Origin of the sequence: Methylobacterium frigidaeris (assembly GCF_022179185.1) — a bacterium.
GTDB lineage: Bacteria > Pseudomonadota > Alphaproteobacteria > Rhizobiales > Beijerinckiaceae > Methylobacterium > Methylobacterium frigidaeris.
Genome location: NZ_BPQJ01000005.1, coordinates 221,533 through 277,301 on the forward strand (window position 1 = coordinate 221,533; position 55,769 = coordinate 277,301).

Sequence of the window (55,769 nt, forward strand, 5' to 3'; positions counted from 1 at the left end):
AACAGCACCGCCGTGCCGTGGTCGTTGACCGCGACGTAGCGGTCGACGTCGTACATGCTCTGGCCGACCCCGACCTCGGCGGCGAGGTGGATCACCGCATCGACGCCGGCGACAGCCTCGGCCACCGCGCGCCCGTCGCGGATGTCGCCGCGCCGCAGCTCGACCGCGTCCGGCAGCCCCTCGGGCCGCGCCCGGCTCCCATGGACCTGCTCGATCAGGCTGTCGAGCACGCGCACCCGGTCGCCCCGGGCGACGAGGGCCCGCGCCACGGCCCGGCCGATGAAGCCGGCCCCGCCGGTGATCAGGATGGTCTGCGGCACCCGTCGCGCTCCTCCGCTTCCGGCCGTCGCCGGCCGATACATCCTGGCTGTATCTATGGGAGCGCGACGCCGCGAACAGGTGTCATCGTTCTGGCGTCATTCAGCCCGATTGCTTCAAGAGATGTCAGCGGGATAGCGCAGCCACGGCGCCCTGCGCCGGCGTCCCGCTCCGGCCCCATCCACCGAGTTCACGCGACCCCTCATGTCCCTCGTTCCCTCGTCGCACGATGCGGTGCCGGCTGCGCCCGGCGCGGACCTCACCTCGCGGCAAGACGCCCAGGAAGAGACCGCGTCCCTGCGCCGTCGCCGCCTGGCCCTCTTCCTGCCGACCGTGGCGACGGCCCTCGCCCTCGCGGCGGCGGCGACCGCCAGCACCGGAGTGCCGGACGGGCCGCTCGAGGCGGCTGTGTTGATCCTGTTCTGCCTGGCGATGGCCTGGCAGGCCTACATCGCCTGGACCTACCTCTACGGCGCGGTCGCTGCCGGCCTTGGGTTCCGGGTGATGTCGGCGGTGGAGCGGCAGGCCGCCGCGACGCCGCCGCAAGCCAGCGGCCGCAGCCGCACCGCCGCCGTGGTGGCGATCCACGCCGAGGACGCGGCGGCGGTCTTCGCGGCGATCCGGGTGATGGCGCGATCCCTCGCCCGCACCGGCGGCGACGGGCGCGACCTCGACATCTTCGTCCTCAGCGACACCCGCGACACGGAGATCGCGGCTGCCGAGGAGCGCGAACTCGCCCGTATCCAGGCGTGGCGCGAGACCGCCGGACCCGGCCTGCCGGCGATCCGCTACCGCCGCCGGCGGGAGAATGCCGGGCGCAAGGCCGGCAATATCGGCGAGTTCTGTGCGACTTACGGTCACGAGTACGACTTCATGATCGTGCTCGACGCCGACAGCCTGATGACCGGCGCGGCCATGCGGCGCCTGGTCCGGCTGATGGAGGAGAACCCCCGCGTCGGCCTGATCCAGACCGTCAGCTACGCCGCCGGGCGCGACACGCTGTTCGCCCGCATCCAGCAATTCGCCGTGCGGCTCTACGCCCCGCTGTCGATCCGGGCGCTGGAGACCTGGCAGGGGCCGGATGGGGGCTACTGGGGCCACAACGCCATCCTGCGGATCGCGGCCTTCGCGGCCAATGCCGAGCTGCCGGTGCTGCCCGGCCGCGCGCCGCTCGGTGGCGAGATCCTGTGCCACGACACGGTCGAGGGGGCGTTCCTGCGCCGGGCCGGCTGGGAGCTGCGCCTGCTGCCGGAGGAGCCCGGCACCTGGGAGGAGATGCCCACCAACCTCACCGACCTGCTCGGCCGCGAGCGGCGCTGGTGCCAGGGCAACCTGCAGCATCTCGGGATCATCGGCTTGGCCGGTCTCACTGCCGGCAGCCGCTGGCACCTCGGCGCCGGCATCCTATCCTACCTCGCCTCGCCGGTCTGGGTCGCGTTCCTGGGCCTTGGCACCTGGCAGGCGATCCGCGACGGCGATCTCGGGCTCATTGCCTACGGCCTCACCGGCGAGGGACCGGCAGCAGGGATCCTGGCCGCCTTGAGCCTCGCCGTGCTGGCGCTGCCGAAGCTCCTCAGCCTCGGCCACGTCCTGCTCTCGCCCGAGCGCCGCGCCGCCTTCGGGGGCACGCGGAGCCTGCTGGCGAGCGCCGCCCTCGAACAGGCCCTGTGGGTGCTGCTCTGGCCGGTCATGACCCTGTTCAATGCCGGCGCCGTGGTCACGACCTTCGCCGGCCGGGTGGTCCGTTGGGATACCCAGGTCCGCGACGACCGCCGGGTGCCGTGGTCCGAGGCCTGCCGGCTCCAGGCCGATTCGCTCGTCGCCGGCGTCCTGCTGGCAGCGGCCCTGGCCTACGCGGCCGATCCGCTGCTCGCTCTCTGGATGGCGCCGCTGGTCCTCGCGCTCGTCGTCAGCCCGGCGCTCAGCGTGCTCACCAGCCGCGCCGATCTCGGCCAGGCGGCGCGCCGGCGCGGCCTCTTCCTCACCATCGACGATACCACCCAGGCGCCGGAGCTGCGCGACCTCGCGGCCGCCCGCACCGCTCCGCCGGTGCCCGCGCGTTTGCCGCCGGTGCGCGGCGAGGCTCCGATCTGGCTCGCCACGGCCACGGACGACGCCAAGGCGTTGCCGCCGCGGTAGGCTCTCACTTGGCCGGCTTGCCCAGCACCTTGAGCGGGTCGGTGCGCTGGCTCGCCGAGGGTTCGGCGGTCATGCTGTCGGCGCGCTCCTCCGGGCGGCCGCGGGTGCTGCCCGTGGTGGTGGGGCTGCCCTCGCCGGTGGTGGCGCCGTTGCGCGGGCTCGTCACCGGCACGCTGCCGCTGGCGAGTTCGAGGCAGGTCAGCATCTCGACGTAGCTCGGGAAACCGCCGGCTCGGGATTGCTGCGAGCACTGGGTCTTGGCCGAGCCGGAGAACTGGCCCCAGCGCTTGCGCAGCTCGTCGCCGGCCGAGCGCTCGGAGCGCAGGCAGCCGTCCGAGCCGGCTTCCTGACTGACCGAGGCGCGGCCGGGGGAGTTGCAGGTGCCCTCGATGTCGAGCCGCGGCGGCCCATCCGCCGCGACGAGGACGAGCTGCGCGCCGAGGAGCGCGAGGGGCAGGGCGGCGGGCATGGCGGGTCTCCGGGGTCGGATGGTATTCAGCTTCGCCGATCCAACGCGCGAACAGCCCCGCCGGCTCCCGAACCCGCCGCGCGCCCTCAGAACCTGTAGTTGAGGCCCACCGTCGCGACATGGGCCTGTGTGCGCAGCCGCGCGTCGTAGCCCTCCTGCCGCAGGTAGGTCGCGGTGCCGAGGTCGAGATACTTGTACTCGGCCCGCAGGGAGATCCGCTCGGTCAGCGCGAATTCGACGCCGCCGCCCGCCGTCCAGCCGAACTGGAGCCGGTGCTCGCCGACCGACAGCCCGCCGAGCCCATAGGACAGGCTGACATGGCCGTAGGCGAGGCCGCCGGTGGCGTAGACCAGCACCCGGTCGAAGGCGAGGCCGAGGCGGCCGCGCAATGTGCCGAACCAGTCGAGGGAGGTGCGAGCCGTGAAGGCGCCCGCCGCGAAGCGGCCGGACAGCCCGGTGCCGAGGATGTCGGCCTCGAGGCCGGCGACGACGTTGCCGACGTGCAGGTTGTAGCCGACTTGGCCGCCGCCGACGATGCCGCTGGTGCGCAAGCTCCGGCGCTGCCCGGGGAGAACGGCCAAGGCCGCGAGCGTTGCGGCATCGACCCCCTGCGCGTTGGACAGCGGCCCGACGAGGGCGGTGGCGGTGGTGGTCTCGGTCCGTGTCCCGCCAGCCTGGATCGTGCCGACCGGCGTGTCGTTGGGCGCGCGGTCGTAGACCACGCCCGTCAGGTAGTCGGTGGCGGCCAGGACGGGGCGGCAATTGCCGGCCGTGCCGGCCTCACCGTTGTCCCGGACGGTGCGGCCCACCGCAGAGGGCGTCGCCCCCTGGGCCAGGACGAGGTTCTGCACCGCGATGGTCTGGTTGCTCGTGGTGAGGGTCTGGTCGTTCTGGACTCCGCGGACCTCCGTGGTGCGCGGCCCGGCCGCGACCAGGTTGAACGCCCCGATCGGCGAGAGCCGATAGCCGGCGTTGATGAAGCGGCCCAGCGCGGTGCCGTCCGGCGCGACGACGTTCGGGCCGGTGATGTCGACGCTGCCGTCGCCCTGGAAATTCCCCGCCACCGGGTAAAGGCCGGTGCTGGTCTGGCAGCCGCCCGGGACGGCGAGCACCGTGGCGTCGAGGGCGTCCGCCGCCGCCTGGGCCTCGTCCGCGATGGCGAAGAACCGTCGGCGCAGCTGGACCGCCTGGGCAAGGTGCGGGATCAGGGCCTCGAAGTCGCGGATCTCGTCGTCCCCGAACGGCTCGCGGTCGGATCCGCGATGCACCGACACGATGCCGAGGCGGCCCTCCTCGTTGACCACCGGGCCGCCGAGGGCCTCGCGCAGGCCGAGCGGGTGGTAGAACTCGCGGATGAAGGGCAGCGCCAGGATCTCGTCCGGGCTGAACAGCCGGTCGCTCGCCGCCGCCCGGCCGACGGGCAGCCGCGTCATCAGGCCGGGCAGCGGATCGGGATGGGCGAACCCGTCGCGGTAGCGGCGTTGCGCAGATTCGTCGAACAGACCGTGGCCGCGCACCACGTCGGCGAGCGGCAGCAGGCGGTCAGCGTAGAAGAACGCCGCCGAGCGGCAGCGGAACCGCGCCGCCAGCAGGTCGAGCATGGTCGGCAGCGCGTCGTCGCGGGTGATGCTGCCGTAGAGGGCCGCCAGCAGGAGGTCCGACGACCGCGTCCCGGAATTCAGCGAGGGGTCCAAGAGCCGCTGGTCTCCACGCCAGCGACCTGGCCGGCGACTTGGAAAATCGCCGGGCCGTAAAGTCCAGGCAAGTCGCTGCGACCGATAGACGATGCTTCTCTACAGTATCGCCGTGCCGGCGAACGGTCCGTGCTCTATCGAAGAGCCTGATCCAGGTCGGCGTAGAGGTCGTCCGCGTCCTCGATGCCGACGGAGAGGCGCAGGAGGTCCGGCGGGCAGGGGGTGCTCGGGCCCTCGATCGAGGCGCGGTGCTCGATCAGGCTCTCGACCCCGCCCAGCGAGGTCGCGCGCTTCCACAAGGCCACCCGGGCCGCCGTCTGGATCGCCGCCGCCTCGCCGGCCGCGACCCGGATCGACAGCATGGTGCCGAAGCCGCCCGTCATCTGCCGCGCCGCCACCGCGTGGCCGGGATGCTCGGGAAGGCCTGGGTACAGCACCTGGGCCACCGCCGGATGGGCCGAGAGCCGCCGGGCGAGGTCGGCGGCATTCGCCATCTGGGCACTGATGCGCACGTGCAGCGTGCGCATCCCGCGCATCAGCAGGTAGGCCTCGAACGGCCCCAGGATCGCGCCGTTGCCGGAGCGGATGCGCTGGATCCGGGTCCAGAACTCGTCGGCCCTGGCCCCGGCGAGCGCCCCGGCGATCACGTCGGAATGGCCGTTGAGCACCTTGGTGGCGGCGTGCATCACTACGTCGGCGCCGAGGGACAGGGGCCGGGTGACCACCGGCGAGCTCGCGGTCGAATCGACGGCGAGCCGCGCGCCCGCCGCGTGGGCGATGTCGGCGGCGGCGGCGATGTCGGTGATGGTCCAGAGCGGGTTCGAGGGGGTCTCGAGCCAGACGAGCTTGGTCTCGCCGGGCCGCACCGCGCTCCTCAGCGCCTCGAGATCGTCGGTGGCGACGAAATCGACCCTGAGGCCCCAGCGGGTCGCCTCCTCGGACAGCCAGCGGCGCAGGGCCCAGTACATCACGGTCGGCGCCACGATGTGGTCGCCGGGATCGAGGGCACCGAACACCGCCGTGGCGGCGGCCATGCCGGAGGAGAACAGCAGCGCCCCGGCCTCGGCCTCCTCCAGCATCGCGATCACGCCTTCCGCCTCGCGCACGGTGGCGTTGTCGGGCCGGCCGTAGACGTAGCCGGAGGAGTACTGGTTGTCGGGATCGCGGATATAGGTGGTGGCGACGTGAATCGGTGGCACCACGGCCTTCGTGACCGGATCGACGTGGCCCAGCGCCTGCGCGGCGAGGCTCTTCTTCGACCAGGGGCGCGGGGCGCTGCTCATGCGGGGTCTCCGGGGGATGGCGAGGATGTTTTTGCTCCGCCGCCGGCCTTGCAGAACCGATGCCGGCGCGCAACCTCCATCCCGGTATAGCACCCGAGCCCGAGATGCCGCCGACCGCAACGCTTCCCCGTCCCGCCCGGCCCGTCCTCTCTCCCGTGCCGCGCCTCCTCGCGGCGATCGCGCCCGTCGCCGCAGTCGCGGTTCTGGGCAGCCTGGCGACCACGCCGAACATCCCGACCTGGTATGCGGGCCTGGCGAAGCCCGGCTTCACGCCTCCGAACTGGCTGTTCCCGGTCGCCTGGACGATCCTCTACACGCTCATCGCCTTCGCGGGCTGGCGGGTGCTCGGCACCGCCCCGGCGACGGGCGGCCTGCGGCGGACCCGGACGCTCGCCCTGTGGGCGTTCTTCGTCCAGCTCGCCCTCAACGGCGCCTGGACGCCGGTGTTCTTCGCCCGGCACGACCTGGGCGGCGGCCTCGTCGTGGTGGTCGCCCTGCTGGTGATGATCCTGTGGACGATCCGGCTGTTCCTGCCGCTCGACCGGCTCGCCGCCCTCGTCCTGGTGCCCTACGCCGCGTGGGTGGCGTATGCGACGGCGCTCAATGCGGCGATCTGGTGGATGAATTGACAGAAAGGTCGTCCGGCCGCGTGAGCCGCTCGGACGACGGCAGGCCTGCCATCCTCCGCGTCACCCCGGGGCCGCGCAGCGGAATCCGGGATGACGCCGAGGGTTTCAGGTCTGTCGGAAGATCCGGGCTTGTCCTGTCTCACGGCACCAGCACGATCGCCCCCGTCACCGCCCGCGCCTCCGCGGCCTCGTGCGCCTCCACCACCCGATCGAGGGGGAAGCGCGCCCCGATATCGACCGCGACATGGCCGCGGCCGATCGCGTCGAACAGGTCGGCGGCATTGGCCCGGAAGGTGGCCGGGTCGGCGTTGTGCGGGAAGACCGAGGGGCGGGTGAGGAACAGGCAGCCCTTCTTGTTGAGGAGTTCCGGGTCGATCGCCGGGGACGGGCCCGACGCCGCGCCGTAGGAGACGACGAGCCCGAACGGGGCGGCGCAGTCGAGGGACTTGAGCAGGGTGTCCTTGCCGACCGCGTCGTAGACGACCCGGGCCTTGGCGCCGCCGGTGGCCTCGAGGAAGGCGTTAGGCCAGTCGGGATGGTTGAGGTCGACCACGGCGGCGCAGCCGGCGGTGAGCGCCGCATCGCGCTTCTGCGGCGAGCCGGTGGTGCCGATGACCTTGGCGCCGAGCGCCGTGGCCCACCGGGTCAGGATCTGGCCGACGCCGCCGGCGGCGGAATGGACCAGCAGCAGGTCGCCCGCCTGCACCGCATGGGTCTTGCGCAGGAGGTACTGCGCCGTCATGCCCTTGAACAAGAGGGAGGCGGCGGCCTCGTCGCTGACCTCGTCCGGCAGCCGCACGAGCTTGCCCGCCGGCACGTTGCGCCGGTCGGCATAGGCGCCGACGCCGGCATTCATATACGCGACACGGTCGCCGGGGTTGAAATCCGTGACCTCCGGCCCGACCGCCTCGACCACGCCCGCCGCCTCGAAGCCCAGACCTGTCGGCCGGTCGAGCGGGTAGGCTCCCCGGCGCTGGTAGACGTCGATGAAGTTGAAGCCGATGGCGGTCTGGCGCAAGCACACCTCGCCCGTGCCGGGCGCGGGGAGAGGCTCGCTCTGCAGGGTCATGACCTGCGGCGGGCCGAACTCGGTGATCACCACGCGGCGATGGGTCGACATGACGGGCCTCTCCTCTGGTCTGCCCCGCTCGTGCGACCGGTATGAACCCGCCGGGCCGCGTGATAAATCCGGGCCCGTATTCGAGATTTGAAACGTGCGGTTTGCAATCGATGGACCGTCTGTCGGGCATGGAGGCCTTCGCCCGGGCCGTCGAGACGGGGTCCTTCTCGGCCGCGGGCGAGATGCTCGGGCTCTCCCCGCAGGCGGTCGGCAAGCAGGTGCGCCTGCTCGAGGAGCATCTCGGCGTCCGGCTGATCCACCGGACGACGCGCCGGCAGAGCCTGACCGAGGCCGGGCGCGATCTCTACGAACGGGTGCGCCTCATCCTGGCGGAGGTCGAGGCGGTGGAGGCGGCGGCGGCGCGCAGCCAGACGGTGCCGCGGGGCCAGATCCGCGTGAATGCCCCCGTCACCTTCGGCGCCTACGACCTCGCCCGGGTGCTGCCCGCCTATCTCGCGACCTGCCCGGAGGTCGATGTCGAGCTGACCCTCTCGGACCGGAAGGTCGACCTGATCGAGGAGGGCTACGAGGTGGTCTTCCGCGTCGGCCCGCCGGTCGAGAGCGGCCTGATCGCCCGCCCTTTGCGCCCGATGGACTTCGCCCTCTGCGCCGCGCCCTCCTACCTCGCGGCGAGAGGCGCGCCGCGCCAACCGGCCGACCTCAAGCAGCACGAGTGCCTCGGCTTCGCCTACATGGCGACGGGGGACCAGTGGCGCTTCCTCGGACCGGAGGGACCCGAGGCGGTCGAGGTGTCGTACCGGCTCCTGGTCAATAACGGTCAAGCCCTGCTGACGGCGGCGCTCGCCGGCCTCGGCCTGCTGCTGCAGCCGACAGCCCTGGTGCGGGACGCCGTGGCGGCGGGCCATCTGGTGCCGGTGCTGCCGGCCTACCGGCCGGTCTCGCGCCCGATGCACCTGCTCTACGCGCCCGACCGGCGGATCACCCCGAAGCTGCGCTCCTTCATCGATTTCGCGCTCGCCCATTTCGCCGGCCCGGCGGCCGCGGGCTGACCTGTCAGCGCGCCGCCACCACCCCGGCGCTGCGCAGGGTGCGGGACACCGTGGCGCGCATGTCGGCCAGGGTGAAGGGCTTGGTCAGCACGTCGGCCACGATGGCGTCGAGGCCGCGGGCGCGCTCGCGCTGGTCGGCGAAGCCGGTCATCAGCAGGATCGTCAGGTCGGGATAGTCGCGCTTGGCCGCCAGCGCCAGGGCGATGCCGTCCATCAGCGGCATGCGGATGTCGGTCAGCATCAGGTCGAAGGCGTTCTCGGACAGCCGGTCGAGACCGTCGCTGCCGTCGACCGCCGTCACGACCGTGTGGCCGTCCATCTCCAGCCCGCGCTTCAGGAAGCCGCGGATCGGTTCCTCGTCGTCGACCAGCAGGATGCGCGCCATGTCCTCTCGTCTCTCTGGGCCGAAAAACCGCGCGGACACGGCAAGTGTGGTCGGGGCTGCGGCACCGGGTCAAGCCGCTGCGGCAGCTCAGGTTCCGATTTCGTGCCGCGATCCGGAACGAAACCCAGTCGCGTTGCAATCGCGCACCGCTTCCGACCCGAGGATCCTAGCCCCGAAACCCTAACCCTTGTCGAACAGGTCCGGTCCGCCATCGCCGTAATCGACGAGGCCGACATAGGGCAGTTGCCGGAAGGCGTGGGCGACGTCCATCCCGTAGCCGACCACGAACACGTCCGGGCAGGTGAAGCCGACGTAATCGGCGTCGATCGTCACCGCGCGCTTGCCGGGCTTCTCGAGCAGCACGGTGGTGAGCACCCGCCGCGCCCCGCGGGCCATCAGCAGGTCCTTGGCGTAGACGAGGGTGCGGCCGGATTCGAGGATGTCGTCGATCAGGAGCACGTCGCGGCCGCGCACCTCGCTCTCGACGTCGCGCAGGATCGCGACCTGGCCCGAGGAGACTGTGGCGGCGCGGTAGCTCGACAGGTGGATGAACTCGACCTGCGGCGCCAGGCCGGCCCGGTGCAGGGCCCGGATCAGGTCGGCGGCGAACATGAAGCTGCCCTTGAGCACCGCCACCACCAGGAGGTTCTCCAGGGGCTGGCTCGCAATGGCGCGGGCGATCTCCTCGTTGCGCTGCGCGATGGCGGATTCGTCGAAGAGGACGCGGACGCGGGGCAGGGGCGGGTTCATCGGTCTCTGTCTTCGGGGTTCACTTGGGGTTCATCGGAGCCCTCAGGCTGACGGCAGAATCCCCGCTGTCAACCGTGGCAAAGCGGACCAGCACGGCGCGACCCTTGGTCGGCGCATTGGTGAGCTCGGCCCGGAAGCGGGCGGATTCCTCGGGTTCGAGCCGGTCCCGCGGTGCCTCGGCGGTCCAGCGATAGACGACCTGGCCGTGCTCGTCGCGCAGCTCGAGGCGCAAGCGCGGCACCGGCACCGCCTCCGCCGAGGCGCTCACCACGTCGCCCTCGACCACGAGGCGGCCCGTGCCGGAGACGTCCGGCACCTCGTAGGCGGCGACGTCCCGGAAGGCGAGGCCGCGCAGGTTCACCGGCAGGCCGATGCCCGCGTAGAGCCGGGCGGCCTGGGGCAGGGTGCGCACGATGCCGGCGCGGCCCGCCGGCAGCAGGGCGACCAGGACCGCGCCGAGACCGGCGACCGCGAGCGCCGCCGCGGCGAGGCGCCGGCGCGACGGCGGTCCCGCCGCGCCCGCCTTGGCGGCGCGAGGGCCGGCCCGGCGGGGCGGGGCGGTTCCGGCGGCCGAGAACACCGCCTCGCCGGGGGGCGAGAGCTCGGGCGCCGTTTCCGCGGCGGGGGCGGAGACGAACCAGGGCTCGCGGCAGGCGGCGCAGCGCACGGTGCGCCCTGCAGGGCCGATCTGCTCGGGATCGAGCGTATATTCGCTTGCGCAGGCGGGACAGACGATCAGCATGGCGAATCAGTCGGGCGCGGCACCGGGGCCGGACCACGACTCCTCCCGCCACAGCCTTAATGCGTGGTAAAGCGGCGCGGATCGCCGAGGCGCTCGCGCATGAAATCGAGCCCGCGCCGAGGCACTCGGACCTGGAGACCGGCGCGCATGGAGACCGGATGGACGCGAGAAAGGACCGGGGGACCGGAAGCAGCCTGCTCGGCGGGATGGACGAGCCGGTGGTCCGGTTCGAGAACGTGGGGATGCGCTACGGGGTCGGCCCCGAGGTCCTGAGCGACATCAGCTTCACCATCGCGCCGCACTCGTTCCAGTTCCTCACCGGCCCGTCGGGCGCCGGTAAGACGACGCTTCTGCGCCTGATCCTGCTCTCGGTGCGGCCGAGCCGGGGCCTCGTCTCGGTCTTCGGCGAGGAGGTGAGCGGCATCTCCAGCGACGCGCTGACGTCCTTGCGCCGGCGCATGGGCGTGGTGTTCCAGGATTTCCGCCTGCTCGACCACCTCACGACCTACGAGAACGTCGCCCTGCCGCTGCGCGTCCAGGGCCGGGCCGAGACGAGCTACCGGGCCGAGGTGGTGGAGCTCCTGCGCTGGGTGGGCCTCGGGGAGCGGATGCACGTGCTGCCGCCGCTCCTGTCCGGCGGCGAGAAGCAGCGCGCGGCGATCGCCCGGGCACTGATCGCCCGGCCGGAACTGCTGCTCGCCGACGAGCCGACCGGCAACGTCGATCCCCAGCTCGGCCGGCGCCTGCTGCGCCTGTTCGTCGAGCTCAACCGCCTCGGCACCTCGGTGCTGATCGCCACCCACGATTTCGCCCTAATGGACCTCGTCGACGCGCGCCGGTTCATCCTGGGCAACAACCGCCTGCGGATCGAGGGATGAGCCGCGGGGAGACGCATCATGTCTGACGGAGCCACCCTGGAGCGGGCGACGCGGCGCGAGGCGCCCGGCCCCGATCTGCCGCCCACCTTGCGCCGCAACGCACCACTGGTGCCGACCGACACCAGCGCCGGACGGGCGCTCGCCGCGGTGATCGCGATCCTGACCTTCCTCGCCGCCCTCTGCGCCGGGGGGGCCGAGATCGTCGCCTCGAGCGCGGCGCAGTGGCAGGGCTCGGTCGCGCAGGAGGTGACGATCCAGATCCGCCCGGGACCGGGCCGCGACACCGACGCGGACGTCGCCAAGGCGGCGGCGCTCGCCGCCGCCACCCCCGGCATCGCGACGACGCGGCCCTTCACCAAGGCGGAATCCGAGCGCCTGCTCGAACCCTGGCTCGGCAGCGGCCTCGATCTCGGCGACCTGCCGGTGCCGCGGCTCATCACGGTGCGGCTCGCCGGCACGCCCGACCTCGGCGCCTTGCGCCAGCGCCTCGCCGAGGCCCTGCCGGGCGTCGCGAGCCTCGACGACCACGCGCTGTGGCTCTCGCGCCTCTCGACCATGGCGAACACGGTGGTCGGCGTCGGCGTCGCCGTGGTGGCTCTGGTGCTGCTCGCGACGGGGCTCGCCGTCACTTTCGCGACCCGCGGCGCCATGGCGGGCAACCGCGAGGTGGTCGAGGTGCTGCACTTCGTCGGCGCCGACGCCGATTTCATCGCCCGGGAATTCCAGCGCCGCTTCTTCCGCCTGGGCTTACGCGGCGGGGCGATCGGGGCCGTGGCGGCGCTGGCGGTGATCGGGGCCGGCGGCGCCCTCGCCCGGCTGTGGCGTGCCGGGCCGGCCGGCGACGAGCTCGAGGCTTTGTTCGGCGGCTTCGCGATCGGCTGGCGCGGCTATGCCAGCGTGGTGCTGATCGGGGTGATCGCCTCGATCGTCACCGCGGTGGTCTCGCGCCTCACCGTACGGCGTTTCCTCGATTAGTGCCGCGGCGAAGGCACCTCGCGAGAGCGTCCTCGAACCGGTGGGTGCAACAACCCACCGGGAACCCACCGGGCGTTACGCCGCCCGCCGCATCTCCGACAGGCTCAGCTCCGGCAGGGCCGCGATCGTCGGCCGGGCGAACAGGTAGCCCTGGAACAGGGTGATGCCGGCCTCGCGCAGGGCGGCGAGCTCGTCGGGCGTCTCGACCCCCTCGGCGATCACCGCCACGCCGAGCGCCCGGGCGATGCCGATCACCCCGGAGACGATCGCCCGCCGGGCCGGCGACCCGGCGATGCCGCGAATCAGCTCCATGTCGAGCTTGATGAGGTCGGGCTGGAAGCGTGCCAGCAGCCCCAGGCCCGCATAGCCGGCACCGAAATCGTCGAGGGCGGTGAGAAAGCCGCGCTGGCGGTAATCGGCGACGATGCGCTGGACATGAGCGACGTCGATCATGCGCTCGTTCTCGGTGAACTCGAACATGATCCGCTGGTGCGAAAATCCGATCCGCCGTGCCGCCTCCAGGGTCGCCCGGATGCAGGCCGCCGGCTCGTAGACCGCGTTCGGCAGGATGTTGATCGACAGCCGCACGTCGCCGGCCGGAAACAGCCCGCCAGCGAGCTCGATCGCCTTGGTGCGGCAGGCCTGGTCGAAACGGTAGCGGTTGCTCTCGTCGACCTGGCCGAGGATGGTGCCCGCACCTTGTCCCTCGGTGCCGCGCACCAGAGCCTCGTAGCCCCAGACGTCACCCTTCGCGAGGTCCACGATCGGGTGGAACGCCATCGTGAAGGCGAAGGGCAGCGGCTCGCCGCTCCTGCACTGCTCGCACCCGCTGCGCTTCGTCATGATACCGTTCCAGCTCCGTCGGGGGATACCCTCCCACCCTTATCCTCGTGCACGATGAAACCGGCCTCGCGGATCCGCGATCGCGGTAAAAAATTCCTGTGCCGCTGGGTCCGGGCAATGCCCTCGGGGCCCGCTTCAGGCGCCGGCGAGGGAGGAACTGCGCTCTGCGCACCCGGGCGACGTCGACATTTGCAATGCGCCATCGACCATACGCTTCTTCCCTAAGGTAATCAATCGGAGTTCGCCGCCGGTGCGTCACGTCCGCGGCACGGCGTTGACCCACAGCACCAGGGCGGGTCGGTCGGCGGAGGGGTTGCGGTAGCGGTGCGGGCGCCGGCTGGCGAAGCGGAAGCTGTCGCCGGGCCCGAGTTCCGCCGTCGTGCCCTCCACCGTGAGGACGAGGGCCCCCTCCATCACCAGCCCGGCTTCCTCGCCGTCATGGATCAGGGCCTCGTCGCCGGTGCCGGCCGAAGGTGCGAGCTGCATCAGGAACAGGCTCAAGCTCCCGTCGCCTTGCGTCAGCAGCTGCTTGGTGATGCCGGCGCGCCAGAGCGTGAGCGCCGCCCGCTCGCCAGCCCTCGTGACGATCCCGTCCGCCGGTGCACCGTCGGGCCCGCCGAACAGGGCGCCGAGGCCGATGCCGAGAAGGTCGGCGACGCCGGTCAGCACGCGAAGGGAGGGTGAGGACAGGCCACGCTCGACCTGGCTGAGATAGCCGATCGACAGCCCGGTCGCCGCCGCCACCGCCTTCAACGACAGCCCGCGTGCCTGGCGCAGCGCGCGCAGACGCTGCCCGACCGCAAGGTCGGCGGCGATCGGCCCATCCCCCTGCCCGTTTCGTGGTCGATCTGCCGCCTGTTTCATGATCATGAAATTCAATTGCGTGACGCAGCGAATTATGGCCTGATGTTCATGTCAATGAAATTCAAACGGTGGGACGGGAAGCCGCGCACCGCCGGCAGGGGAGCCAGGACAATGAAGCGTCTGATTCGGGCCGCGGGCGCGGCCCTGGTGCTGCTCGCAGGCTCAGGCTTGGCTCGCCCTGCCCTGGCGCAGGAGACGGTCCGGGTCGGGTCGACGCCGACTGGAATCCCCTTCACCTTCCTCGACACAAAGACCAACACCATCCAGGGCGTGATGGTCGACGTGATCACCGCCATCGGCAAGCAGGCCGGCTTCTCGGTGCAGATCGAGCCGTTCCAGTTCTCGACCCTGATCGCGGCGCTCACCGCCAAGAAGATCGACGTGATCTCGGCCGCGATGTTCATCACGCCGCCGCGCCAGGAGGTGATCGCGTTCTCCGCGCCGGTCTATTCCTACGGCGAGGGGCTGGTGGTGCCGAAGGCCGACACCAAGGCCTACACGGCCTTCGCCGACCTCAAGGGCGAGACGGTGGGCGCCCAGGTCGGCACCGCCTTCGTCGACGCGCTCAAGAAATCGGGCCAGTTCGCGGACGTGAAGGTCTACGACACGTTCCCGGACATGCTGCGCGACGTGAATGCCGGCCGGGTCAAGGCGGTCTTCGCCGACGCGCCGATCATCGCCTACAATCTCAAGAGCGGCAACTTCCCGAACGCCCACCTCGTCGCCTCGTACAAGCCGGTGGTCGTCGGCTCGGTCGGCATCGGCGTGCGCAAGGACGACACCGCCCTGCTGGCGAAGATCAATGCGGGGCTCGCCAAGATCAAGGAGAATGGCGAGCTCGCCAAGATCCTGGAGAAGTGGGGCCTGCAGCCCTCCGTGAACCCGTCCTGATCGGGTTGAAGCCGCCTCATGGACAGTTTCCTCGCTGACGCCCGCGAGTTCGTTCCCATCCTGCTCCAGGGCGTGTGGCTGACGATCCTGATCACGGCGGGCTCGCTCGTGGTCTCGACCGCGCTCGGCCTCGTCTGGGCGATGATGCGGGTCTCGGGCGTGCCCGCCCTCTCGTTCTTCGCCGCGACCTTCATCAACGTGATCCGGGGCATCCCGATCATCGTGCAGCTGTTCTACATCTACTTCGTTCTGCCGGATTTCGGGCTGTCGTTCACGGCGGTGCAGGCGGGCATCATCGGCCTCGGCCTCGCCTACTCGGCCTACCAGGCCGAGAACTTCCGGGCCGCCATCGAGGCCATCGACAAGGGCCAGGTCGAGGCGGCGCAGACCATCGGCATGGGCTGGGGGCTGACCATGCGGCGGGTGCTGCTGCCGCAGGCCTTCCGCGCGGCGCTGCCGCCCTTCGGCAACGTGATGATCATGATGCTGAAGGACTCGTCGCAGGCCTCGACCATCACGGTGGCGGAGCTGGCGCTCCAGGGCAAGCTCATCGCCTCGGCGACCTTCAAGAACACCAGCGTCTTCACCCTGGTGGCGCTGATGTACCTGACCCTGAGCCTGCCCTTGATCCTGATCGTGCGCCACTTCGAGAAGCAGGCCGGCCGGCGATGATCGAGCTCGACGACGTCCGCAAGTCCTACGGGGCGCTGCCGGTCCTGAAGGGCATCACCGCGCAGGTGAGGAAGGGCGAGGTGGTCTGCGTGATCGGGCCGTCGGGCTCGGGCAAGTCGACGGTCCTGCGCTGCATCAACGGCCTCGAATCCTACGACGGCGGCACGATCCGGGTGAACGGCCGCCGGGTCGACCGCGGCGACCGCTCGATCCGCACCGTGCGGGTCCAGGTCTCGATGGTGTTCCAGCGCTTCAACCTGTTTCCCCACCGCACGGCACTCGAGAACGTCATCGAGGGCCCGATCTACGTGAAGGGCGAGGATCGCGGGGAAGCGACCGAGCGCGGCCGGGCGCTGCTCGCCCGTGTCGGCCTCGCCGGCAAAGAGGAGGCCCACCCGCCTCGGCTCTCGGGTGGCCAGCAGCAGCGGGTCGCCATCGCCCGGGCGCTCGCCATGCGGCCCGACGCGATCCTGTTCGACGAGCCGACCTCGGCCCTCGATCCCGAGCTCGTCGGCGAGGTCTTGGGGGTGATGCGCGGGCTCGCCGAGGAGGGGATGACCATGATGGTCGTCACCCACGAGATGAGCTTTGCCCGCGAGGTCGCCGACCGGGTGCTGTTCCTCGACGGCGGCGTGATCGTCGAGGAGGGCCCGGCCCGCGAGGTGCTGGGCCGGCCGCAGCAGCCCCGCACCCAGGATTTCCTGAGACGGGTGCTGAACCCGCTGTGATGCACATTCCTCAAGATTATGCCTCAAGATCATGCCTCAAGATCATGTCCGGAATTTGCATCACGAGCCCGCGCGGCACTTGAGCGAAGCCGATTTCCGCCTCGCGTCAGCGATCAAGCGGACATCGTAAGACGAGTTCCTCGATGACCGAACCCTTCCCCCTCGGACCCGCCCTCTGGGCCACCACCGCCGCGGCCGCGCCCGCCACGCGGCCCCTCGCCGAATCCGGCCGGGCCGACGTGGTGGTGATCGGCGGCGGTTTCTGCGGCCTGTCGACGGCGCTTCACCTCGCAGAGGCCGGTGTGAGGCCCGTGGTGCTCGAGGCCCGTGAGATCGGCTTCGGCGGCTCGGGCCGCAACGGCGGCCAGGTGATCCCAGGCCTCAAGCACGATCCCGACGAACTGGTGGCGATGTTCGGGGCGGAGCGCGGCGAGCGCCTCGCCGCCTTCGGGGCCGGCACCGCCGACGCGGTGTTCGACCTCATCGCCAGGCACCGGATGGACGTGCCCCACACCCGCACCGGCTGGATCCAGGGAGCGCACACCGACGAGGGACTGGCCCAGGCCGAGCGCCGGGCCGAGCAATGGTCCCGCCGCGGCGCCCCGGCCCGCCTCCTCGACAAGGCCGAGACCGACCGGCTGATCGGCTCCGAGCGCTACCGCGGCGGCTGGCTCGACGGTCGCGGCGGCGCGGTGCAGCCGCTCTCCTACGCCCGCGCCCTCGCGAAGGCGGCGCTGACGGCCGGCGCCCGGATCCACACCGACACTCCGGTGACCGGTCTGTCACGGCAGGGCGAGACCTGGACGGTGCGGACCGCGCCCGGCCCAAGCCTGACCACCGAGCGGGTGGTGCTCTGCACCAACGGCTATTCGGGCGACCTGTGGCCGAATCTCCGCCAGACGATCATCGCGGCGAACTCGTTCCAAGTCGCCACGACCCCGCTCTCCGACAACCTGCGCCGCACGGTGCTGCCGGAGGGCCAGGTCTCCTCCGACACCCGCAAGCTCCTGCTCTACTTCCGGCTCGACCATACCGGCCGGCTGCTGCTCGGCGGGCGCGGGCCGTTCCGCGAGCCGAAGGGGCAGGGCGACTGGGCGCATCTCGAGCGGATCGTCCCGAAACTGTTTCCGCAGCTCGCCGGGATCGGCTTCGATCACCGCTGGTGCGGCAGGGTCGCGGTCACCAGGGACTACCTGCCGCACCTGCACGCACCCGAACCCGGCCTCCTCATCGATATCGGCTGCCAGGGCCGCGGCGTCGGCCTCCAGACCCGCATGGGCCAGGCCATCGCCGCCTTCATCGCCTGGGGCGATGCCGACGCGCTGCCGCTCGCCCCCACCCCGATCGCGCCGCTGCCGCTGCACGGGCTGCACCGGCTCTATGCCTCGGCGGTTGTGGCGTGGTACCGGTTGCGCGACGGAGGGTTGTGAAGCCGCCGGCAAGTCGACGGCCATCGCGGCGAAGCCTTGAGTGCTCTCCGGGACCCACCGACACCCCGCGTCGCGCTTCCGGCCCGGCCATGACGCCACGGAATCTGAACTCCGCGCCAGGAATACCCTGCGACATTCGCAGGATATCTGTCCGTCGCCGCCCAATCGGGCGCGAGACCGCGGCGTCGGCGCTGCCGTATTGTATTTCGTCATAGGGTGACAACCCTTCCGGCCCGGCCGCCGGGGTCCGGGCACAGTCGGGCCAAAACAATCTCCGAGCCCTTGAAATCGAAGGCCGGCTTTATACTCGACCTCTCTATCGGTGACCGTGGCCGTCGGCACGCGGCTTCATCGCTCCTTAAGCCCGTAGGAGCATATACGTCGCATCTGCACATTCTCTTTGAACAGACGAGAGCTGTGGACCCGACGACCAGGATCTTACGGCCCATAGAGGCCCCGAGCCGCCGCTCCTTCCGGATGGTGGCGGTATCCGCCAGCCTGCTGGCGGCGCTGATCGCGACCGCGGCGGGGCTGCTGGCGCGCGGCCTGCACGAGCATGCGGTCGCGGAGACCGAGCGCAGCCTCACCGGCCTCTCCACCGTCCTCGCCGACCGGGCCGACCGGGCGCTGCAATCGATCGAGCTGGTTCAGGACTCCGTGATCGGCGAGGTTCGGAACGCGCAGGTGGCGAGCGAGGAGGCCTATGCCGCGCTCGCGGGTCAGCCGGCGCTGCACGAAGCGCTCAAGACCCGGATCGCCGCCCTGCCGCAGGTGAACGCCGTCATGGTGATCGACCGCCGCGGCAACCTCCTGAACTTCAGCCGCTCCTGGCCGATCCCGACTGTCAACATCGCCGACCGGGACGACTTCAAGGCCCTGGCGGCCGACCCCGCCCTCGACCGCTTCATCGGCCGGCCGGTGCAGAACCGCGGCGACGGGGCGTGGACGATCTCCATCGCCCGCAAGGTCCGGGCCCCGGACGGGGCCTTCCTCGGCCTGGTGCTCGGTGCGGTCGAACTCGGTTATTTCGAGCGGCTCTACGGGGCGATCGCGCCGCCGCACGACTACGTCGTCTCGGTCTTCCGCGACGACGGCACCCTTCTCGCGCGCCATCCCCACCGCGGCGGCAGCATCGGCCGGAGCTTCGCCGGGACCGCGGCTCTGCGCATCGCGCTCAAGAGTCCGGCCGGCGGCGTCATCCGCAACGTCAGCCCGATCGACGGCCTCGACCGCATCGTCGCCACCCGCGCCCTGACGCGCTACCCGATAATCCTGAGCGTCGGCCGCACCGCGGAGGCGAGCCTGGCCGCCTGGCGCCAGCAGGCGTGGCTCATCGGCATGGCCGCCCTGCTGCTCGATCTCGGCCTCGCCGGGCTGGTCCTCGTCGCCTTCCGGCAGGCGCGGGCGCAGGCGCAGCTAGCGCAGGCCGAGGCCGCCCGCGCCGCTGCCGAGATGCGCGCGCGGGCGGAGCGGGAGCTGACGGCCCAGCACGCCCAGTTCGGCCTCGCCCTCGACCACATGACCCAGGGCCTGTGCCTGTTCGACCGCGACGACCGGCTGATCGTGATGAACGCGCGCTACGCGCAGATGCATGCCGTTCCGGAGATTCTGCGCCGGCCGGGTGCGCCGCTCTCCGCGCTGCTCGGGCATCTCGGCTCGGCCGGGCGGCTGGCGGTGCCGCTGGTGGAGGCCTGCGCCCGCATCGCCGCCGGCGGGACGCCGGCGAGCTTCACCTGCGACCTCGCCGACGGACGCGCCGTCGCCGTCGTGCACGTGCCGATCCCGGGCGGCGGCTGGGTCTGCACCCATGAGGACGTGACGCAGCGCCGCCGCAGCGAGGCGCGCATCGCCCACCTCGCCAGCCACGACGCCCTGACCGGGCTGCCGAACCGCGCCCAGCTGCAGGAGCGCCTCGACGCGGCGCTGGCCGGGCGCATCGACGACGAGGCGGTGAGCGTGCTCTGCCTCGACCTCGACGGCTTCAAGGAGGTCAACGACAGCTACGGCCACCCGGTCGGCGACGAGCTGCTGCGCCTCGTGGCGCGGCGGCTCCAGGAGGCGGTCGGCGCCAATGCGCTCGTCGGGCGCCTGGGTGGCGACGAGTTCGCGGTGATCCGCTGCGCGCCCTCGCATCCGGCCGGCGTGGCGGCTCTGGCCGAGCGGATCGTGCGGCTGCTGCGGCGGCCCTTCGAGGTCCAGGGCCACGAGGTCGGCATCGGCACCTCGATCGGCCTCGCGACGACCTGCGAGACCGGCCTCACCACCGCCGAGCTGCTGCGCCGGGCCGATGTCGCCCTCTACCAGGCGAAAGCCTCGGGGCGGAACGGCTGGCGCCTCTTCGACCCGGCGATGGATGCCGACCTGCAGCGCCGCCGCCAGCTCGGCGCGGATCTGCGCAGCGCGCTCGCCGAAGGGCAGCTCGACCTCCACTACCAGCCGATCGTCGCCGCCGACGGGTCGGGCCTGCGCGCCCGCGAGGCGCTCCTGCGCTGGCGCCACCCGCGCGACGGCTTCGTCAGCCCGGGCGAGTTCATCCCGATCGCCGAGGCGACCGGGCAGATCCGCCGGCTCGGCGCCTGGGCGCTCGCCCGGGCCTGCGCCGATGCTGCCGCCTGGCCCGCGGACGTCAAGGTGGCGGTGAACCTCTCTCCGGCGCAGTTCGTCGACGACGGCCTCGTCGAGGAGGTCGCCGGGGCGCTTCATGCCAGCGGCCTGTCGCCCGCGCGGCTCGAGCTCGAGATCACCGAATCGGTGCTGCTGCAGGACGACAAGGCCACGCTGGCGGTCCTGCACCGCCTGCGCGCCCTCGGGGTCGGCACGGCGATGGACGATTTCGGCACCGGCTACTCCTCGTTGAGCTACCTGCGCCGCTTCCCCTTCGACAAGATCAAGATCGACCGGTGCTTCGTGCAGGGCCTCGGGCAGGGCACGGGCGAGGAGGCCGGCAGCGTCGAGATCGTCCGCGCCACGATCGGCCTCGGCAAGGCCCTCGGCATGACCGTCCTGGCCGAGGGAGTCGAGACCGAGGCGCAGGCGGCGATCCTGCGCGAGGCGGGCTGCGACGAGTTGCAGGGCTACCTGTTCGGCCGGCCCTGCCCCGTGGGCGAGCTGCGCGGGACCGGAGGGATCGGCGCAGGGATGTCGGCCGCGGCCTGACCGTTACCCCCTCAACGCCCGCTCGATCAGCCCCGCCGCCGCGAGCGCCCGGCCGTCGTCGCCGAACCGGGCGATCACCTGGACGCCGACCGGCAGGCCGGCCTCCGTCCGGTCGACCGGCAGGGTGACGCAGGGCACGCCCATCAGGGTCCACAGGCGGTTGAAGCGGGAATCCCCCGTATGGTCGAGGCCGGCGGGCGCCGCGCCGGGCGCCGCGTAGGTCAGGAGCACGTCGAAGCCGTTCTCCGAAAAGACGTCCTTCAGGCCGCGCCGGGCGTGGTGGGCGGTGCGGCGGGCGGCGTCGTAGGCCGCCGTCTCGATTCCTTGCGCCTCGTCGAGGGCGGCGCGCAGGCGCGGCGGCAGGGCGTCACGGTGGGCGGCGTATTCCCAGGCCAGCGCCTGGCGCGCCTCGTAATCCTGGATCGTGCCGTGGGCCGCGAAGGCCTCGCCGAACGGGGCCGGCAGGGTGAGGTCGCGGATCGCCGCACCTGCCCGCTCGGCGGCCGCCGCCGCCCGGGCGAGGGCGGCCTCCGCCTCCGGCTCGGGGGTGGCGCAGAACTCCTGGCGCAGGATCCCGATGCGGGGCGCGCCGCCATCCCCCGCTCGCGCGATGGCCGGCCGGTCGGCGAGGAGCGCCAGCGCGTGGGCGGCGTCTGCGACGCCGGCCGCGAACAGGCCGAGCGTGTCGAGGGCCCAGGAATAGCACTTCACCCCCACCGTCGGCAGCAGACGGAACGACGGCTTGACCCCGACGACGCCGCAGAACGCCGCCGGGCGGATCACCGAGCCTCCCGTCTGGGTGCCCAGCGCCAGCGGCAGCATCCCGGCCGCCACCGCGGCGGCCGAACCGGCCGAGGAGCCGCCGGGGGTGTGCCCGGGATTGCTGGGATTGCGGGTCCTGGTCGGGTCGAGGAAGGCGAAGGGCGTGGTGGTGGTCTTGGCGAGCGGCACCGCGCCGAGACGCTTCAACCGCGCCACCACCGGCGCGTCGGCGAGCGGGCGCCAGTTCTCGTAGATGCTGGACCCCATCCGGGTGGGCAGGTCGGCGGTGTCGATGATGTCCTTGATCCCGACCGCGATGCCGGCGAGCGGGCCGCTCGCCGGGACGGCCGGCGCGGGATCGACGCAGACCAGGGCGCCGACCTCCGGCTCGCGGGACGCGATCGCCTCGCGCACGAGGCCGACCGCCCCCTCGGGCGTCAGCCGGCCGGCATCGATTCGGGCGCTGAGGTCGAGGAGCGAGAGCATCGGGCGGTCCGGGCGGGAGGAATCGGGTCGAGCGCCTTTGTAAGCGCAATGGGGCCGCGTGTTCCAGAACACGCGAGGGCGCGCGGGGCGCGTTGCGGCCGGGGCCCGGCTTCGGCTAAACCGGCGCCGTTCACCCGTCGCACGGCCGCCTGGGGCGGAAAGGCCGGCGCGACGGGGCGCCGACGCGCCGGGATCCTTCGCCGGCATCCTTCGCGAGAGAGCCTGCCCCGTGACCGTTCCCTTCGCCCTGCCGCTGCAAGCCCAGGCATTCCCGACGCATGCGATGCCGGCCGCCTCACGCCTGGGGCGCCTGTTCGGCCGCGGGCGCAAGGCCGGGGCCCTGGCCCAGGACGGCGCCGCCGACGGCTCTAGCGGGCCCGGCATCCTGGCGGTGGCCGGCCTCAAGAAGAGCTACGGCGCCCGCACGGTGGTGCACGATGCCGGCCTGACCGTGCGCAACGGCGAGGCGGTGGGCCTGCTCGGCCCCAACGGTGCCGGCAAGACCACGATCTTCTACATGATCACCGGCCTGGTCTCGGCCGATCGCGGCACGATCAGCCTCGACGGCCACGAGATCACCCGGCTGCCGATGTACCAGCGCGCCCGGCTCGGCATCGGCTACCTGCCGCAGGAGGCCTCGATCTTTCGCGGCCTCAACGTCGAGGACAACATCCGGGCGGTGCTCGAGGTAGTGGAGCCGGACCGCAAGGCCCGCGAGCGCAAGCTCGATTCGCTCCTCGACGAGTTCAACATCACCCGCCTGCGCAAGTCGCCCTCGATCGCGCTCTCGGGCGGCGAGCGGCGGCGCTGCGAGATCGCCCGGGCGCTCGCCTCCTCGCCCTCCTTCATGCTGCTCGACGAGCCCTTCGCGGGCATCGACCCGATCGCGGTGGGCGACATCCAGGAACTGGTGATGCACCTCAAGGGCCGCGGCATCGGCGTTCTCATCACCGACCACAACGTGCGCGAGACGCTGGGTCTCATCGACCGGGCCTACATCGTCCATTCGGGCCGCATCCTCACCGAGGGCACGCCCGACGAGATCGTGGCGAACGAGGATGTGCGCCGGCTGTATCTGGGCGAGGACTTCCGGTTGTAGCGATTCGTGTCCAGATCGAGTGAACCCTCTCCGTGGATCCTCCCGCGTGGTCATTCCGGCCGCGCGGCGGAACCCGGGATCCAGACACTCAGGTCGTGCAGGACGAAGCGGAACGGTGTCAGCCTTTTTCTGAACCGGCAGCGGTTCTGGATTGCGCGTCGCGCCCCTTCGGGTCCGGGCTCCGCTGCGCAACTCCGGAATGACGCAGAGAGGCGGCGCCGTCGGCGACGCCTGAAGGATGCCTTGCTTCGTCGGCACCTTGATCGATTTCTCTCACCCTGCGTCGCGACGCAATCCTTATGCCGGGCGAGCCCTTTTTGCGCTGGCGCCCGGCCCCGGCCTGCGCCACGCTCGCGGCGGATCACGCAGGATCCTCAGGATCGCTTTGACGCGTGCCACGCTTCGGTTTAAAGCTGCTGTCAGATGTCTGAAGCAAGACTTGTGCCGACCCCGGCCGGAACCGGGGCGTCGCATGGCGGGGCTGGCTGATGGGTTTGCTGCAACGGCTCGAGATGCGCCAGGGCCAGGCCCTGGTGATGACGCCGCAACTCCTGCAGGCGATCAAGCTCTTGCAGCTCTCCCATCTCGACCTTGCGGCTTACGTCGATGCCGAGCTGGAGCGCAACCCGCTCCTGGAGCGGGCCGAGGTCGAGGCGATCGGCGAGCCCGGCGAATCCCGTGGCGAGGCGGCCGAAGCGAGCCGCGGCGACGGCGACGGGTTCGACGGTGATGGTGCGGCCGAGCCATGGCTCGCCCACGACCTCAACCCGAGCCGCAGCGAGATCGAGGGCGACCTCGGCACCCGCCTCGACAACGTGTTCCCGGATGACGGCCCGGTAGGCCGCGAGACGTCGGCGGTGGGGGCTGAGGGGCTGTCGCTCACCCCGGCGCCCTGGAGCGGCACCGGCGGCAGCTTCGACGGCGAGGCGCCGGATTTCGAGGCGACGCTGACCGCCGAATCCTCTCTGCACGACCACCTCTCGGCCCAGCTCGACATCGCCACCCGCGACCCCGTCGAGCGCCTGGTCGGCGGCTTCCTGGTCGATGCCATCGACGAGGCCGGCTACCTCCGCGAGGATCTCTCCGCCCTGGCCGAGCGCCTCGGCGTCGCTCTCCCGGTGGTCGAGCGGGTGCTGGGGATCGTCCAGGGCTTCGACCCCTCGGGCGTCGGCGCCCGCGACCTCGCCGAGTGCCTGGCGATCCAGCTGCGCGAGCAGGACCGGTTCGATCCGGCGATGCAGGCGCTCGTCTCGCGCCTCGACCTCGTCGCCAAGCGCGACTTCGCGGGGTTGCGCCGCCTGTGCGGGGTCGACGAGGAGGACCTCGCCGACATGCTGTCCGAGCTGCGCCGCCTCGACCCCAAGCCCGGCCGCGCCTTCGGCGCCGGCCCGGTCGAGGTGCTGGTGCCGGACGTGTTCGTGCGCCCGGCCCCGGACGGCTCCTGGCTCGTCGAGCTGAACAGCGAGGCCCTGCCCCGGGTGCTGGTCAACCAGAGCTACTACGCCACCGTCTCGCGCGGGGCGACGACCGAGACCGACAAGGCCTTCCTGTCGGAATGCCTGCAGACCGCCAACTGGCTCACCCGCAGCCTGGAGCAGCGCGCCCGCACCATCCTGAAGGTGGCAAGCGAGATCGTGCGCCAGCAGGACGGGTTCTTCGTCAACGGCGTCGCCCATCTGCGGCCGCTCAACCTGAAGACCGTCGCCGACGCGATCGGCATGCACGAATCCACCGTCTCGCGGGTGACCTCGAACAAGTCGATCGGCACCAGCCGCGGCACCTTCGAGATGAAGTACTTCTTCACCGCGGCGATCCCCGGGGCGGCGGGCGCCGCGGCCCATTCCTCGGAGGCCGTGCGCCACCGCATCAAGCAACTCATCGAGGCCGAGACCGCCGCCGACGTCCTGTCGGACGACGCCCTGGTGCAGCGCCTGCGCGGCGAGGGGGTCGACATCGCCCGCCGCACCGTGGCGAAGTACCGGGAATCCCTGCGCATCCCCTCCTCGATCGAGCGCCGGCGCGAGCGCGCCGCGATGCCGGCGCGCTGAAGCGCCCGGCCACCCGCCTGCCGCAACTGAGCCGGCTTCGTTGACTTCGCGTCCGGGCGTTCTTAGCTCTTGAGGGCTGGCCCTGGCGCCGGAGACGTCCCCGGAGCCTGGGCCGACGAACGACGAGACCGGAGGGAGCTGATGGCAGCGTTGCGCGTGTCGGGTCGTGGCGTGGATCTCGGGGAGGCCCTGAGAACCCGGGCGGAGGAGCGGATCTCCGCGGCCCTCGCCAAGTACTTCGACGGTGCCTACAACGGCCACGTGACGGTCGCGCGGGACGGCGGCGCCTATCGCACCGACTGCGTGCTGCACCTGCCCTCGGGCATCACCCTCGAGGCCTCGGGCACTGCCCACGACGCCCATGCGAGCTTCGACCAGACCGCCGAGCGGATCGAGAAGCGCCTGCGCCGCTACAAGCACCGCCTCAAGTCCCACCCGAACGGCCACGCCAAGGATCGGGCCGTCAACGGCGGCCTGCCCGACACCGCCGTGATGGAGGCGGCCTACTCGGTGATGGAAGCACCCGAGGAGGATACCGGCGAGCACCCGCCGATCATCGCCGAGAGCACCCGCACCTTGCACCGGCGCACGGTGAGCGAGGCGGTGGTGGAGCTCGATCTCACCGGTGTCCCCGTTCTCGTCTTCGTTCACGCTGGAACCGAGCGGGTCAACGTCGTATATCGTCGTGGCGACGGCGCGATCGGCTGGATCGATCCGCCGGAACGCGGCACTCCGTGAGCGGGCCTGAACCCCTCTCGCGGAAGGCCTCCGGTCCTGGAACAAGTGCGGGGCGCCTTGGCGCTCCCCGCCGATGAGGCAGCGGTCTCGATGCCATTGCTGGAATTCCTGAAGCCGGAGGCGGTCCTCCCGGCGCTGCGCGCGCAGGGGAAGAAGCAGGTTCTGCAGGAGCTGGCTGCCCAGGCGGCCCGCCACCTGCCGGGCCTGGACGAGCGCGAGATCTTCGAGACGCTGCTGCAGCGCGAACGCCTCGGCTCGACCGGCATCGGCGAGGGCGTGGCGATCCCGCACGGCAAGCTGTCGGGGCTCGACACGCTGTTCGGCCTGATGGCCCGCCTCGAGCGCCCGGTCGATTTCGAGGCCCTGGACGGCCAGCCGGTCGACATCGCCTTCCTGCTGCTCGCCCCCGAGGGCGCCGGCGCCGACCACCTGAAGGCCCTGGCCCGGGTCGCCCGCGTGCTGCGCGAGCCCGGCATCATCGACCGCATCCGCGCCGCCCGCGACGCCGACGCGCTCTACGCCCTCCTGACCCAATCCCCCGCCCAGGCGGCGTGAGAACAGCGGCGTGACGATGCGGACTTCCCTGTGCGCGGCGGTCTTCCTCCTCGCCGCGACTGCCGGCGCGCGCGCCACCGACGGAACCTGCGCCCGCGACCTCCTGGTGGCGCAATCCTCGCAGAGGACGGCGATCGAGCGCCTGGAGACCCTCGGCGACAGCGAGGCCGATCGCTGCCGCGGCTGGCGCCAGCACGTCGACACGATGCGCCGCGCCGCCACCGTCTACGGCCGCTGCCTTTCGGGCGCGGAGCGGAGCCAGCGCCTGGCCCAGGTCCAGGGCTCGGAGAAGGAATTCTCGGACTTGCTGCGGAGCCAGTGCAAGGGCCGGTAGGCGAGTTCCGGAGGCGGCCCCTCTCGCCGCTTCAAGGCTCTGCCTCACGGCCTGATCGCTGGGCACCCGACGTTTTGACACTCTCAGGGTCATTCCGGGGCCGCGCAGCGGAGCCCGGAATGACCCTGAGAGGGTTTCAACTCCACGAGGGCAAGTCGGATCTACGAGAACAGATCGGACAGCTTCTCGTGAGGCGGCGCGGTTCCTCCTCCCGAAGGACCGGCGCCACCGGCGGATCCCCCCTCACGCCGCCTCGACCACCCGGCCCTCGGCCACTGCCTCAGGCCCGCCATGCTGCTTCAGCGGCCGGTTCCCGGTCAGCCGCCGCAGCAGCACGTAGAAGACCGGGGTCAGGAAGAGCCCGAACGCCGTCACCCCGATCATCCCGGAGAACACCGCCACGCCCATTGCGCGGCGCATCTCCGAGCCGGCACCGGTGGCGGTGACGAGGGGCAGCACGCCCATGATGAAGGCCATCGAGGTCATCAGGATCGGGCGAAGCCGCAGGCGGCTCGCCTCGATCGCGGCCTGGACCGGCGTACGGCCGGCAAATTCCAGTTCCCGGGCGAATTCGACGATCAGGATCGCGTTCTTGGCGGACAGGCCGACGAGGACGATGAGACCGATCTGCGTGAAGACGTTGTTGTCGCCCGAGGACAGCCAGACGCCGGTCATCGCCGCGAGCAGGCCCATCGGCACGATCATCAGGATCGCCAGAGGCAGGGCCAGGCTCTCGTACTGCGCCGCCAGGACCAGGAAGACGAGGAGCAGGGCGAGGGGAAACACCCAGACCCCCGAATTGCCGGCGATGAATTCCTGGTAGGTGAGGTCGGTCCACTCGAAGGCGAAGCCACGCGGCAGGGTCTCGGCGGCGATGCGCGCCGCCGCTTCCTGCGCCTGGCCCGACGAGAAGCCGGGGGCCGCACCCGCGTTGATGTCGGCGGTGAGGAAGCCGTTGTAGCGCATCGCCCGCTCGGGCCCGGCGGTTTGGCGCACGCGCAGAAGCGTGGAGAGCGGCACCATCTCGCCGGAGCCCGCCCGCACCTTCAGCAGGCCCACATCGTCGGAGCGGGCGCGGAACGGCGCGTCGGCCTGGACCCGGACCGAGTAGGTGCGGCCGAACCGGTTGAAGTCGTTGACGTACAGGGATCCGAGGTAGATCTGCAGCGTGTCGAACACATCGGTGACCGGGATGCGGAGCTGGCGCGCCTTGGTCCGGTCGATGTCGGCGAAGAGCTGCGGCACGTTCATCTGGAAGCTGGAGAACAGCCCGGCGAGTTCGGGCGCCTGCGCGGCCTTGGCAAGGAAGGCCTTCGTCGCCTCGTTCAGCGCGTCGTAGCCGAGGCCGGCCCGGTCCTCGATCTGCAGCTTGAACCCGCCGATCGTGCCGAGGCCGTTGACCGGCGGCGGCGGGAACATGGCGATGAACGCCTCGGGGATGGCCGCGTACTTCTTGTTCAACGACATCGCGATGGCGGCGCCGCTGAGCGACGGGTCTTTTCGTTCCTCGAAGGGTTTCAGGGTCGAGAACACGATCCCCGAATTCGACGAGTTGGTGAAGCCGTTGATCGAGAGCCCCGGGAAGGCGACCGCGCTCTCGACGCCCGGCTCCTTAAGGGCGATCTCGCTCATCTTGCGGATCACCTCCTCGGTCCGGTCGAGGGTCGCGCCGTCGGGCAGCTGCGCGAAGCCGACGAGGTACTGCTTGTCCTGGCCCGGCACGAAGCCGCCGGGGATCTGGCGAAACAGCATCGCGGTCGCGCCGACGAGGACGAGGTAGATCACCATCATCGCGCCCTTGCGCGAGATGACGCCGCCGACGCCGCGTCCGTACCCGTCCGAGGCCCAGCCGAAGGCGCGGTTGAAGCGGCGGAAGAACCAGCCGAGCAGGGTGTCGAGCACTCGGGTCAGCCGGTCCTTCGGCGCGTGGTGATCCTTCAGGAGCAGGGCCGAGAGGGCAGGGGACAGGGTCAGCGAGTTGATCGCCGAGATCACGGTCGAGATCGCGATCGTGAGGGCGAACTGCTTGTAGAACTGGCCCGTCAGCCCGCTGATGAAGGCGAGCGGCACGAACACCGCCACCAGCACGAGGGCGATGGCGATGATCGGCCCCGAGACCTCGCGCATCGCCTGGTAGCTGGCATCGCGGGGCGACAGCCCGGCCTCGATGTTGCGCTCGACGTTCTCTACCACCACGATCGCGTCGTCGACGACGATGCCGATGGCGAGCACGAGGCCGAACAGGCTGAGGGCGTTGATCGAGAAGCCGAAGATGTGCATCACCGCGAAGGTGCCGACGATCGAGACCGGCACGGCGAGAAGCGGGATGATCGAGGCCCGCCAGGTCTGCAGGAACAGGATCACCACCAGCACGACGAGGGCCACCGCTTCGAGCAGGGTGTGGATCACCGCCTCGATCGAGGCGCGCACGAACTGCGTCGGGTCGTAGACGATCTGGTAGTCGACCCCCTCCGGCATGGTCTTCTTGATCTCCGCCATGGTCCGGCGGACCTCGTCGGAGATCTGGATCGCGTTCGAGCCCGGTGATTGCGAGATCGGGATCGCGACCGCCGACTTGTTGTCGAGGAGCGAGCGGAGCGCGTAATCCGAGGCGCCGAGCTCGATCCGGGCGATGTCGCGCAGCCGCGTGATTGCGCCGTCCTCGCCGGTCTTGACTACGATGTCGCCGAACTGCTCCTCGCTGGTGAGGCGCCCCTCGGCGTTGAGCGAGAGCTGCAGGTCGAGGCCGGGGATCGCCGGCGAGGCGCCGATGACGCCGGCGGCCGCCTCGACGTTCTGGGCCTGGATCTCCCGGACCACGTCGCCGGCGGACAGGCCGTGCTCGGCGACCTTCTGCGGGTCGAGCCAGATCCGCATCGCGTAATCGCCCGAGCCGAAGAGCTGCACCTGGCCGACGCCGTCGAGGCGGGCGAGGCGGTCCTTGATGTTCAGCACCGCGTAGTTGCGCAGGTACGTCATGTCATACCGGCCGTTCGGCGAGACGAGGTGCACCACCATCGTCAGGTCGGGCGAGGACTTCACCGTGACGATGCCGAGCTGACGCACGATCGCCGGCAGCCGCGGCTCGGCCTGCGAGACCCGGTTCTGGACCAGCTGCTGCGCCTTGTCGGGGTCGGTGCCGAGCCGGAACGTCACGGTCAGCGTCATGATGCCGTCCGTCGTCGCCTGGCTCGACATGTAGAGCATGCCCTCGACGCCGTTGATCTGCTCCTCGATCGGCGTCGCCACGGTCTCGGCGATGACCTTGGGGTTGGCCCCCGGGAAGGTCGCGCGGACGACGACGGATGGCGGCACCACGTCCGGGTACTCGGAGATCGGCATCGCGAACAGCGACAGCAGCCCGCCGATGAAGATGAGCACCGAGAGCACGCCCGCGAAGATTGGGCGGTCGATGAAGAACTTGGAGAGGTTCATGCCGCCCTCCGGGGGCGAGAGGGATCCTGGAGGCGGCTGCCGCCCCATGCGTCAGGACAAGAAGAAATCGCGGCGTCCCCTCTCCACGCGATCCCGGGCTTGCCCGGGATCGCTGCACGGTGTGGGAGAGGGGTGGGGGTGAGGGTGGCGACGGTTCAGGATCAAGCACTGATCGGGGTGCCGGGACCGGAACGATCCGAGATCGACTCGGCAGCGTAGCACCCTCACCCCTGGCCCCTCTCCCGCATGGTGCAGCGATACCGGGCAAGCCCGGGATCGCCTGGAGAGGGGAACGGTGATCCACGAATGAAGGCCTGCGAGGATCGCAGGATCTGCCGACAGTTTTGTTAGATCTAAGCGACGCGAAGAAGCCGCAGGCCGGCTCTTACCGCTGCGCCAGCTTCCCGGCCCCCGGCTCCTGCATCGGCCGCGCGCCCATGGTCACGGGCGACGGGCTGACGAGGCTGCCCGGCCGCACCCGCTGCAAGCCGTTGACGACGATCCGCTCGCTCCCCGACAGGCCGGACGTGACGACGCGCAACCCGTCGACCGCCCGGCCGAGGGTCACGGCCCGGAACTCGGCCCGGTTGTCGGCCCCGACCACCAGCACGAAGCGCTTGTCCTGGTCGGTGCCGACCGCCCGCTCGTCGACGAGCAGCAGCCGCTCGGGCGCCGCCTGGCCGAGGCGCATGCGGGCGAACTGGCCGGGGATCAGGTGCCCGTCGCCGTTGGCGAAGGTCGCGCGTACCCGCACCGTACCGCTGCGGGCATCGACCTTGTTGTCGATGAACTGGAGATGCCCCTTGGCCCGCTCGCCATCCGCGGTCGTCATCTCGACTGGGATGCGGTCGAGCTTGCCGCGCCGGCCGGAGGGCTCGGCGATGGCGGCGAGCGCCTTCAGCATCACCGTCTCGTCGGCGTCGAAGCTCGCGTAGATCGGGTCGACGGAGACGAGCGTCGTCAGCACCGCGGCCCCGGCTCCCGTCGCCACCAAGTTGCCCGGGGTGATCTCGCGGCGACCGACCCGGCCGCTCACCGCCGCCCGCACCTCGGTGTAGTCGAGGTTGAGCCGCGCTGCGGCCAGCGTCGCCTTGGCGGCGTCGAGATTGGCTTTCGCCTCCTTGAAGGCGTTCGCCCGCACGTCGAGGTCGCGCGCCGTGACGATGCGCTGGTCCGACAGGCGCTGGCCGCGCTCATAATCGCTCGCCGTCAGCGCCAGCCGCGCCTCGGCGCCCGCCACCTGGGCCTCCAGGCGCTGCACCTCCGCCGCGTAAGGAGCGGGGTCGATCGTCACCAGGAGGTCGCCGGTGCGGACGAGATCCCCTTCCGAGAAATGCGTCGCCGCGATCGCGCCGCCGACCCGCGCCCGGACGTCGATGCGCTCGACCGCCTCGAGACGGCCCGAGAATTCGTTGAACAGCACCACGTCGCGGGGCTCGACTGCGGCGACCGGCACCGGCACGGCCTGCTCGACGGGCGGGGTCGCGGCAACGGCCTGGCTTCCGGAGAGGCGCGACAGGGGAGCGTAGTGGTAGGATGCCCCCGCCATGAGCGCGAGGACGAGGCCGGCCCCGACGAGGCGCGGTGTGCGGGAGGGGGCGACAGCAGGCTCGGAATTCACGACCGGCTCCGACATCTGTAAGGTACGATACACATGTCGGCGTGGACGCCGGCCGTCAAGTGACTTATCTACCACTCGATACAAAAGTTGGAGCCAGCGGACAATGGTGATGGGGCGGCCCCGGTCCTTCTGCACGGACAAGGCCCTCGACGAGGCGATGGAGGTGTTCTGGCGCCACGGCTACGATGGGGCGACCCTCGCGATGCTGACGAAGGCGATGGGCATCAAGCCTCCGAGCCTCTACGCCGCCTTCGGCAGCAAGGAGGGCCTGCTGAAGGCCGCCCTCGACCGCTACGCCGAGCGGCGCTCGGAGCACATGCGTTACGTGCTCGCCGGTGCCACCGCCCGCGACGTGGCCGAGCGCTTCCTGTCGAGCATCGCCGAGAGCCACACCGATCCGGCTAACCCGCCCGGCTGCCTCCTGGTCCAGGGAGGGTTGGCCTGCGGCGCCGGCTCGGAGAACATCCCGTTCGAGCTCGCCACCCGCCGCGCCCAGACCGAGACCGAGCTGCGCGAGCGCTTCGTGCAGGCGAAGCGGGCCGGTGACCTGGCCCAGGACAGCGAACCGGCCGCGCTCGCCCGCTTCCTGTCGACGGTCGCCTCGGGGATGGGGGTGCTGGCCTCCTCGGGGGCGGACCGGGAGGCGCTGCGGGAGGTGGCGCGCGTGTCGCTGGGAGCGTTCCCGCGGAGTGGCAAGGCGGCAGACGGGCCGGGCTGACGAGAGGAGAAGGCCCGCGGGGATTCGCATGCGAGCGCCCGGCTGTCCGCTCCTCGTCGGCGTGAGGCGCGCGACGAAACCGGCCCGACGACATGGGCCATCGGGACGGATTCAGGCTGATCGGCTTCGGTCCTTACGCATGACATAACCGTAAGATCATGATTCCAGCCAAGGCGCTTGAGTAATGGCCGCCAATTGATGTGAGGCCCATCATGTTAGGCCTTTACCGAAAATTATCGCGACCCTGGCTTTGTGGCGATCCAGGGGTGTCCGCCCCGATCCTCAAAGGGTCTTTACAAGGCCCTCAACGGCAAGCAGCGCATCGCGAGCTGGACCCCACATGGTCTCCTTATCCAAGCTGGCCGTCCGGCTGCCCTCGACCATCGTCGGACTCGCGCTCGTCAGCGCGACGGTGATGGGCGGCCTGAGCTGGTACTCCGCCAGGAGCAGCCTGGTCTCGGCCGTCCAGGACAGGCTCGCCCTCGCCGCGACGGCGACCGGCCACGGCATCGCCCTCGTCGCCGATCAGGCCAAGGCCGATTTCGTCGCCGCCGCCGGTCACCCGCAGGTCGCCTCGAACTTCACCGACCTGATCGAGACCCTCGACCCGGCAAAGCCCGATTATGCCGGGATCCTGGCGGCATTCCGGGCGCCGCCGAGCCCGGAAGCGCGGCTCGCCTTCGACGGCACCACCACCAACACGATGTATGGTCGCCGGCATGCCAAGGTGCAGGAAGTGGCCCGCAAGCTCCTGGGCCGGGCCGGCTACGCCGACCTGCTGTTCCTCGATCCCGACGGGCGCATCGTCTACACGGCGACCAAGGGCGACGACTTCGCCGCCTCGGTCGCCGATCCGGCCCTGCGCGAGACCGGCCTCGCCCGGCTATTCGGGCAGATGAAGGGTGCTGCGCCCGACGCGGTCTCGTTCGCGGATTTCGCCGCCTATCCCGTCGGCGGGGCCCCGGCGGCCTTCATCGGCAAGGCGATGAGCCGGCGCGCCAACGTCGCCATGGGCACCGCGCAGGCGGTGGAGCGCGCCGGCTACGTCGTGATGCGGATCACGCCCGCCCTGTTCGACGAGACCCTGGCGCAGCGCGCCGGTCTCGGCGAGACCGGCCAGGCCCTGGTGGTCGGCGCCGACGGGCGCTTGCGCGGCACGCCGCCGCTCTCGGTGGGGATCGCGGCCGGTGCCCTCGCGAGCGATCTCGGCATCGCCCCGGACCAGGTCGCCGCGCCGGCGCCGTTCTCCTACGAGGCTCCCACCGGCCGCCGCATGGCGGTGAGCGCCGCCGTACCGGTGCTCGGCGCCCGCTGGACCATGCTGGCGGAGCAGTCGGAGGCCGAGGCGCTGCGGGCCGTGGACGCCCTGTCGCGGATCCTGGTGCTGATCGGCCTCGCCGTGCTCGTCGGCACCGCGATCCTCGGGCTCCTGATGTCGCGGGCGATCGTGCGTCCCCTCGGCGCCCTCACCGCGGCCCTGACGGCGCTGGCCGCCCGCCGGACGCTCGACGAGGTGCCTGGGCACCGGCGCCGCGACGAGATCGGCGACATCGCCCGGGCCGTCGTGATGATCCGCGACCTCTCCCTCGAGGAGGCGGCGCGGCAGCTGCAGACCACCGAAGCGGCGCGCCTGCGCGAGGAGCAGGCCAGGCGCGGCCTGCTGCGCGACCTCGCCGACCGGTTCGAGGTCTCGGTCGGCGGCATCGTGGCGGCGGTCTCGGGCGCGGCCGAGGGGCTGACCGGGGCCTCCGGCGCCGTGACGCACGCGGTCGAGGGAACCGCGTCCCGCTCGGTCGGCGTCGCGGCCACCGCGCGGCAGACCAGCGGCAATGTCGGCGCCGTCGCGGCGGCGGCCGAGGAACTCGGCGCCACCGTCGCGGAGATCAGCCGTCAGGTCGTGCAGGCCGCCACCATGTCGGCGGAGGCGGTGGCGCAGGCCCGCGACGCCGGCGGCACGATGGCGGACCTCTCCGCCGCCGCCACCCGCATCGGCGACGTCGTCGGCCTCGTCTCGCAGATCGCCGGCCAGACCAATCTGCTCGCCCTCAACGCCACGATCGAGGCGGCGCGGGCCGGCGAGGCCGGCCGTGGCTTCGCGGTGGTCGCCGCGGAGGTGAAGGAGCTGGCCGGCCAGACCGCACGGGCCACCGAGGAGATCGGCCGCCACGTCGCGGCGATCCAGTCCACCAGCCAGGGAGCCGGGGAGGCGATCGCGGGGGTCACCGCGCAGATCGAGGCGATGAGCCAGGTCGCGACCGGCATCGCCTCGGCGATCGAGGAGCAGGGCGCGATGACCCAGGAGATCGTGCGCCAGATGGCCGAGGCGACGGACGGCACCGCCGCGATGACGCGCGACATCGCCGAGGTCGCCGACGCGGCCGGTGCGGCGGGCCGCGCCGCCTCCGACGTGGCGCAGGCCTCCGACGCCCTGACGGACCAGTGCGCCCGCCTGCGCCGGGAGGTCGACGGCTTCCTGGGCAGCGTCCGCGCCGCCTGACAGCCCGGCCAACGGTCGGAAAGAGCGACCGCCGTCCGCGCGCCTTTATCGGCCGAGATGCCGGTCGAAGAACCAGGCGATCTCTTCGAACACCTTCCGGGTCTCGGGCGCGGTGTCGTCGCGGATGTAGTGGGCGTGCGACTGCCCCTCGCCGACCTGCAGATAGGCCTCGACGCCGGCATCGCGCAGCTTGCGGTGCACCCGCACGGTGTTCGACAAGAGGAGGTCGCGCGTGCCTGTGGTCAGGATCGTCGGCGGGAAGCCGTGCATGTCGCCGTAGACCGGCGACAGCATCGGGTCCTTCAGGTCGTGGCCGTTGGCGTAGACCTTGGCCCCATCGTCGCAGAAGCCGTCGGGCGAGACCAGCACGTTGTCGAGCATCGCGTTGGTGACGAAGCTGTCGCCGACCTTGGTGGTGTCCGACATCGGCGTCCCGGGGGCGATCGCCGCGGGAAGCGGCAGCCCCTCCTGCTTGGCGCGCAGCACCATGGCGAGGGTCAGCGCCCCGCCCGCGGAGGTACCGAAGACCGCCATGTTCTTCGGGTCGGCCATCCTGGTGGCCGCCTTCCACACTGTGATCGCGTCGTCGTGCGCGGCCGGATAGGTCGCTTCCGGCGGCATCCGGTAATCGACCGAGATGACCTTGAAGCGGCCGAACCCGGCCATGAAGATCGCCTCCGGCAGCCCGGCCTCGCCGGGATTGAGCACGTAGCAGCCGCCATGAACGTGGACGAGGAGGCGGTTGCGGTTCTCCGGCGGCATCTCCTCGGGGGTGAGGATGAAGGCCCGCACGCCATCGATCGTGGTGCGCTCGACCTTCACCTTCAGGCGCTCGAGCATGCCGGGCACGAGCTTCGCCAGCGCGGCCGCTCCGGCCTCGGCGACGGGCTTCCACGCCTCTCCGGTCTTCGGCTGGATGTTCCAGTTGGAGCGCAGAGGCGCGCCGATGATCTTCGCCATCTGCGGGCTGACGTCGCTCGGCACCGGCACGCTCTTTGCCGGCACCTGCAGCGGCGGTGCCTCTTGCGCGGCCACGGACGTGACGGCGACGAGGCCCGCCAGGGCGCCGGTCCAGCCGCCGAAGCGGCGCGGACGATCGATCATGGGCATGTGTCCTCCCGGCCGCTGTCTCTGCGCCATCTCGTGCGGTGCTCCGCGGCTGGGAGGAGTTTAGGGCGGGCAGGTCTGCTGGCAAACCGGCGTCGCGATGGTGCGGGCCCGCAATCGCGCGCCCAGGCGCGCCTCGCGCTTCCGGACGGTCTGGCTCAGCGCCGGCGGCGACACCCCGAGCTGCGCGGCGACCCGGGTGAAGCTCCGCGCGCGACGGTCACGAAGGCGAGCAGGTCGTTCATGTTCTCCCGCGCCATTCATCATCCCAGAGCATAGGCCCATGTGCACGGGAGCCGGCGCGGCAATCGATCGAGGCGCCCATCCTGCGACAGACCGTGACGGTCCAGCAGATCACGTCAGAGGTGGTGCGGGTTCGTTCCGTGCCCTGCGGGCGACCAGCGTTCGCCGGCGCCCAGGATTGTCCGCCGCGCCGGTTCGCGGGGCAGGCCGGCTTCAGTCACACGCCAACCGCTTGCGAAACAACGCTATTTTCCGGGCTGGGGTAAGTGGCGGAGACGGAGGGATTCGAACCCTCGAAGCCCCTTTCGGGGCTTGCTCATTTAGCAAACGAGTGCCTTCAGCCGCTCGGCCACGTCTCCAGTGGCCAACGCTCTAGGGAATCGGCGGGGCGCGGTCAACCGGTTTCGTCGCGCTTGGGGCAGCGCGCCGGGCCTTCTCCGCCGCTTGACCGCGGAGCGCCGTCCGCTGTCAGATGGGACCGGGCAGGCGGGGAGGCCGGCGTGACCAAAGAGATCTTCGTGTCCTACGGCGTCGATGTCGACGCGGTGGCGGGCTGGCTCGGGTCGTATGGCGGCGAGGACAGCCCCTGCGACATCTCCCGGGGCGTGTTCGCCGGCAAGGTCGGGGCGCCGCGGCTCCTGCGGATGTTTTCGCGGTGGGGCATCCAGACGACCTGGTTCATCCCCGGCCACTCGATCGAGACCTTTCCCGAGGAGATGAAGGCCGTGGCCGCGGCCGGCCACGAGATCGGGATGCACGGATACAGCCACGAGAACCCGATCGCGATGACGCCCGAGCAGGAGGAGGCGATCTTCGACAAGTGCGTCGGGCTCATCACCGATCTCGCCGGCAAGCCGCCCCGGGGCTACGTCGCGCCCTGGTGGGAGTTCGGGCCGAAGACCAACGAGCTCCTGCAGAAGAAAGGCATCCGCTACGACCACTCGCTGATGCACAACGACCACCATCCCTACTACGTGCGGGTCGGCGAATCCTGGACCAAGATCGACTATTCCCAGCATCCCTCGACCTGGATGCGGCCGTTCGAGCACGGCACCGAGACCCGCCTGATCGAGATCCCGGCGTCCTGGAACCTCGACGACCTGCCGCCGATGATGTTCGTCAAGGCGGCGCCCAACAGCCACGGCTTCGTCAACCCGCGCGACATCGAGCAGATGTGGCGCGACCAGTTCGACTGGGTCTACGCCAATTACGACTACGCCGTCTTCCCGATCACCATCCATCCGGACGTGTCGGGCAAGCCGCACGTGCTGCAGATGCACGAGCGCCTGTTCCAGCACTTCAAGTCCCACGAGGGCGTGCGCTTCGTGACGATGGAGACGATCGCCGAGGATTTCTCGCGCCGCTTCCCGTTCGAGGGCACGGCGCGGCCGCAATCCTGATCAGGGCCTGCCCGATGTGCGGCCTGTGCGGCGCCTTCGGGGCGCCCGACCATTGGAGCGACGGCGTGAGCAGCGGCACGCCGCAGGCCCAGAGGCGGGCTCGGGCCTCCGCCGCCAACCGGATCCTCGGCCTCTACGGCCTGCGGCTCGCCGCCTGGGCCGACCGCTACACGCTGTCGGGCCGCACCGGGCGCAGCGCCGTGGTCGATCATCTCGGGGCGCTGTGGCCGGCGGCGGAGCGCCTCGCCGGGCGCCCCTGCGACCCCCTCGATCCGGCGATCATCGCCGCCCTCGAGGCGCGGTGACCCCCGTCACCCTGCTCACCGGCTTCCTCGGCGCCGGCAAGACCGCGCTTCTCGCCCGCCTGCTGCGCTGGCCGGCCCTGCGCGACACCGCGGTGCTGATCAACGAGTTCGGCGAGGTCGGGCTCGACCACCTGCTGGTCGAGCCGCTCGAGGGCGAGGTGGCACTCCTGCGCGGCGGCTGCGTCTGCTGCACCATCCGCGGCGACCTGAAGGCGGCGCTGATCGACCTGCACGACCGCCGCCGACGCGGCCTGGTGCCGGATTTTCGCCGGGTGGTGATCGAGACCACCGGCCTCGCCGATCCAGGGCCGGCGGTCGCCACCCTGGTGGCCGATCCGATGCTGCGCCACGCCTTCACGGTGGGCGCGATCGTTACGGTGGTCGATGCGGTGAACGGCGCCCGCACCCTCGACAGCCACGAGGAGGCGGTGCGGCAGGCGGCCTGCGCCGACCGGCTGGTCCTGTCGAAGACCGACCTGGCGGAGGCCGCCGTGACAGCGGCCTTGCGGTCGCGGCTCGCGGCCCTCAACCCGATGGCGCCGCTCACCGACCTCACCCTCGACGACGAACCGGAAGCCGCGCTCCTCACCGACGACCCGACCGGTGAGCCGAGCGCCCGGCGCTGGCTCTGCGCCGAGGTCCCGGCGACGCTGCACGGCCCGGTCGGCGCGGTGCTGATCGAGAGCGGGCCGGTCGACTGGACCCGGTTCGGGCTCTGGCTCGGCATGCTGCTCAACCGGCACGGCGCGCGGATCCTGCGCCTCAAGGGCCTGGTCGCGGTCGAGGGCGTCGACACGCCGGTGGTGATCCAGGGCGTGCAGCACCTCGTGCATCCGCCCCGGCACCTCCCCGCTTGGCCCGACGGCGCCGCCCGCACCCGCCTCGTGCTGATCGGTCACGACCTCGACGCCGACCTCCTGCGTCGCTCCTACGGCGCCTTCACCGGCGCCGCGGCCGTCACGGGCGCACCCGACGCCATGGCAGCCGATCGTTAACCCTGCGGGTCCTACATCTCCGCTCTGTCCGGCAGATGGGAGGGTGGGGCGTGAACGCACTGGTGCCGAAGGAACTCGCTGCGAAGCTGAGCGCCCTGCCGCGCCGCCCCTGCGCGCTGGGCGAGGCCGGGCACGAGCCGCATAAACCCGTCTTCGCCGAGATCCTCGACCGGTCCGGCCACGGCACCGGTCATTTCGTCCGCCTGCCGCAGAGCATGGTGGAGATGATCACCCGCGAGGCGCGCGGGCCCGAGCCGGTGCGCGAGCCGGAGCCGGCGCCCATGGACGAAGCGGCCGCCGCGAAGCCGCGCCGAAAGCCCACGGCCAACTCCGATACGACAACCGCCGAAAAACCCGCCAAGCGCCGCTCCCGCAAGGAGGCCTGACCCCCTGCGGCGCCGGGAGCGCCCCGTCAGCGCGCGCCGCGCCCACCTTCGGGACCGCCCAAGCTCCAGCGCTCCAGCAGGGCCTCGGCCACGAAGCTCAACACCGTCGCGGAGGTCCGCACCAGGCGGCTCATGGTCAGGATGCCGTGGGTCTGGTCGGAGAGGTGCAGGGCGGTGACCGGCACGCCTTCGCGCTCGAGGCGGTGGGCATAGAGGCGGGCTTCCTCGCAGAGCGGGTCGTGGCCGCAGGTCAGCACCAGGGCGGGCGCCGTACCGGCGAGGCTCGCGGCACGGGCCGGCGAGGCGCGCCAGTCGGTGCGGTCGCGCGGATCGGGCGCGTAATGATCGACGAAGTAGCGCATCGTGCCGGCGGTGAGGGGCTGGCCCTCGGTGATGCGCTCGAAGCCCTCGCTCGTCAGCCCGAGATCGACGGAGGGGTAGAGCAGCACCTGCATCGCCGTCCGCGGCAGGGTGCCGTCGCGGCCCATCAAGGCCAGCACCGCCGCGAGGTTGCCGCCGGCGCTGTCGCCGCCGACCGCGAGACGGTTCGGATCGACGCTCAATCCCTCCGCCCGCTCGGCCACGAAGGTCAGCGCCGCGGCCGCGTCCTCGACGGCGGCCGGGAACGGATGCTCGGGGGCGAGGCGGTAATCGACCGCGATCACGCACCCTCGCGTCAGGTTGGCCAGCCGCCGGCAGACCCAGTCGTGCGACTCGATGTTGCCGAGCACCCAGCCGCCGCCATGCAGGTAGAGGAGGCAGGGCAGCGCCGCGTCCGGCGCCGTGCCCTCGCCGCGGTAGAGCCGGAGCGGCACCGGCCCGGCGGGGGAGGGCGCGGCGAGGTCGCGGATCTGCGCCACCGGGTCCGGCGGCGGCTGCAGGGCCCGGCGCCCGGCCAGGTAGCCGCGCCGCGCCGCCTCGGGCGGCAACGCCTCGAGGGGCTGCGCGTTGGCGGCGCGCAGCATCGCCAGCAGGGCCTGAACGTCGGGATGGAGGGCGGGCATCGGCGGCTCGAACGGGGTTTTAAGGGAGGAAGACCCTTAGCAGGTCTCCGCCCGGACCGTCCCGCTCAGGCCTCCGCGGTCGGCCAGGCGAAGAAGCCGCGTCCCTCGGACTCGAGGTGGCGGTTCAGCACCATGCGATGGACCTCGTCGGCGCCGTCGACCAGGCGCGCCTGGCGGGCGTAGCGGTAGATCCACTCCAGCACCGTGTCCTTGGAATAGCCGCGGGCGCCGTTGATCTGGATGCCGATATCCGCCGCCCGGTGCAGGGTGTTGGCGACGTGAACCTTCGCCATCGACACCTCTTTCCGGGCGAAGCGGCCCTGGTCGAGCTCCCAGGCGGCGCGCATCACCAGCAGGCGGCCGATCTCGATGTCCATGGCCAGCCCACCGAGCATCAGCTGCACGCTCTCGCGGTCGGCGAGCCGCACGCCGAAGCCCTCGCGCTTGGCCGCATACTCTTGCGCGATCTCGACGCAGCGGCCGGCGAGCCCGAGCCAGCGCATGCAATGGGTGAGGCGGGCGGGTCCGAGGCGAACCTGCGTCACCTTCAGGCCCTTGCCCTCTCCGCCGAGCACGTCATCGGGCGCGATCTGGAGCCCGTCGAAGGCGAGCTCGCAATGGCCGCCATGCTCCTCCGGCCCCATGATCGGGATTCGGCGGACGATCTCCCAGCCCGGCTGATCGCGGTGGAACAGGAAGGCGGTGAGCCCGTAGCGCGGATCGTCCGAGGTGCGGGCGATCAGGATGAAGTGGGCGGCGTCCTCGGCGCCGGTGATGTACCACTTGCGCCCGGTGATCCGCCAGGAGCCGTCCGGCTGGCGCTCGGCCCGGGTGCGGATCATCGACGGGTCGGAGCCGCCGCCGGGATGCGGCTCGGTCATCGCGAAGGCCGAGCGCACGGCACCCGAGACGATCGGCTCCAGCCAGCGCGCCTTCTGCTCGGGCGTGCCAAGCGCCTCCAGCACCATCATGTTGCCGTCGTCGGGGGCGGCGGAATTGAACACCACGGGCCCGAAGATCGAGCGGTTCATCTCGGTGTAGCAGGCTGCCATTCCGACCTTGCCGAGGCCCTGGCCGCCAGTCTCGGGCTTGAGCTGCAGGCACCACAGGCCGGCCGCCTTCGCCTTGGCGCGCAGGGCCGCGAGGGCTTCCGGCCCGATATTCTCGTGCTCGTCCCAGGTGCCGCGGTCGGCCTCGACGGGCAGGATCTCGCTCTCGACGAAGGCCGCGATGCGGGCGCGGAACTCCTCGATGCGCGGGGAGAGCGTGAAGTCCATGGGCCGAATCCTCCGGGTGGCGGAACTATATTTCCATACGCTTGCGCCGCCCGGAGGCCCGCGGTCAAGCGCGGACCGGCTTCCCATCGACCCGGATCACTCGTCCTCGATCACTTGCCCCCGGATCACTTGCCCCCGGATCACTTGCCCCTGGATCACTTGCCCTTCGGCGGTCCGGTCGGAACCAGGAGGGCGATGCGGTAGGTGCCGCCCTCGCGGCCGATCAGGAACACGTTCGTGGGGGCGCCGTCACCTTCCACCGGCGCCTCGTCGAACACCACCCGAAGCCGCTCGGTCACCGGCATGTTCGCCTTCAGGGTGCCGCGCGATGTGGCCTCCGCCAAGCCATCCTCCGGCATCGGCTCCAGGGCCGCCGCCTTGATCGGCCGGCCGAAGCCGGAACGGATCTGGTAGAGCGTCAGCCGCTTGCGCTGCGCCCTTGTGCCGGTCCAGTTCACCAGCCGCTCGAAGGCGGCGATGTCGTGGTCGCGGATGGCCGTCGTCACGTAGGCGACGAGCGCCTCGGGCTGCGAGGGGAGGGCGGTGGCGGAACTGACGGTCGCTCCCTCGGACGGGACCTGAGCGCCCGCCGGCCCCGCGACAAGGCCGGCGGCGAGCGCCAGGGCGGCGAGACGCGGCCCCGGCCTCATCGAACGGCGGCCCCTCACGCGACGAGCGGTCACTTGGCCGCCGCCTCCTCGCCCATGACCCGGAACACCCAGATCACCCCACCCTGCGGCAGGACGCTGACGCGGCGCTCCTCGGGGATCAGGGCGTTGATGCCGGTCAGCATGCGCTCGGCATCGACGCCCCAGCCGGCCTGGACCGCGACGTACTGGATGCCGTCGACCATGTAGCTCGAGGGCACGCCGGTGACGCCGGAATTGAGCCTTGTCTCCCACAGGACCTTGCCGGTGGTGCCGTCCAGCGCCCGGAACTTCCGGTCGCTGGTGCCGCCGGCGAAGATCAGCCCGCTGCCGGTGGTGAGCAGCGGCCCCCAGTTCGCTGAATCCGGGAAGTCGTGCTGCCAGACGCGCTTGCCGGTCTTCGGATCCCAGGCCTGGATCGCCCCGATGGCGAAGGGCTTCGACTTGTCGACGCCCTCGCGCAGGCGCAGCGAGTTCAGCACCTCGTCGATCGGGATGCCGATATAGAGCTCGCCGGGCTTGCGCGTGCCGGCCTGGGCGCCCGCCAGCTCCGAGCACAGGTTGTCGTTGGAGGGGATGTAGAACAGCCCGGTCTTCGGGTTGTAGGCCTCCGGCGGCCAGTCCTTGCCGCCCCACAGGCCGGGGCAGAAGGCGGCGCGGCGGTTGATGCCCGGGATCTTGGACTGGTCGTACGAGGGCCGGCCGGTCTTCGGGTCGAGGGACGAGAAGACGTTCTGGTAGACGAACGGCTTGCCGTCGACGAAGCTCAAAGGCCCGTCCTTGCTGCGCTCCAGGGTCCAGAGATAGCCGTTGCGGCCGGCATGAATCGCGGCGGGGATCTTCTTGCCGTCGCGCTCGATGTCGATCAGCACGGGCGCCGAGACCTCGTCCCAGTCCCAGGCGTCGTTCCAGTGATACTGGTGGTGGCCCTTGATCTTGCCGCTGTCGAGATCGAGGGCGACGACCGACGAGGTGTAGAGGTTGTCGCCGGGCCGGGAATCCGGCGTCCAGGGGCCGCCATTGCCGGTGCCGAAATAGGCGAGGTTCGCGGCGGGGTCGTAGCTGCCCTGGATCCAGACCGAGCCGCCGCCGGTCTTCCAGGTGTCGCCCTTCCAGGTATCGGCCGCCGGGTCGCCGGGGCCGGCCACCGTGTAGGTCTTCCAGGCCTCGTTGCCGGTCTCGGCGTCGAGTGCCGTGATGAAGCCGCGCACGCCGTACTCGCCGCCGGAGACGCCGACGACGACCTTGCCCTTCGCCACCAGCGGCGAGAGCGTCATGTAGTAGCCGTCCTGCCAGGGGGCGACGCACTTCTCCCACTTCACCTTGCCGGTGGTGGCGCCGAGCGCGACCACGCAGGAATCGGTGGTGGTCATGTAGACGCTGTCGCCGTAGAGCCCGACGCCGCGATTGGTCGGGTGGAGCTGGGACAGCTCCGGCGGCAGCTCCTTCTGGTAGCGCCACAGGATCTCGCCGGTGCGGGCGTTGATCGCCATCACCTGCGCCTGGGGGGTCGTCACGAACATCACGCCGTTGTTGACGATCGGCGGAGCCTGGTGGCCCTCGCTCACGCCGGTCGACAGGCTCCAGGCCGGGACGAGCTTGGTGACGTTCTTCGCGGTGATCTGGTCGAGGGGCGAGTAGCCCCAGCTCTGGTAGTTGCCGCGGTACTGCAGCCAGTTCTCGGGCTCGGGATTGGCGAGACGCTGGTCGGTGACCGGCTTGTAGTCGACTTGCTTGTTGTCGGCTTGGCCGGCCTGGGCCGAAGCGGCGGACAGCGCGAGGGCCACGGCGCCGGGGGCGACCGCGGCGAGCCAGCCCCTGGCTCGAACGAGACGTGACATGCTGCTCTCCTCAACCAAGGGGCCGGCGCGAGCCGGCCCGGCGTTTCCCGGAACCCTGATGTGCTCGTTGTCCGGATCCGCGTCGTTGCTGCGCGGGTCTCGGTTCCCCTCCATAAGCAGCGCGGCAGCGCTGCCGTATTCCTTGAGGGCGGCGCGGCAGCGCTGCCGCACGTCGCCTAGGGCGGTGCGTGGGCACCGCCCCGTTCCGCTCAGCCGGGGCCAGGCCCCGGCTTGCCGAGGAAGCCGCCGGCGACCATCAGCGTGCCCCCTTCACCCTTGGCGAGCGGCAGCACCGGCAGGCGCTTGCGCGCCGGCCCCTTGGCCACCCGGCCTCCCTCGGCGGGCAGGAACTCGGAATGGTGGCAGAAGCAGCTCAGGCGGCGGGTCTCGTGGCTCCAGCCGGAGATGGTGCAGCCCTGGTGGGTGCAGATGGCCGAGAGCGCCAGGACGCCGTCGACCGCGTGGGCGCGCTGCTCCTCGGCGATCTGGTCGGGTGCGACCCGCACCAGGATGATCTTGGCGAAGCGGGAGCCCTCGCGCCTGACCCCCTGGGGATCGACCGCCACTGCCTCGACGAGGTCGCCGCCGACCGCGAGGCCGTCGAGCGTCACGGGCTGCCCTGCCTTCGCACCGTCGCCGAGCACCAGCCGGTCGCCCTTCTGCGGCAACAAATCCTCCGGCCCAGCCCAGGCGCCACCCCCCGCCGCGCAGCAGGCCACGGCTCCCATCACCACGCTGCGCCGGTCGAGCCCATGCTCGAACCTTTGCACGCGCCGTTCTCCGCGATCCATCGTTCCTCCCGGCGGAATTGTTTTTGTTCTTATGATTTTCTATATGAGTAGCCGAGAACGCTGACGCGTCAACCCGCTTCGTGCCGATTCACGGGTTCCTGATGTTTCGTGTTCTTGGTGCGATGCGAAGAGAAACTGTGCGATGCAGCGCGTTCGCGGCGGGCAGGATTTCAGCGGGAGAGCGCGTTCCGCAGGCTCTCGGCCAGATCGTCCGGCGCGATCGTGACCGGAAGCCGCGCCATCAACGTCCCCGACGGACCAACGAGGAAGAACTCGATCGGATGGTCGACGACGCCGTCGTGGCGCCGGATCGGCGCCGCGTAGGCGGCGGCGAGGCCGTCGATGACGGCGACCGGGCCCGTCACCGCCATGATGGCGGGGTGGAATGTGTCGAGATAGGCTGCGAGCACGCCCGGGCCGTCGCGCTCCGGATCGGCGGCGACCAGCACCGGCATCAGCCGGGCGAGCAGTGCGGGCGGCAATTCGTCGAGGGCCTGCGTCAACGTCATCAGGGCGGTCGGGCACAGGTCGGGACAGCGCGTGTAGCCGAAATAGACCAGGCGCAGCCTGCCGGCGAAGCGGGCCTCGTCCACGGCCACCCCGGTCTGGTCGACGAGGCCGCGCCCGGCGGGCCAGGCCAGGGAGCCCGCTCCGGCGGGTGACAGGAGTGCCGCGCTGCCGCACAGGAGGGCCGCCAGTGCCAGTTCCCGGCCGAGGCGCCGCAACCGTGACGAGACCGCACCCATCCTGAAAACCTCACGCCGCACTGCGATGTAAGCGTGTCCGCCGGCAATAGCCAACGGGCGGCGACGATGATCCCCGCATCTCGCAGGCTTTTGACGAGCGACCGCGCGCTGTCGCCCCCCATCCTGGATGATCGGCATGTCCCGCCAGCTTCCCTTAACCTTCCGCCACGGGTGCCGCTTCATCCCGGCACATTCGAGGTTTCGCCGCAGCCCTCCATTAACGGCGCCCGGTTTGTATGTCCTCGTCAGCGAACAGGTTGCGACGGCCGGCACGCATCGCCGCAAGGGGGACGTCATGGGAATGATCAAGCAGCTCATCACCTCGTCCGGGCCGCTCCTGGCTTACCTGGGCGTCGTGCCGCTGCTGCGGATGGTCCCGTTCCTGACCCGCGAGCCGCCTCCGCTCCTCGATGGGCCGCTGCAGCAGACGGTCGATTTTCCGATGGTGCAGCCCCCGGCCGACACCTACCTGCCGCCGTTCTCGACGATCCTGTCGGGAAACCCGGCCCAGACCGCGACCTACATCCACCGCAGCCCGGACGGCCTGTTCGCCGCCGGCATCTGGACCTGCCGGGTCGGCAAGTTCCGCATCGACTTCGACCGGGACGAGTTCATCCAGATCCTCGAAGGCGTGGTGACCGTCACCGATGCCGAGGGCTCGTCCCGCACCTACCGGGCCGGCGACGCCTTCGTGACGCCGAAGGGCTTCTCCGGCACCTGGGACGTGATCGAGCCGATCAAGAAGCACTTCACCTGGTACGGGGCGGGGGAGGCGGGAGGCTTTTCCGCCGTATAGAACGGTCGGGCGGGGGAGGGACCGCTTGCCCGCATCTTGATGCCAGAACCTGTTTGGCCTGCTCGACGATATCGACGTCCTCTTGTCAGTCCGGGCTCCGCTGCGCGGCCCCGGACTGACGCGGAGAGCACGAAATTGTCGCGAGCCGATCGGGGCCCCGGGGTGAGTCGACGATCTGTCGAGCCGGCCGAAGCGCGTTCGACCGAAACCCTACAGATCGAAGTTCGTCGGCAGCATCACCACGTCGCGGATGGTCATGCCGCGCGGGCGCGTCAGCATGAACATCACCACGTTCGCCACCTCCTCGGGCTCAAGCAGGCTGCCGGATGCGCGGGCCTCCGCCAGCTTCTCGGGCGGCCAATCGGCCAGCAGGGCGGTGACGACCGGGCCGGGGGAGATCGCGCCGACGCGGATGCCGTGCTTGAACACCTGCCGCCGCACCGTCTGGACGAAGCAGTTGATCGCCCATTTCGACGAGGCGTAGACCGGCTCCCACGGCGTCGGGTAGTGCGCGGCGAGCGAACTCGTCACGATGATGTCGCCGGAGCCGCGCTCGATCATGTGCGGCAGCACGTCGTGCACGTTCTTCATCACGACGTTGACGTTGAGGGTCAGCATCCGGTCGATCGCCGCCGATTCGGCCTCGACGAGGTCGCCGCCGACGTAGCTGCCGGCATTGGCGTGCAGGATGTCGAGGCGGCCGGCCGCCTCCAGGATCCGCGGCAGCAGGCCGGCGCAGGCGGCCGGATCGAGGAGATCGAGCGCGAGCGGGATCGCCGCGCCGTGCTTGGCGCACAGGCCGGCGAGCGCCGCCTCGTCGCGGTCGACCAGCACCACGCGGGCGCCTGCTGCCAGCATCGCCTCGGCGCTGGCAAGCCCGATCCCCGAGGCCGCGCCGGTGACCGCCGCGACCTTGCCGTCGAGTTCACCCGCCACGGCAGCTCTCTCTATCGCAGGGCCAGCGCGGGCACCGCCGGCTCGCCCTCGCGCGGCAGGTTCGTCTGCCAGATCGTGCCGCTGCGCCCCTTCTCGTAGCCGTCGTCGTAGAGGCGGCGCATATAGGCGGTGTCGAACCCTTGAGAGGCCGGGACCTCGGGGATGCGCCGGTCTATATAGGTGAGATTGAAGCCCATGCCGTTGCGGCGGGCGAAGGCGTAGGTGCTGGCCAGCGTCGCCCGGGAGCGGGAGCGGCCGACGGTCGAGAGCGAGCGGACCGCGATCGGCAGGGTGCCGTTCTGCACCACGTCGAAGCTCGGCTCGATGCGGCCGTTGATGACGACGTAGATGTTGGGCTTGCCGCGGCTCGCGGCGATGCGCCCGTCCTGGGTCAGGAAGGCCTCGGGCAGGGTGAAGACCGGGGTCACCACCGAGCCGTCGACATGCATCTCCTGGAAGGCGTGGTTGCCGGCCTGGGCGTCGATCAGCATCGGCGGAAAGACCGCCGGCACGCTGGCCGAGGCGGTGAGCACGTCGCGGAACAGGGTGGCCGCGTTGGGCTGGCCGCTCGCCGCGATGGCGCCCATGTCCCAGATCACGGCGCGCTGCGAATCGAGGTTGGTGGTGACGACGAGGAGCCGCCGGCCCTTGCGGTGCTCCTCGGCCACCGCCGCCAGCAGGTCGGGCGTGACGTAGCGCCCGACGAGGTCGCGCAGGCGCGCATCGCCGAACAGCCCGTCGCCGATCAGCACGTTGAGAGGGTTGGGCGAGCGCACCAGGGTCGCGGCCTCGCCGCTGGTGTAGATCTCGCGCAGCTGCCCGTCATAGGCGGGGCCCAGGAAGGCGAAGGGCGCGATCAGCGCACCGGTCGAGACGCCGGACACCATGGTGAAGGTGGGTCGCCGGCCGGTCTCGCTCCAGCCGTTGAGAACGCCGGCACCGTAGGCCCCGTCGCCGCCGCCGCCCGAGAGGGCGAGATAGCTGAACGGCTCGCGCGACGCCTTCACCTGGTCGGCGACCGCCGCGAAGCTGCGAGCCGGGCCGTCGGCCCAGAAGCGGACGTCGGGGGCCTGCCCCGGCACGGTGGCGGTGGCGGCCTCCGCGGCCGTGTAGGGCGTGCGCGGCAGCGACGCGCAGGCGGCGGCCTGCGCTCCGATCAGGGCCACCGCGAGGCCGCGCATCCAGGTCGATCGATGGGGCACGATCATCACACCACGAGTTTCGCCGAGTCGCGAGTTTCACGAAGCCGCCTCGCCGGGGATTATCCGACGAAGACGACGAAACGGCAACGCTTATGGCAAAGCTTGAGACGCGGAAGGGTTCCGCCCCAGGCTCACTCCGCCGCCTTGGGCCCGCCGGCGCGGCGGCCGAAATCCGGCTCGGCGGTCTCCTGGCCCATGGCGACGATGCCGCGGCGGATCGCCCGGGTGCGGGTGAACAAGGCGTGCAGGGCTTCGCCGTCATCCCACCGGATGGCGCGGGCGAGCGCCGCCAGGTCCTCGTTGAAGCGGCCCAGCATCTCCAGCACCGCCTCCTTGTTGGTGAGGAAGATGTCGCGCCACATCGTCGGGTCGGAGGCGGCGATGCGGGTGAAATCGCGAAAGCCGCCGGCCGAGAACTTGATCACCTCGGACTGTGTCACGGTCTCGAGGTCGGCGGCGGTACCGACGATGTTGTAGGCGATGAGGTGCGGCACGTGGCTGGTGATCGCCAGCACGAGATCGTGATGGGCCGGCGTCATGGTCTCGACGACCGAGCCCAGGCCCTCCCAGAACGCCCGCACCCGCGCCAAAGCCGCCGGGTCCGTGCCCTCGGGCGGGGTCAGGATGCACCAGCGGCCGTGGAACAGGCTGGCGAAACCCGCATCCGGTCCCGAATGCTCGGTACCGGCGACCGGATGGGCGGGCACGAAGCTCACGCCCTCCGGCAGGTGCGGCTCGGCGGCCACCACCACCGCGGCCTTGACCGAACCGACATCGGACAGGATGGCGCCGGGCGCGAGCGACCCGGCGATCTCGGCGGCCACCGCCCCGATGGCGCCGACGGGCACGCACAGCACCACGAGGTCCGCCCCCGCGACACCCGCCGCGAGGTCGGTCGTCGCCTCGTCGGCGATGCCGAGTGCCCGCACCCGTTCGATCACGCCGGCGTCGCGATCGACCGCCACGATCGTCTCGGCGAGCCCGGCCGCCCGGGCGCCGCGGGCGATCGAGGAGCCGATCAGCCCGAGGCCGACGAGGGCGAGGCGCCGGAACGGAGCCTCAGCCACGCGGAGAGCCCTTCACGAAATCGGTCAGCGCCGCCACCACGGCCTCGTTGGCTTCGGCCGTGCCGATCGTCATGCGCAGCGCGTTCGGCAGGCCGTAGGCGCCGACCCGGCGCAGGATCAGCCCGCGGGCGGTGAGATACGCGTCGGCGTCGGCAGCGGTACGGCCGGCCGCTTCGGGGAAGTGGATCAGCACGAAGTTGCCGACGCTCGGCGTGACGGTGAGGCCGAGACCTTCGAGCGCCTTCGTGACCTTCGGCAGCCACGCGTCGTTGTGGGCCACCGCCTTCGCGATGTGGGCGTCGTCCGCCATGGCGGCGGCACCCGCGGCAATCGCCGCGGCGCCGAGGTTGAACGGGCCGCGGATGCGGTTGACGGCGTCGGCGATGGCGGCCGGCGCCACCATCCAGCCGATGCGGAGTGCCGCCAGCCCGTACACCTTCGAGAAGGTGCGGGTCATCACAACGTTCTCGGACTCGGCCACAAGCTCCAGGCCCGCGGCGTAGTCGTTGCGCCGGACGTACTCGGCATAGGCCGCGTCGAGCACCAGCAGCGTGGTCTTCGGCAGGCCGGCATGGAGGCGGCGCACCTCGTCGAAGGGCAGGTAGGTGCCGGTCGGGTTGTTGGGATTGGCGAGGTAGACGATGCGGGTCTTGTCCGTCACTGCCGCCAGCAGCGCGTCGACGTCGGTGGTGTGGTCGCGCTCCGGCGCCACCACCGGCGTGCCGCCCGCCGCCAGGATCGCGATGCGGTACACGAGGAAGCCGTACTGCGAGTACAGCCCCTCGTCGCCCGGGCCCATATAGGCGTAGGTGAGGAGCGACAGCAGCTCGTCCGAGCCGGCGCCGCAGACGATGCGCTCGGGGTCGAGACCGTATTTCTGCGCGATGGCCTGGCGGAGCTTCGTGGCAGCGCCGTCCGGGTAGAGTTCGAGATGCGCCGCCGTCTCCTGCATCGCCGCGATGGCCGCCGGGCTCGGGCCCATCGGCGTCTCGTTCGAGGAGAGCTTGTGCAGCTTCACGCCCGCCGGTGCCGCGCTCTTGCCCGGCACGTAGGCCTCGATCTCGAGGACGCCGGGACGCGGGACGGGGCGAAGGGCGGCGGTAGACATGAGCGAACCTGGGGTCAGCGTCGGAACAACGTCTCGCCGTCTAGAGCAAGTCGCGGGCTTTGGGAAACGGCGTGCACCGCGCGGGAGCCCTGCATCGCGCATGGCTGCGATTCGCCGGTGTGCCGCGGGACCGCCCGGTAGCGCGGGCGGGCGCGGGGCGGTACACCGGGCTTTCCAAGGTCGCCCGTCCCGGCGCGGCCCTCGCCCCGCCGGATCATGCAGCCGACCCGTCACGTTCCAAGTCCTCCCGGTCCATGCGCCGCCTGATCGTCGAGGAACCCGTCACCCGGGCGGCGCCCTGGGCCCTGCGCCTCGCCTGGCTCTCCCTCGCGGTGGTCGGCCTCGCGCTCCTGCTCGTGCGCGACCCGCGGGCCGAGACCGAGGCGGCCCTGGCAGCCCTCGGCTCCGGGGTCGGGCTGGCGGTGCTGGCGGTGCTCCTCGCCGTCGCGGCCTTCGTGCGGATCTGGCGCGAGGGCGCGCGGGGTCTCGGCGTCGCGGTCGGCGGTCTCCTGCTCGCGGCCGTGGTCCTGGCCTATCCGGCCTACATGGCGGCCCGCGGCGTGATGCTGCCGCCGCTCACCGACGTCTCGACCGATGTCGAGAGCCCGCCGGCCTTCTCGCGCTCCCGCGCCGCCTGGGAGGCCCGCGGCGGGCGGCTGCCGCGCGATTCCGGTCCCGCCGCCCGGGCCCTGCAGCGCGAGGCCTACCCGCAGATCGCCCCACTGACCCTCGATCTCGGGCCCGACGAGGCCTTCGCGCTCGCGATGAAGGCGGCGCAGAACCGCAAGTGGCAGGTGGTGGAATCCTACAAGCCCGGCGGCCGGGCCGGGAACGGCCGCATCGAGGCGGTGGTGCGCTCGCGCCTGCTCGGCCTGCCCTACGACGTCACGGTGCGGCTGCACCCGCGGGCCGACGGCACCCGCATCGACGTGCGCTCCGCCACCCGCTTCGGCGACCGGGATTTCGGCCAGAACGCGGATCACATCCGGGCGTATCTGGATGAGATCGGGAATCTGGCGCTGGCGGTGAAGTAAGGCGGGGTTCTGATTGCCCTGCTCGCCTCTCTCTCAACAGTTTTGAGTACACTCTTTGTCATTCCGGGCCTCGCTGCATAGCCCCGGAATCACACGGCAGGTGTCAATTCTGATCGAGCAGCTCAAACAGGCTCTCAGCCCGGCCGATACTCCGCGTCGAGTGCCGGCAGCCCATCCGTCACCACCCGCCCGCGCTCCACCAGATCCTCCAGATGGGCGAAGACCGAGAGCGCCGCCGCCGGTCGCAGCTTCGGGTCGAGGCCGGAATAGAGCGCGGCGACGAGGCCCGGGATGGTGCGCTCGCCGGCGGTCAGCCGCTCCAGGATTCCGGTCTCGCGGGCGCGGCGGTGGCTCAGGAGTCCGCGCACGAAGCGCTGCGGCTCGCGCACCGGACCGCCATGGCCGGGCCAGTACACATTCTCGGACCGGCCACGCAGCTTGTCGAGGGAGGCCATGTAGGCGCCCATCGACCCGTCCGGCGGCGCCACGATGCTGGTCGACCACGCCATGACGTGATCGCCGGAGAACAGGGCCTCCTCCTCCGGGAGCGAGAAGGCGAGGTGGTTCATGGTGTGGCCGGGAGTGGCCAAGGCCGTGAGGGTCCATCCCGGGCCTGAGACGCTCTCGCCCTCGGTCAGCTGGCGGTCCGGCCGGTGGTCGGCATCGCCCGCCGCATCGAGTCGCCCCTGCTCAGGCCCGCGCACTGCGCGGGCCGGACGGTGCGGGCCGCAGCCGACGATCGGGGCGCCGGTCGCGGCAGCGAGCGGGCGCGCGCCGGGCGAGTGGTCGCGATGGGTGTGGGTGACGAGGATCGCCTCGACCCTTTCGCCGTCCAGGGCAGCGAGAAGGGCCGCCCGGTGCTCCGGGTGGTCGGGGCCGGGATCGATCACCGCCACGCGGCCATGCCCGACGAGGTAGGTGCAGGTGCCGCTCTGGGTGAAGGGTCCGGCATTCGGGCAGACCAGCCGCCGGATCAGCGGTGACACCGCCTCGATCCGGCAGCTCGCCGGGGCCTCGCGCAGGAAGGTGGGCGCCTCGGGCGCCTCGGACTCGCTCACCGGACGGCCTCCTGGCGCGGCGTTGACGACGCGTCCGGGTTAGCCGCCGCGCTCCCCCCTGTCGAGGGGCCGGTCCGGGCCGCTTGCCCGCCGCCGGTTTTGCCGGTGCCGGCTCGGCGTCAGCCGGCCATCCACGCCCAACACAGCAGGCCTGCGAAGAACAGGCCGGAACTCACGAAAACGGCCGCGACTTCGCGGTACGGCAACAGACGATTCTCGAGCGCGGGCGACATGGCGGACGACGATGTGGGAGGGAGCCGGGCGGGGGCCTCGGCGGAGTCAGTTTCGTCACGGCCTCCTGTGAATCGCAAGCGCCGCGACTGCGTATTCCCGCGGAAGACGGCCCCTGTCTCCGGCCCGCAACAGAATCCTGCCTTACCTGAGCGGATCAGCGATACGGGGAGGGCTCGACGATCCGCACCGGGCCGGCGCTCGCGTCGCTGACGATCTCGGCGAAGCCCGCGACGCCGGCGGCGTAGCGCAGTCGGCCGAACCCGCCCCGGTTCTCGCTGGCGGCCAGCGAGCGGCGGAACTCCACCCGCGCCCGCTCCAGGCGGGTGACGTCGAGGGCGCGGTCGAGTTCGCGCCGCTCAGCGGGGGAGAGCATCGCGGCGCGGCGGAAATCGACGAAGCGGGCCTCCCCGCTCCGGCCGCGACCGGCGAAGACCTGGGCCCCCGCCCCGCCCGCCACCGCGTCGCCGGGCCGGAGGGTCGCGTCGCGCAGGAGAAGCCGGGCATAGCCGCCCGCGCCCGGGCTGCACGAGCAGCTCTGGACCCGCCGGCTCCGATAGGCGAAGGCGGCCGCGAGGCTGCGATAGGGCTGGCCGTTCCGGCTCACGGCCTGATCGAGCTCCTCGCCGGCCCGCACCGTGTAGAGGGCGGTCTCCGCCCCTGGGCAGGCTGCCGCGCAGGCCTGCTCATGGGCGGTCGCTGCGTCCCCTTTCCCGAGATTCGCCAGCGGGAACATGTAGCCGTCGCAGGTGCGCACGCAGATGGTGCGGGCATGGCTCCCGGCGCGGTCGTGACGACCCGCGGCGGGGACCGGTTCGCGGGCCTGGTCGAGAGAGGCGGGCTTCGGTGCGGCGGCCCGCGGGCGCGGCGCCGGATCGGCCCATCGCGAACGCTCGACCGCGGCGTTGGTCGGCCGGCTCGTCCAGCGCACCCGCCGCTCGCGCAAGGACGCTTCCGGCCGTGGCGCCCGCGCCGGCAGGCCGAGGCTGCGCGGCACGTCGCCGAGCAGGAAATCGAGCACGCCGGCATCGTCCGCGGCATGCACCAGGGTGGTGCCGGCGCCTACGCCCCCGATGCCGAGCAGCGCGCCGAGCGCCACCGTGCGGACGAAGGCGCGTGTCCGGGCGCCACCGGACGCGGTCGGGATCGAGGGGAAGTTCACGGGATGCCTCACCGAAGGTTAAGGCCAATTAACGGTACGTCCCGGACCCCTGCAACTGCGGAAAAGCGCTGAGTTAACAAATTCATGACCCGACGCCGCCGACGCGGCGATCCGGCGTCCCGCTGCCCTGGGGTGGGCGCCTCTCGCGCCGCGATCGGGCGGCTGAGAACCGGTTCGCGGGCCGGGAAGCCGTTTTCGCCCGCGGCGCGTTGAAGGGTAGAGCGGCGGTCGCGCGCGGACCGCCCGCCATGAAGGAGAGACGCGATGGAATCCGAGCGGATCATCGGCGCCGGCCAGGAGCTCGGCGGCAAGGTGCAGCAGCGGTTCGGCGAGTGGACGGGCGATGCCGGCACCCGGGCGCAGGGCGTCGCCGACCAGGCGGCGGGGGCTGCCCGCAACGTCTACGGCCAGGCCAAGGATCAGGTGAGGGATGCGGTGCGCGGCCTCGCCGACGCCGCGCCGGATTCTCTCGACCAGGCCCGCGAGACCGGGCGCCACTATTACCGGCGCGCCGACCGGGCGGTGGCCCGGCAGGTCGGCGACCGGCACCTCGCGGCTTTGCTGGTGGCGGGCGCGGTCGGCTACGTGTTCGGCTGGCTGATCCACAGCCGCCACTGAGGACGGAACGGGAAGCGCCCGCGGGATCGGCCGCGGGCGCTGTCATCGATGGAGCCGCCAGGGGTGGACGATCCCGCCGCCGTCGGGCGTCGGCGGCTCAGACGCCCTCGCCCATGGCCGATTGCATCATCCGATCGCCGGTCAGGTCGTCGTCGCCATAGCCGAGGAGTTCGGCCAAGCGGTTGCGGGCGCGGTTGACCCGGCTCTTGATCGTGCCGATCGCGACGCCGCAGATGCCCGCCACCTCCTCGTAGGACAGGCCCTCGGCGCCGACCAGGATCAGCGCTTCGCGCTGGTCCGGCGGCAGCTTGGCGAGGCCGGCGCGCAGGTCCTGCACGTCGAGGCGGTGGCCCTGGTCGGGGGCGGTGAACAGCCGCGCCGCGTAGGAGCCGTCCTCGTCCTGCACCTCGCGCATCCGCTTGCGCTGCTCGGAATAGAAGGCATTGCGGAGGATGGTGAACAACCAGGCGTTCAGGTTGGTGCCGGGCTGGAAGCGGTGCTGATTCTGCCAGGCGCGCAGGATCGTGTCCTGGACGAGGTCGTCGG

Annotated in this window: 52 protein-coding genes and 1 tRNA gene (2 of these 53 only partly in view); 24 read left to right on the plus strand and 29 right to left on the minus strand. The window is 71.4% G+C overall.

From position 1 onward, the window contains the following. On the minus strand, window positions 1-320 hold the start of the coding sequence (locus tag MFF64_RS07670; protein ID WP_207767990.1) for an NAD-dependent epimerase/dehydratase family protein. It extends 799 nt beyond the left edge of the window; only the first 320 of its 1,119 coding nucleotides appear in the window; its start codon is at window positions 318-320; its stop codon lies off the left edge, out of view. Between the two features lie 202 nt (window positions 321-522). Here MFF64_RS07670 and mdoH point away from each other — a divergent pair, with 202 nt between their 5' ends. Further along, the gene (gene mdoH, locus MFF64_RS07675) at window positions 523-2,457 is read left to right on the plus strand and encodes a glucans biosynthesis glucosyltransferase MdoH (protein ID WP_238190292.1); all 1,935 of its coding nucleotides are present in this window, start codon (window positions 523-525) and stop codon (window positions 2,455-2,457) included. Window positions 2,458-2,461: 4 nt separating this feature from the next. Here mdoH and MFF64_RS07680 read toward each other — a convergent pair whose 3' ends face one another. From MFF64_RS07680 to MFF64_RS07690, 3 genes are all read right to left on the minus strand, one after another. Beyond that, entirely contained in the window at window positions 2,462-2,926 is a 465-nt protein-coding gene (locus tag MFF64_RS07680) for a hypothetical protein (RefSeq protein WP_238190294.1), read from the minus strand. An 86-nt stretch (window positions 2,927-3,012) separates the two neighbouring features. Continuing rightward, on the minus strand, window positions 3,013-4,620 hold the full coding sequence (locus tag MFF64_RS07685) for an outer membrane beta-barrel protein (protein ID WP_238190296.1): 1,608 nt from the start codon (window positions 4,618-4,620) through the stop codon (window positions 3,013-3,015). A 134-nt stretch (window positions 4,621-4,754) separates the two neighbouring features. Beyond that, window positions 4,755-5,903, minus strand: coding sequence for a trans-sulfuration enzyme family protein (locus tag MFF64_RS07690; RefSeq protein ID WP_099900147.1), 1,149 nt, complete (start codon window positions 5,901-5,903; stop codon window positions 4,755-4,757). Window positions 5,904-6,007: 104 nt separating this feature from the next. On the opposite strand from MFF64_RS07690, the gene MFF64_RS07695 reads away from it, so the two are divergent. Next, window positions 6,008-6,532: a TspO/MBR family protein gene (locus tag MFF64_RS07695; protein WP_099900145.1), complete on the plus strand. Its 525-nt coding sequence runs from the start codon at window positions 6,008-6,010 to the stop codon at window positions 6,530-6,532. A 139-nt stretch (window positions 6,533-6,671) separates the two neighbouring features. Here MFF64_RS07695 and MFF64_RS07700 read toward each other — a convergent pair whose 3' ends face one another. Continuing rightward, entirely contained in the window at window positions 6,672-7,652 is a 981-nt protein-coding gene (locus tag MFF64_RS07700) for a quinone oxidoreductase family protein (RefSeq protein ID WP_238190298.1), read from the minus strand. Window positions 7,653-7,762: 110 nt separating this feature from the next. Here MFF64_RS07700 and MFF64_RS07705 point away from each other — a divergent pair, with 110 nt between their 5' ends. Continuing rightward, window positions 7,763-8,662, plus strand: coding sequence for a LysR family transcriptional regulator (locus MFF64_RS07705; RefSeq protein ID WP_099900143.1), 900 nt, complete (start codon window positions 7,763-7,765; stop codon window positions 8,660-8,662). A gap of 4 nt (window positions 8,663-8,666) precedes the next feature. Here MFF64_RS07705 and MFF64_RS07710 read toward each other — a convergent pair whose 3' ends face one another. The 3 genes from MFF64_RS07710 to MFF64_RS07720 all read right to left on the minus strand — a co-directional run bounded on the left by MFF64_RS07710 (window position 8,667) and on the right by MFF64_RS07720 (window position 10,539). Next, window positions 8,667-9,047: a response regulator gene (locus MFF64_RS07710; protein WP_099900141.1), complete on the minus strand. Its 381-nt coding sequence runs from the start codon at window positions 9,045-9,047 to the stop codon at window positions 8,667-8,669. Between the two features lie 180 nt (window positions 9,048-9,227). Next, on the minus strand, window positions 9,228-9,797 hold the full coding sequence (hpt, locus tag MFF64_RS07715) for a hypoxanthine phosphoribosyltransferase (RefSeq protein ID WP_099900139.1): 570 nt from the start codon (window positions 9,795-9,797) through the stop codon (window positions 9,228-9,230). A gap of 19 nt (window positions 9,798-9,816) precedes the next feature. Further along, window positions 9,817-10,539, minus strand: coding sequence for a zinc-ribbon domain-containing protein (locus MFF64_RS07720; RefSeq protein WP_099902554.1), 723 nt, complete (start codon window positions 10,537-10,539; stop codon window positions 9,817-9,819). 158 nt (window positions 10,540-10,697) lie between these two features. Here MFF64_RS07720 and ftsE point away from each other — a divergent pair, with 158 nt between their 5' ends. Both ftsE and MFF64_RS07730 read left to right on the plus strand, forming a co-directional pair. Next, window positions 10,698-11,417 (plus strand): cell division ATP-binding protein FtsE, encoded by a 720-nt coding sequence (gene ftsE, locus MFF64_RS07725; RefSeq protein WP_099902552.1) that lies wholly within the window; start codon window positions 10,698-10,700, stop codon window positions 11,415-11,417. Window positions 11,418-11,435: 18 nt separating this feature from the next. After that, window positions 11,436-12,392 carry a cell division protein FtsX gene (locus tag MFF64_RS07730; RefSeq protein WP_099902550.1) on the plus strand — a complete coding sequence of 319 codons (957 nt, stop codon included), beginning with the start codon at window positions 11,436-11,438 and terminating at the stop codon, window positions 12,390-12,392. A gap of 75 nt (window positions 12,393-12,467) precedes the next feature. On the opposite strand, the gene MFF64_RS07735 is transcribed toward MFF64_RS07730, so the two are convergent. Together MFF64_RS07735 and MFF64_RS07740 are read right to left on the minus strand one after the other, a co-directional pair. Further along, entirely contained in the window at window positions 12,468-13,235 is a 768-nt protein-coding gene (locus tag MFF64_RS07735) for an EAL domain-containing protein (protein ID WP_099907297.1), read from the minus strand. 255 nt (window positions 13,236-13,490) lie between these two features. Next, window positions 13,491-14,099, minus strand: coding sequence for a cupin domain-containing protein (locus tag MFF64_RS07740; RefSeq protein ID WP_238190300.1), 609 nt, complete (start codon window positions 14,097-14,099; stop codon window positions 13,491-13,493). Window positions 14,100-14,210: 111 nt separating this feature from the next. Between MFF64_RS07740 and MFF64_RS07745 the strand changes: the two genes are divergently transcribed. The 5 genes from MFF64_RS07745 to MFF64_RS07765 all read left to right on the plus strand — a co-directional run bounded on the left by MFF64_RS07745 (window position 14,211) and on the right by MFF64_RS07765 (window position 20,976). After that, a complete protein-coding gene (locus MFF64_RS07745; RefSeq protein WP_099907299.1) occupies window positions 14,211-14,990 on the plus strand; it encodes an ABC transporter substrate-binding protein in 780 nt (259 codons plus the stop codon). Between the two features lie 18 nt (window positions 14,991-15,008). Then, window positions 15,009-15,662, plus strand: coding sequence for an amino acid ABC transporter permease (locus MFF64_RS07750; protein WP_099907301.1), 654 nt, complete (start codon window positions 15,009-15,011; stop codon window positions 15,660-15,662). Then, window positions 15,659-16,390: an amino acid ABC transporter ATP-binding protein gene (locus tag MFF64_RS07755; RefSeq protein WP_099907303.1), complete on the plus strand. Its 732-nt coding sequence runs from the start codon at window positions 15,659-15,661 to the stop codon at window positions 16,388-16,390. The genes MFF64_RS07750 and MFF64_RS07755 overlap by 4 nt, the downstream gene beginning before the upstream one ends. A gap of 143 nt (window positions 16,391-16,533) precedes the next feature. Then, window positions 16,534-17,820: an NAD(P)/FAD-dependent oxidoreductase gene (locus MFF64_RS07760; RefSeq protein ID WP_099907306.1), complete on the plus strand. Its 1,287-nt coding sequence runs from the start codon at window positions 16,534-16,536 to the stop codon at window positions 17,818-17,820. 477 nt (window positions 17,821-18,297) lie between these two features. Further along, the gene (locus MFF64_RS07765) at window positions 18,298-20,976 is read left to right on the plus strand and encodes a bifunctional diguanylate cyclase/phosphodiesterase (protein ID WP_099907308.1); all 2,679 of its coding nucleotides are present in this window, start codon (window positions 18,298-18,300) and stop codon (window positions 20,974-20,976) included. 3 nt (window positions 20,977-20,979) lie between these two features. Here the strand turns inward: MFF64_RS07765 and MFF64_RS07770 are convergent, their stop codons facing one another. Next, window positions 20,980-22,224 (minus strand): amidase, encoded by a 1,245-nt coding sequence (locus MFF64_RS07770; RefSeq protein ID WP_238190302.1) that lies wholly within the window; start codon window positions 22,222-22,224, stop codon window positions 20,980-20,982. Window positions 22,225-22,507: 283 nt separating this feature from the next. Here MFF64_RS07770 and lptB point away from each other — a divergent pair, with 283 nt between their 5' ends. The 5 genes from lptB to MFF64_RS07795 all read left to right on the plus strand — a co-directional run bounded on the left by lptB (window position 22,508) and on the right by MFF64_RS07795 (window position 26,998). Continuing rightward, complete coding sequence (gene lptB / locus MFF64_RS07775; RefSeq protein ID WP_099902312.1) at window positions 22,508-23,323, plus strand: LPS export ABC transporter ATP-binding protein; 816 nt, start codon at window positions 22,508-22,510, stop codon at window positions 23,321-23,323. A 488-nt stretch (window positions 23,324-23,811) separates the two neighbouring features. Continuing rightward, window positions 23,812-25,371 carry an RNA polymerase factor sigma-54 gene (rpoN, locus tag MFF64_RS07780; RefSeq protein WP_238190304.1) on the plus strand — a complete coding sequence of 520 codons (1,560 nt, stop codon included), beginning with the start codon at window positions 23,812-23,814 and terminating at the stop codon, window positions 25,369-25,371. Window positions 25,372-25,512: 141 nt separating this feature from the next. Beyond that, complete coding sequence (gene hpf, locus MFF64_RS07785; protein WP_099902888.1) at window positions 25,513-26,109, plus strand: ribosome hibernation-promoting factor, HPF/YfiA family; 597 nt, start codon at window positions 25,513-25,515, stop codon at window positions 26,107-26,109. 90 nt (window positions 26,110-26,199) lie between these two features. Then, window positions 26,200-26,664, plus strand: a complete 465-nt coding sequence (gene ptsN / locus MFF64_RS07790; RefSeq protein ID WP_099902886.1) for a PTS IIA-like nitrogen regulatory protein PtsN — start codon at window positions 26,200-26,202, stop codon at window positions 26,662-26,664. A gap of 16 nt (window positions 26,665-26,680) precedes the next feature. Further along, complete coding sequence (locus tag MFF64_RS07795) at window positions 26,681-26,998, plus strand: hypothetical protein (protein ID WP_099902892.1); 318 nt, start codon at window positions 26,681-26,683, stop codon at window positions 26,996-26,998. Between the two features lie 243 nt (window positions 26,999-27,241). Here MFF64_RS07795 and MFF64_RS07800 read toward each other — a convergent pair whose 3' ends face one another. Together MFF64_RS07800 and MFF64_RS07805 are read right to left on the minus strand one after the other, a co-directional pair. Next, the gene (locus tag MFF64_RS07800; RefSeq protein ID WP_099903858.1) at window positions 27,242-30,433 is read right to left on the minus strand and encodes an efflux RND transporter permease subunit; all 3,192 of its coding nucleotides are present in this window, start codon (window positions 30,431-30,433) and stop codon (window positions 27,242-27,244) included. Window positions 30,434-30,818: 385 nt separating this feature from the next. Beyond that, a complete protein-coding gene (locus MFF64_RS07805; RefSeq protein ID WP_438823059.1) occupies window positions 30,819-32,069 on the minus strand; it encodes an efflux RND transporter periplasmic adaptor subunit in 1,251 nt (416 codons plus the stop codon). A gap of 88 nt (window positions 32,070-32,157) precedes the next feature. Here MFF64_RS07805 and MFF64_RS07810 point away from each other — a divergent pair, with 88 nt between their 5' ends. Continuing rightward, the gene (locus tag MFF64_RS07810) at window positions 32,158-32,772 is read left to right on the plus strand and encodes a TetR/AcrR family transcriptional regulator (RefSeq protein WP_099901231.1); all 615 of its coding nucleotides are present in this window, start codon (window positions 32,158-32,160) and stop codon (window positions 32,770-32,772) included. Between the two features lie 340 nt (window positions 32,773-33,112). Beyond that, the gene (locus MFF64_RS07815; protein ID WP_238190307.1) at window positions 33,113-35,269 is read left to right on the plus strand and encodes a methyl-accepting chemotaxis protein; all 2,157 of its coding nucleotides are present in this window, start codon (window positions 33,113-33,115) and stop codon (window positions 35,267-35,269) included. 45 nt (window positions 35,270-35,314) lie between these two features. Here MFF64_RS07815 and MFF64_RS07820 read toward each other — a convergent pair whose 3' ends face one another. The 3 genes from MFF64_RS07820 to MFF64_RS07830 form a co-directional block, all read right to left on the minus strand. After that, complete coding sequence (locus MFF64_RS07820) at window positions 35,315-36,373, minus strand: alpha/beta hydrolase (protein WP_238190309.1); 1,059 nt, start codon at window positions 36,371-36,373, stop codon at window positions 35,315-35,317. A 66-nt stretch (window positions 36,374-36,439) separates the two neighbouring features. After that, window positions 36,440-36,661, minus strand: a complete 222-nt coding sequence (locus MFF64_RS38140; protein ID WP_342352965.1) for a helix-turn-helix domain-containing protein — start codon at window positions 36,659-36,661, stop codon at window positions 36,440-36,442. A gap of 225 nt (window positions 36,662-36,886) precedes the next feature. Then, window positions 36,887-36,978 (minus strand) — tRNA-Ser (locus MFF64_RS07830). A 141-nt stretch (window positions 36,979-37,119) separates the two neighbouring features. Here MFF64_RS07830 and MFF64_RS07835 point away from each other — a divergent pair. The 4 genes from MFF64_RS07835 (at window position 37,120) to MFF64_RS07850 (ending at window position 39,705) form a co-directional block, all read left to right on the plus strand. Then, on the plus strand, window positions 37,120-38,019 hold the full coding sequence (locus tag MFF64_RS07835; protein WP_099905451.1) for a polysaccharide deacetylase family protein: 900 nt from the start codon (window positions 37,120-37,122) through the stop codon (window positions 38,017-38,019). A gap of 65 nt (window positions 38,020-38,084) precedes the next feature. Beyond that, the gene (locus MFF64_RS07840) at window positions 38,085-38,324 is read left to right on the plus strand and encodes a hypothetical protein (RefSeq protein WP_309296445.1); all 240 of its coding nucleotides are present in this window, start codon (window positions 38,085-38,087) and stop codon (window positions 38,322-38,324) included. Continuing rightward, window positions 38,321-39,319 (plus strand): CobW family GTP-binding protein, encoded by a 999-nt coding sequence (locus tag MFF64_RS07845; RefSeq protein ID WP_238190312.1) that lies wholly within the window; start codon window positions 38,321-38,323, stop codon window positions 39,317-39,319. The genes MFF64_RS07840 and MFF64_RS07845 overlap by 4 nt, the downstream gene beginning before the upstream one ends. Before the next feature lie 62 nt (window positions 39,320-39,381). Then, window positions 39,382-39,705 carry a hypothetical protein gene (locus MFF64_RS07850; protein WP_238190313.1) on the plus strand — a complete coding sequence of 108 codons (324 nt, stop codon included), beginning with the start codon at window positions 39,382-39,384 and terminating at the stop codon, window positions 39,703-39,705. A 26-nt stretch (window positions 39,706-39,731) separates the two neighbouring features. Here MFF64_RS07850 and MFF64_RS07855 read toward each other — a convergent pair whose 3' ends face one another. The 6 genes from MFF64_RS07855 to MFF64_RS07880 form a co-directional block, all read right to left on the minus strand. Continuing rightward, a complete protein-coding gene (locus MFF64_RS07855; RefSeq protein WP_238190316.1) occupies window positions 39,732-40,709 on the minus strand; it encodes an alpha/beta hydrolase in 978 nt (325 codons plus the stop codon). A 65-nt stretch (window positions 40,710-40,774) separates the two neighbouring features. Next, window positions 40,775-41,986, minus strand: a complete 1,212-nt coding sequence (locus tag MFF64_RS07860; protein ID WP_238190318.1) for an acyl-CoA dehydrogenase family protein — start codon at window positions 41,984-41,986, stop codon at window positions 40,775-40,777. Between the two features lie 155 nt (window positions 41,987-42,141). After that, on the minus strand, window positions 42,142-42,636 hold the full coding sequence (locus MFF64_RS07865; RefSeq protein ID WP_099903644.1) for a hypothetical protein: 495 nt from the start codon (window positions 42,634-42,636) through the stop codon (window positions 42,142-42,144). Window positions 42,637-42,665: 29 nt separating this feature from the next. Next, window positions 42,666-44,474 carry a PQQ-dependent dehydrogenase, methanol/ethanol family gene (locus MFF64_RS07870; protein WP_099903642.1) on the minus strand — a complete coding sequence of 603 codons (1,809 nt, stop codon included), beginning with the start codon at window positions 44,472-44,474 and terminating at the stop codon, window positions 42,666-42,668. A 209-nt stretch (window positions 44,475-44,683) separates the two neighbouring features. Next, window positions 44,684-45,244 carry a QcrA and Rieske domain-containing protein gene (locus tag MFF64_RS07875; protein ID WP_238190320.1) on the minus strand — a complete coding sequence of 187 codons (561 nt, stop codon included), beginning with the start codon at window positions 45,242-45,244 and terminating at the stop codon, window positions 44,684-44,686. Between the two features lie 191 nt (window positions 45,245-45,435). Further along, window positions 45,436-46,011 (minus strand): SCO family protein, encoded by a 576-nt coding sequence (locus MFF64_RS07880; RefSeq protein ID WP_165795825.1) that lies wholly within the window; start codon window positions 46,009-46,011, stop codon window positions 45,436-45,438. A 301-nt stretch (window positions 46,012-46,312) separates the two neighbouring features. Between MFF64_RS07880 and MFF64_RS07885 the strand changes: the two genes are divergently transcribed. Then, window positions 46,313-46,807, plus strand: coding sequence for a cupin domain-containing protein (locus MFF64_RS07885; protein WP_238190322.1), 495 nt, complete (start codon window positions 46,313-46,315; stop codon window positions 46,805-46,807). Between the two features lie 210 nt (window positions 46,808-47,017). On the opposite strand, the gene MFF64_RS07890 is transcribed toward MFF64_RS07885, so the two are convergent. From MFF64_RS07890 to hisC, 4 genes are all read right to left on the minus strand, one after another. Continuing rightward, window positions 47,018-47,743, minus strand: a complete 726-nt coding sequence (locus MFF64_RS07890) for an SDR family oxidoreductase (protein ID WP_099906267.1) — start codon at window positions 47,741-47,743, stop codon at window positions 47,018-47,020. An 11-nt stretch (window positions 47,744-47,754) separates the two neighbouring features. Further along, window positions 47,755-48,945 carry a patatin-like phospholipase family protein gene (locus MFF64_RS07895; protein WP_099906277.1) on the minus strand — a complete coding sequence of 397 codons (1,191 nt, stop codon included), beginning with the start codon at window positions 48,943-48,945 and terminating at the stop codon, window positions 47,755-47,757. A gap of 131 nt (window positions 48,946-49,076) precedes the next feature. Next, on the minus strand, window positions 49,077-50,012 hold the full coding sequence (locus MFF64_RS07900; protein ID WP_099906269.1) for a prephenate/arogenate dehydrogenase family protein: 936 nt from the start codon (window positions 50,010-50,012) through the stop codon (window positions 49,077-49,079). Then, the gene (hisC, locus tag MFF64_RS07905) at window positions 50,005-51,120 is read right to left on the minus strand and encodes a histidinol-phosphate transaminase (RefSeq protein ID WP_099906271.1); all 1,116 of its coding nucleotides are present in this window, start codon (window positions 51,118-51,120) and stop codon (window positions 50,005-50,007) included. The genes MFF64_RS07900 and hisC overlap by 8 nt, the downstream gene beginning before the upstream one ends. A 254-nt stretch (window positions 51,121-51,374) precedes the next feature. Here hisC and MFF64_RS07910 point away from each other — a divergent pair, with 254 nt between their 5' ends. Next, window positions 51,375-52,154 carry a DUF1499 domain-containing protein gene (locus tag MFF64_RS07910; RefSeq protein ID WP_099906273.1) on the plus strand — a complete coding sequence of 260 codons (780 nt, stop codon included), beginning with the start codon at window positions 51,375-51,377 and terminating at the stop codon, window positions 52,152-52,154. 134 nt (window positions 52,155-52,288) lie between these two features. Here MFF64_RS07910 and MFF64_RS07915 read toward each other — a convergent pair whose 3' ends face one another. Further along, window positions 52,289-53,212, minus strand: a complete 924-nt coding sequence (locus tag MFF64_RS07915; protein WP_238190324.1) for an MBL fold metallo-hydrolase — start codon at window positions 53,210-53,212, stop codon at window positions 52,289-52,291. Window positions 53,213-53,600: 388 nt separating this feature from the next. After that, window positions 53,601-54,605, minus strand: coding sequence for a DUF2865 domain-containing protein (locus tag MFF64_RS07920; RefSeq protein WP_238190326.1), 1,005 nt, complete (start codon window positions 54,603-54,605; stop codon window positions 53,601-53,603). A 264-nt stretch (window positions 54,606-54,869) separates the two neighbouring features. Between MFF64_RS07920 and MFF64_RS07925 the strand changes: the two genes are divergently transcribed. Beyond that, window positions 54,870-55,223, plus strand: coding sequence for a CsbD family protein (locus tag MFF64_RS07925; protein ID WP_099906846.1), 354 nt, complete (start codon window positions 54,870-54,872; stop codon window positions 55,221-55,223). 97 nt (window positions 55,224-55,320) lie between these two features. Here the strand turns inward: MFF64_RS07925 and MFF64_RS07930 are convergent, their stop codons facing one another. After that, window positions 55,321-55,769, minus strand: partial view of a sigma-70 family RNA polymerase sigma factor gene (locus MFF64_RS07930; protein WP_099906848.1) — the 3' portion only. Its footprint extends 274 nt past the window's final position; only the last 449 of its 723 coding nucleotides appear in the window; its start codon lies off the right edge, out of view — the gene reads right to left on this strand; it ends in the stop codon at window positions 55,321-55,323.

Coding starts and splice junctions, on each gene's coding strand:
- mdoH (WP_238190292.1), top strand. CDS start 523: ATGTCCCTCGTTCCCTCGTCGCACGATGCGGTGCCGGCTGCGCCCGGC.
- MFF64_RS07680 (WP_238190294.1), bottom strand. CDS start 2,926: ATGCCCGCCGCCCTGCCCCTCGCGCTCCTCGGCGCGCAGCTCGTCCTC.
- MFF64_RS07690 (WP_099900147.1), bottom strand. CDS start 5,903: ATGAGCAGCGCCCCGCGCCCCTGGTCGAAGAAGAGCCTCGCCGCGCAG.
- MFF64_RS07695 (WP_099900145.1), top strand. CDS start 6,008: ATGCCGCCGACCGCAACGCTTCCCCGTCCCGCCCGGCCCGTCCTCTCT.
- MFF64_RS07700 (WP_238190298.1), bottom strand. CDS start 7,652: ATGTCGACCCATCGCCGCGTGGTGATCACCGAGTTCGGCCCGCCGCAG.
- MFF64_RS07705 (WP_099900143.1), top strand. CDS start 7,763: ATGGACCGTCTGTCGGGCATGGAGGCCTTCGCCCGGGCCGTCGAGACG.
- MFF64_RS07710 (WP_099900141.1), bottom strand. CDS start 9,047: ATGGCGCGCATCCTGCTGGTCGACGACGAGGAACCGATCCGCGGCTTC.
- hpt (WP_099900139.1), bottom strand. CDS start 9,797: ATGAACCCGCCCCTGCCCCGCGTCCGCGTCCTCTTCGACGAATCCGCC.
- MFF64_RS07720 (WP_099902554.1), bottom strand. CDS start 10,539: ATGCTGATCGTCTGTCCCGCCTGCGCAAGCGAATATACGCTCGATCCC.
- ftsE (WP_099902552.1), top strand. CDS start 10,698: ATGGACGCGAGAAAGGACCGGGGGACCGGAAGCAGCCTGCTCGGCGGG.
- MFF64_RS07730 (WP_099902550.1), top strand. CDS start 11,436: ATGTCTGACGGAGCCACCCTGGAGCGGGCGACGCGGCGCGAGGCGCCC.
- MFF64_RS07735 (WP_099907297.1), bottom strand. CDS start 13,235: ATGACGAAGCGCAGCGGGTGCGAGCAGTGCAGGAGCGGCGAGCCGCTG.
- MFF64_RS07740 (WP_238190300.1), bottom strand. CDS start 14,099: ATGAAACAGGCGGCAGATCGACCACGAAACGGGCAGGGGGATGGGCCG.
- MFF64_RS07745 (WP_099907299.1), top strand. CDS start 14,211: ATGAAGCGTCTGATTCGGGCCGCGGGCGCGGCCCTGGTGCTGCTCGCA.
- MFF64_RS07750 (WP_099907301.1), top strand. CDS start 15,009: ATGGACAGTTTCCTCGCTGACGCCCGCGAGTTCGTTCCCATCCTGCTC.
- MFF64_RS07755 (WP_099907303.1), top strand. CDS start 15,659: ATGATCGAGCTCGACGACGTCCGCAAGTCCTACGGGGCGCTGCCGGTC.
- MFF64_RS07760 (WP_099907306.1), top strand. CDS start 16,534: ATGACCGAACCCTTCCCCCTCGGACCCGCCCTCTGGGCCACCACCGCC.
- MFF64_RS07765 (WP_099907308.1), top strand. CDS start 18,298: ATGGTGGCGGTATCCGCCAGCCTGCTGGCGGCGCTGATCGCGACCGCG.
- MFF64_RS07770 (WP_238190302.1), bottom strand. CDS start 22,224: ATGCTCTCGCTCCTCGACCTCAGCGCCCGAATCGATGCCGGCCGGCTG.
- lptB (WP_099902312.1), top strand. CDS start 22,508: ATGCCGGCCGCCTCACGCCTGGGGCGCCTGTTCGGCCGCGGGCGCAAG.
- rpoN (WP_238190304.1), top strand. CDS start 23,812: ATGGGTTTGCTGCAACGGCTCGAGATGCGCCAGGGCCAGGCCCTGGTG.
- hpf (WP_099902888.1), top strand. CDS start 25,513: ATGGCAGCGTTGCGCGTGTCGGGTCGTGGCGTGGATCTCGGGGAGGCC.
- ptsN (WP_099902886.1), top strand. CDS start 26,200: ATGCCATTGCTGGAATTCCTGAAGCCGGAGGCGGTCCTCCCGGCGCTG.
- MFF64_RS07795 (WP_099902892.1), top strand. CDS start 26,681: ATGCGGACTTCCCTGTGCGCGGCGGTCTTCCTCCTCGCCGCGACTGCC.
- MFF64_RS07800 (WP_099903858.1), bottom strand. CDS start 30,433: ATGAACCTCTCCAAGTTCTTCATCGACCGCCCAATCTTCGCGGGCGTG.
- MFF64_RS07805 (WP_438823059.1), bottom strand. CDS start 32,069: ATGTCGGAGCCGGTCGTGAATTCCGAGCCTGCTGTCGCCCCCTCCCGC.
- MFF64_RS07810 (WP_099901231.1), top strand. CDS start 32,158: ATGGTGATGGGGCGGCCCCGGTCCTTCTGCACGGACAAGGCCCTCGAC.
- MFF64_RS07815 (WP_238190307.1), top strand. CDS start 33,113: ATGGTCTCCTTATCCAAGCTGGCCGTCCGGCTGCCCTCGACCATCGTC.
- MFF64_RS07820 (WP_238190309.1), bottom strand. CDS start 36,373: ATGATCGATCGTCCGCGCCGCTTCGGCGGCTGGACCGGCGCCCTGGCG.
- MFF64_RS38140 (WP_342352965.1), bottom strand. CDS start 36,661: ATGGGCCTATGCTCTGGGATGATGAATGGCGCGGGAGAACATGAACGA.
- MFF64_RS07855 (WP_238190316.1), bottom strand. CDS start 40,709: ATGCCCGCCCTCCATCCCGACGTTCAGGCCCTGCTGGCGATGCTGCGC.
- MFF64_RS07860 (WP_238190318.1), bottom strand. CDS start 41,986: ATGGACTTCACGCTCTCCCCGCGCATCGAGGAGTTCCGCGCCCGCATC.
- MFF64_RS07865 (WP_099903644.1), bottom strand. CDS start 42,636: ATGAGGCCGGGGCCGCGTCTCGCCGCCCTGGCGCTCGCCGCCGGCCTT.
- MFF64_RS07870 (WP_099903642.1), bottom strand. CDS start 44,474: ATGTCACGTCTCGTTCGAGCCAGGGGCTGGCTCGCCGCGGTCGCCCCC.
- MFF64_RS07880 (WP_165795825.1), bottom strand. CDS start 46,011: ATGGGTGCGGTCTCGTCACGGTTGCGGCGCCTCGGCCGGGAACTGGCA.
- MFF64_RS07885 (WP_238190322.1), top strand. CDS start 46,313: ATGATCAAGCAGCTCATCACCTCGTCCGGGCCGCTCCTGGCTTACCTG.
- hisC (WP_099906271.1), bottom strand. CDS start 51,120: ATGTCTACCGCCGCCCTTCGCCCCGTCCCGCGTCCCGGCGTCCTCGAG.
- MFF64_RS07910 (WP_099906273.1), top strand. CDS start 51,375: ATGCGCCGCCTGATCGTCGAGGAACCCGTCACCCGGGCGGCGCCCTGG.
- MFF64_RS07925 (WP_099906846.1), top strand. CDS start 54,870: ATGGAATCCGAGCGGATCATCGGCGCCGGCCAGGAGCTCGGCGGCAAG.